This window comes from Qipengyuania sp. ASV99 (assembly GCF_047872805.1).
Lineage (GTDB): Bacteria > Pseudomonadota > Alphaproteobacteria > Sphingomonadales > Sphingomonadaceae > Erythrobacter.
The window spans coordinates 112,056-169,127 of the sequence record NZ_JBLQUK010000004.1; the positions used below are offsets into that span (position 1 = coordinate 112,056).

The 57,072-nt window shown below is 61.0% G+C and carries 53 protein-coding genes and 1 pseudogene; 35 read left to right on the forward strand and 19 right to left on the reverse strand.

Translation table 11 applies throughout. From position 1 onward, the window contains the following. Positions 1–78: 78 nt before the first annotated feature. Both ACM64M_RS07085 and ACM64M_RS07090 read right to left on the reverse strand, forming a co-directional pair. Positions 79–939: an alpha/beta fold hydrolase gene (locus ACM64M_RS07085; protein ID WP_416227973.1), complete on the reverse strand. Its 861-nt coding sequence runs from the start codon at positions 937–939 to the stop codon at positions 79–81. A gap of 121 nt (positions 940–1,060) precedes the next feature. Continuing rightward, positions 1,061–2,758 carry a PHA/PHB synthase family protein gene (locus tag ACM64M_RS07090; protein ID WP_416227974.1) on the reverse strand — a complete coding sequence of 566 codons (1,698 nt, stop codon included), beginning with the start codon at positions 2,756–2,758 and terminating at the stop codon, positions 1,061–1,063. A 233-nt stretch (positions 2,759–2,991) separates the two neighbouring features. Here ACM64M_RS07090 and ACM64M_RS07095 point away from each other — a divergent pair, with 233 nt between their 5' ends. The 9 genes from ACM64M_RS07095 to ACM64M_RS07135 all read left to right on the forward strand — a co-directional run bounded on the left by ACM64M_RS07095 (position 2,992) and on the right by ACM64M_RS07135 (position 15,504). Continuing rightward, on the forward strand, positions 2,992–5,169 hold the full coding sequence (locus ACM64M_RS07095; protein WP_416227975.1) for an EAL domain-containing protein: 2,178 nt from the start codon (positions 2,992–2,994) through the stop codon (positions 5,167–5,169). Positions 5,170–5,322: 153 nt separating this feature from the next. After that, complete coding sequence (locus ACM64M_RS07100) at positions 5,323–7,533, forward strand: putative bifunctional diguanylate cyclase/phosphodiesterase (protein ID WP_416227976.1); 2,211 nt, start codon at positions 5,323–5,325, stop codon at positions 7,531–7,533. 78 nt (positions 7,534–7,611) lie between these two features. After that, positions 7,612–9,429, forward strand: coding sequence for a translation elongation factor 4 (gene lepA, locus ACM64M_RS07105; RefSeq protein ID WP_416227977.1), 1,818 nt, complete (start codon positions 7,612–7,614; stop codon positions 9,427–9,429). Positions 9,430–9,520: 91 nt separating this feature from the next. Then, complete coding sequence (locus ACM64M_RS07110; RefSeq protein WP_416227978.1) at positions 9,521–9,856, forward strand: DUF6481 family protein; 336 nt, start codon at positions 9,521–9,523, stop codon at positions 9,854–9,856. Between the two features lie 452 nt (positions 9,857–10,308). Further along, positions 10,309–11,187, forward strand: coding sequence for a CsgG/HfaB family protein (locus ACM64M_RS07115; RefSeq protein WP_416227979.1), 879 nt, complete (start codon positions 10,309–10,311; stop codon positions 11,185–11,187). 89 nt (positions 11,188–11,276) lie between these two features. Then, positions 11,277–12,152 (forward strand): hypothetical protein, encoded by an 876-nt coding sequence (locus ACM64M_RS07120; protein ID WP_416227980.1) that lies wholly within the window; start codon positions 11,277–11,279, stop codon positions 12,150–12,152. Positions 12,153–12,468: 316 nt separating this feature from the next. Next, positions 12,469–13,266 (forward strand): outer membrane protein assembly factor BamD, encoded by a 798-nt coding sequence (locus tag ACM64M_RS07125; RefSeq protein WP_416227981.1) that lies wholly within the window; start codon positions 12,469–12,471, stop codon positions 13,264–13,266. A gap of 52 nt (positions 13,267–13,318) precedes the next feature. Then, positions 13,319–14,986, forward strand: a complete 1,668-nt coding sequence (gene recN / locus ACM64M_RS07130; RefSeq protein WP_416227982.1) for a DNA repair protein RecN — start codon at positions 13,319–13,321, stop codon at positions 14,984–14,986. Beyond that, positions 14,986–15,504: a hypothetical protein gene (locus ACM64M_RS07135; protein WP_416227983.1), complete on the forward strand. Its 519-nt coding sequence runs from the start codon at positions 14,986–14,988 to the stop codon at positions 15,502–15,504. The genes recN and ACM64M_RS07135 overlap by 1 nt, the downstream gene beginning before the upstream one ends. A 69-nt stretch (positions 15,505–15,573) precedes the next feature. Here ACM64M_RS07135 and ACM64M_RS07140 read toward each other — a convergent pair whose 3' ends face one another. Continuing rightward, positions 15,574–15,933, reverse strand: a complete 360-nt coding sequence (locus tag ACM64M_RS07140) for a hypothetical protein (RefSeq protein WP_416227984.1) — start codon at positions 15,931–15,933, stop codon at positions 15,574–15,576. Between the two features lie 392 nt (positions 15,934–16,325). On the opposite strand from ACM64M_RS07140, the gene ligA reads away from it, so the two are divergent. Genes ligA through ACM64M_RS07155 form a run of 3 tightly spaced genes read left to right on the forward strand, consistent with a single transcriptional unit; the run spans position 16,326 to position 19,596 of the window. Further along, positions 16,326–18,494 carry an NAD-dependent DNA ligase LigA gene (gene ligA / locus ACM64M_RS07145; RefSeq protein WP_416227985.1) on the forward strand — a complete coding sequence of 723 codons (2,169 nt, stop codon included), beginning with the start codon at positions 16,326–16,328 and terminating at the stop codon, positions 18,492–18,494. Then, entirely contained in the window at positions 18,481–19,092 is a 612-nt protein-coding gene (locus ACM64M_RS07150; RefSeq protein ID WP_416227986.1) for a BRCT domain-containing protein, read from the forward strand. Before ligA ends, ACM64M_RS07150 begins: the two co-directional genes overlap by 14 nt. A 12-nt stretch (positions 19,093–19,104) precedes the next feature. Continuing rightward, positions 19,105–19,596, forward strand: a complete 492-nt coding sequence (locus ACM64M_RS07155) for a CinA family protein (protein ID WP_416228062.1) — start codon at positions 19,105–19,107, stop codon at positions 19,594–19,596. Here ACM64M_RS07155 and ACM64M_RS07160 read toward each other — a convergent pair. The 4 genes and pseudogenes from ACM64M_RS07160 to ACM64M_RS07175 all read right to left on the reverse strand — a co-directional run bounded on the left by ACM64M_RS07160 (position 19,585) and on the right by ACM64M_RS07175 (position 22,320). Then, positions 19,585–20,274 carry a TIGR02117 family protein gene (locus tag ACM64M_RS07160; protein ID WP_416227987.1) on the reverse strand — a complete coding sequence of 230 codons (690 nt, stop codon included), beginning with the start codon at positions 20,272–20,274 and terminating at the stop codon, positions 19,585–19,587. The genes ACM64M_RS07155 and ACM64M_RS07160 overlap by 12 nt on opposite strands. Next, the gene (locus ACM64M_RS07165; RefSeq protein ID WP_416227988.1) at positions 20,264–21,202 is read right to left on the reverse strand and encodes a 50S ribosomal protein L11 methyltransferase; all 939 of its coding nucleotides are present in this window, start codon (positions 21,200–21,202) and stop codon (positions 20,264–20,266) included. Before ACM64M_RS07165 ends, ACM64M_RS07160 begins: the two co-directional genes overlap by 11 nt. 27 nt (positions 21,203–21,229) lie before the next feature. After that, positions 21,230–21,519 (reverse strand): annotated as a pseudogene (locus ACM64M_RS07170) (GIY-YIG nuclease family protein). Between the two features lie 63 nt (positions 21,520–21,582). Further along, entirely contained in the window at positions 21,583–22,320 is a 738-nt protein-coding gene (locus tag ACM64M_RS07175; RefSeq protein ID WP_416227989.1) for an SDR family NAD(P)-dependent oxidoreductase, read from the reverse strand. Positions 22,321–22,429: 109 nt separating this feature from the next. Between ACM64M_RS07175 and sdhC the strand changes: the two genes are divergently transcribed. The 4 genes from sdhC to ACM64M_RS07195 are packed head-to-tail and all read left to right on the forward strand — an operon-like array spanning position 22,430 to position 25,631. Continuing rightward, positions 22,430–22,810: a succinate dehydrogenase, cytochrome b556 subunit gene (gene sdhC / locus ACM64M_RS07180; protein ID WP_416227990.1), complete on the forward strand. Its 381-nt coding sequence runs from the start codon at positions 22,430–22,432 to the stop codon at positions 22,808–22,810. Positions 22,811–22,826: 16 nt separating this feature from the next. Next, entirely contained in the window at positions 22,827–23,213 is a 387-nt protein-coding gene (sdhD, locus tag ACM64M_RS07185; RefSeq protein ID WP_416227991.1) for a succinate dehydrogenase, hydrophobic membrane anchor protein, read from the forward strand. A 35-nt stretch (positions 23,214–23,248) separates the two neighbouring features. Next, a complete protein-coding gene (sdhA, locus tag ACM64M_RS07190; RefSeq protein ID WP_416228063.1) occupies positions 23,249–25,081 on the forward strand; it encodes a succinate dehydrogenase flavoprotein subunit in 1,833 nt (610 codons plus the stop codon). Positions 25,082–25,121: 40 nt separating this feature from the next. Beyond that, a complete protein-coding gene (locus ACM64M_RS07195; protein WP_416227992.1) occupies positions 25,122–25,631 on the forward strand; it encodes a hypothetical protein in 510 nt (169 codons plus the stop codon). A 3-nt stretch (positions 25,632–25,634) separates the two neighbouring features. Here ACM64M_RS07195 and ACM64M_RS07200 read toward each other — a convergent pair whose 3' ends face one another. Genes ACM64M_RS07200 through ACM64M_RS07210 form a run of 3 tightly spaced genes read right to left on the reverse strand, consistent with a single transcriptional unit; the run spans position 25,635 to position 26,385 of the window. Further along, on the reverse strand, positions 25,635–25,940 hold the full coding sequence (locus ACM64M_RS07200; RefSeq protein ID WP_416227993.1) for a type II toxin-antitoxin system RelE/ParE family toxin: 306 nt from the start codon (positions 25,938–25,940) through the stop codon (positions 25,635–25,637). Beyond that, positions 25,940–26,191 (reverse strand): type II toxin-antitoxin system ParD family antitoxin, encoded by a 252-nt coding sequence (locus ACM64M_RS07205; protein ID WP_416227994.1) that lies wholly within the window; start codon positions 26,189–26,191, stop codon positions 25,940–25,942. The genes ACM64M_RS07200 and ACM64M_RS07205 overlap by 1 nt, the downstream gene beginning before the upstream one ends. Before the next feature lie 56 nt (positions 26,192–26,247). Continuing rightward, positions 26,248–26,385, reverse strand: coding sequence for a hypothetical protein (locus ACM64M_RS07210; RefSeq protein ID WP_416227995.1), 138 nt, complete (start codon positions 26,383–26,385; stop codon positions 26,248–26,250). Positions 26,386–26,568: 183 nt separating this feature from the next. Here ACM64M_RS07210 and ACM64M_RS07215 point away from each other — a divergent pair, with 183 nt between their 5' ends. Continuing rightward, positions 26,569–27,612, forward strand: a complete 1,044-nt coding sequence (locus tag ACM64M_RS07215) for a C13 family peptidase (RefSeq protein ID WP_416227996.1) — start codon at positions 26,569–26,571, stop codon at positions 27,610–27,612. On the opposite strand, the gene ACM64M_RS07220 is transcribed toward ACM64M_RS07215, so the two are convergent. Next, the gene (locus ACM64M_RS07220; protein ID WP_416227997.1) at positions 27,584–29,149 is read right to left on the reverse strand and encodes an esterase-like activity of phytase family protein; all 1,566 of its coding nucleotides are present in this window, start codon (positions 29,147–29,149) and stop codon (positions 27,584–27,586) included. The genes ACM64M_RS07215 and ACM64M_RS07220 overlap by 29 nt on opposite strands. Before the next feature lie 122 nt (positions 29,150–29,271). Between ACM64M_RS07220 and ACM64M_RS07225 the strand changes: the two genes are divergently transcribed. Both ACM64M_RS07225 and ACM64M_RS07230 read left to right on the forward strand, forming a co-directional pair. Continuing rightward, a complete protein-coding gene (locus tag ACM64M_RS07225; RefSeq protein ID WP_416227998.1) occupies positions 29,272–29,697 on the forward strand; it encodes a BlaI/MecI/CopY family transcriptional regulator in 426 nt (141 codons plus the stop codon). After that, positions 29,694–31,439 carry a M56 family metallopeptidase gene (locus ACM64M_RS07230; protein ID WP_416227999.1) on the forward strand — a complete coding sequence of 582 codons (1,746 nt, stop codon included), beginning with the start codon at positions 29,694–29,696 and terminating at the stop codon, positions 31,437–31,439. The genes ACM64M_RS07225 and ACM64M_RS07230 overlap by 4 nt, the downstream gene beginning before the upstream one ends. Before the next feature lie 66 nt (positions 31,440–31,505). Here the strand turns inward: ACM64M_RS07230 and ACM64M_RS07235 are convergent, their stop codons facing one another. Then, complete coding sequence (locus tag ACM64M_RS07235; RefSeq protein WP_416228000.1) at positions 31,506–31,922, reverse strand: hypothetical protein; 417 nt, start codon at positions 31,920–31,922, stop codon at positions 31,506–31,508. Positions 31,923–31,980: 58 nt separating this feature from the next. Further along, on the reverse strand, positions 31,981–32,847 hold the full coding sequence (locus ACM64M_RS07240; RefSeq protein WP_416228001.1) for a neutral zinc metallopeptidase: 867 nt from the start codon (positions 32,845–32,847) through the stop codon (positions 31,981–31,983). Between the two features lie 139 nt (positions 32,848–32,986). On the opposite strand from ACM64M_RS07240, the gene ACM64M_RS07245 reads away from it, so the two are divergent. From ACM64M_RS07245 to ACM64M_RS07270, 6 genes are all read left to right on the forward strand, one after another. Next, a complete protein-coding gene (locus tag ACM64M_RS07245; protein ID WP_416228002.1) occupies positions 32,987–33,739 on the forward strand; it encodes a 3-hydroxybutyrate dehydrogenase in 753 nt (250 codons plus the stop codon). Continuing rightward, the gene (locus ACM64M_RS07250; protein ID WP_416228003.1) at positions 33,736–35,253 is read left to right on the forward strand and encodes a M20/M25/M40 family metallo-hydrolase; all 1,518 of its coding nucleotides are present in this window, start codon (positions 33,736–33,738) and stop codon (positions 35,251–35,253) included. The genes ACM64M_RS07245 and ACM64M_RS07250 overlap by 4 nt, the downstream gene beginning before the upstream one ends. A 96-nt stretch (positions 35,254–35,349) precedes the next feature. Next, complete coding sequence (guaB, locus tag ACM64M_RS07255) at positions 35,350–36,804, forward strand: IMP dehydrogenase (RefSeq protein WP_416228004.1); 1,455 nt, start codon at positions 35,350–35,352, stop codon at positions 36,802–36,804. 9 nt (positions 36,805–36,813) lie between these two features. After that, on the forward strand, positions 36,814–37,995 hold the full coding sequence (locus ACM64M_RS07260; protein WP_416228005.1) for an RsmB/NOP family class I SAM-dependent RNA methyltransferase: 1,182 nt from the start codon (positions 36,814–36,816) through the stop codon (positions 37,993–37,995). A gap of 59 nt (positions 37,996–38,054) precedes the next feature. Further along, positions 38,055–38,549, forward strand: coding sequence for a tetratricopeptide repeat protein (locus ACM64M_RS07265; protein ID WP_416228006.1), 495 nt, complete (start codon positions 38,055–38,057; stop codon positions 38,547–38,549). A gap of 13 nt (positions 38,550–38,562) precedes the next feature. Further along, a complete protein-coding gene (locus ACM64M_RS07270; RefSeq protein ID WP_416228007.1) occupies positions 38,563–39,243 on the forward strand; it encodes a glutathione S-transferase family protein in 681 nt (226 codons plus the stop codon). On the opposite strand, the gene ACM64M_RS07275 is transcribed toward ACM64M_RS07270, so the two are convergent. Together ACM64M_RS07275 and ACM64M_RS07280 are read right to left on the reverse strand one after the other, a co-directional pair. Then, positions 39,244–39,717 carry an RNA pyrophosphohydrolase gene (locus ACM64M_RS07275; protein ID WP_416228008.1) on the reverse strand — a complete coding sequence of 158 codons (474 nt, stop codon included), beginning with the start codon at positions 39,715–39,717 and terminating at the stop codon, positions 39,244–39,246. Continuing rightward, positions 39,714–40,664, reverse strand: a complete 951-nt coding sequence (locus ACM64M_RS07280; RefSeq protein WP_416228009.1) for an alpha/beta hydrolase — start codon at positions 40,662–40,664, stop codon at positions 39,714–39,716. The genes ACM64M_RS07275 and ACM64M_RS07280 overlap by 4 nt, the downstream gene beginning before the upstream one ends. Before the next feature lie 100 nt (positions 40,665–40,764). Between ACM64M_RS07280 and ACM64M_RS07285 the strand changes: the two genes are divergently transcribed. The 4 genes from ACM64M_RS07285 to ACM64M_RS07300 all read left to right on the forward strand — a co-directional run bounded on the left by ACM64M_RS07285 (position 40,765) and on the right by ACM64M_RS07300 (position 45,689). Beyond that, on the forward strand, positions 40,765–41,718 hold the full coding sequence (locus tag ACM64M_RS07285) for a metal-dependent hydrolase (RefSeq protein WP_416228010.1): 954 nt from the start codon (positions 40,765–40,767) through the stop codon (positions 41,716–41,718). Positions 41,719–41,733: 15 nt separating this feature from the next. Beyond that, on the forward strand, positions 41,734–43,128 hold the full coding sequence (locus tag ACM64M_RS07290) for a cryptochrome/photolyase family protein (RefSeq protein WP_416228011.1): 1,395 nt from the start codon (positions 41,734–41,736) through the stop codon (positions 43,126–43,128). A gap of 70 nt (positions 43,129–43,198) precedes the next feature. Then, positions 43,199–44,470 carry a class I SAM-dependent methyltransferase gene (locus ACM64M_RS07295; RefSeq protein ID WP_416228012.1) on the forward strand — a complete coding sequence of 424 codons (1,272 nt, stop codon included), beginning with the start codon at positions 43,199–43,201 and terminating at the stop codon, positions 44,468–44,470. Positions 44,471–44,489: 19 nt separating this feature from the next. Further along, on the forward strand, positions 44,490–45,689 hold the full coding sequence (locus ACM64M_RS07300; protein WP_416228013.1) for a serine hydrolase domain-containing protein: 1,200 nt from the start codon (positions 44,490–44,492) through the stop codon (positions 45,687–45,689). A gap of 30 nt (positions 45,690–45,719) precedes the next feature. Here the strand turns inward: ACM64M_RS07300 and ACM64M_RS07305 are convergent, their stop codons facing one another. The 3 genes from ACM64M_RS07305 to purF all read right to left on the reverse strand — a co-directional run bounded on the left by ACM64M_RS07305 (position 45,720) and on the right by purF (position 48,426). After that, positions 45,720–46,064: a PilZ domain-containing protein gene (locus tag ACM64M_RS07305; RefSeq protein ID WP_416228014.1), complete on the reverse strand. Its 345-nt coding sequence runs from the start codon at positions 46,062–46,064 to the stop codon at positions 45,720–45,722. A gap of 163 nt (positions 46,065–46,227) precedes the next feature. Continuing rightward, positions 46,228–46,941 (reverse strand): SDR family NAD(P)-dependent oxidoreductase, encoded by a 714-nt coding sequence (locus ACM64M_RS07310; protein ID WP_416228015.1) that lies wholly within the window; start codon positions 46,939–46,941, stop codon positions 46,228–46,230. 3 nt (positions 46,942–46,944) lie between these two features. After that, complete coding sequence (purF, locus tag ACM64M_RS07315; RefSeq protein ID WP_416228016.1) at positions 46,945–48,426, reverse strand: amidophosphoribosyltransferase; 1,482 nt, start codon at positions 48,424–48,426, stop codon at positions 46,945–46,947. 269 nt (positions 48,427–48,695) lie between these two features. Between purF and ACM64M_RS07320 the strand changes: the two genes are divergently transcribed. The 6 genes from ACM64M_RS07320 (at position 48,696) to ACM64M_RS07345 (ending at position 55,849) form a co-directional block, all read left to right on the forward strand. Further along, positions 48,696–49,937: a lipoprotein-releasing ABC transporter permease subunit gene (locus tag ACM64M_RS07320; RefSeq protein WP_416228064.1), complete on the forward strand. Its 1,242-nt coding sequence runs from the start codon at positions 48,696–48,698 to the stop codon at positions 49,935–49,937. Next, a complete protein-coding gene (locus ACM64M_RS07325; protein WP_416228017.1) occupies positions 49,930–50,604 on the forward strand; it encodes an ABC transporter ATP-binding protein in 675 nt (224 codons plus the stop codon). The genes ACM64M_RS07320 and ACM64M_RS07325 overlap by 8 nt, the downstream gene beginning before the upstream one ends. 50 nt (positions 50,605–50,654) lie before the next feature. Further along, entirely contained in the window at positions 50,655–50,942 is a 288-nt protein-coding gene (locus ACM64M_RS07330) for a hypothetical protein (RefSeq protein WP_416228018.1), read from the forward strand. Between the two features lie 17 nt (positions 50,943–50,959). After that, on the forward strand, positions 50,960–51,439 hold the full coding sequence (locus ACM64M_RS07335; protein ID WP_416228019.1) for a glutathione peroxidase: 480 nt from the start codon (positions 50,960–50,962) through the stop codon (positions 51,437–51,439). Between the two features lie 103 nt (positions 51,440–51,542). Continuing rightward, positions 51,543–55,040, forward strand: a complete 3,498-nt coding sequence (gene dnaE / locus ACM64M_RS07340; protein ID WP_416228020.1) for a DNA polymerase III subunit alpha — start codon at positions 51,543–51,545, stop codon at positions 55,038–55,040. Beyond that, positions 55,040–55,849 (forward strand): DUF4019 domain-containing protein, encoded by an 810-nt coding sequence (locus ACM64M_RS07345; protein ID WP_416228021.1) that lies wholly within the window; start codon positions 55,040–55,042, stop codon positions 55,847–55,849. The genes dnaE and ACM64M_RS07345 overlap by 1 nt, the downstream gene beginning before the upstream one ends. A gap of 77 nt (positions 55,850–55,926) precedes the next feature. Here the strand turns inward: ACM64M_RS07345 and ACM64M_RS07350 are convergent, their stop codons facing one another. Continuing rightward, positions 55,927–57,054, reverse strand: coding sequence for an OmpA family protein (locus ACM64M_RS07350; RefSeq protein ID WP_416228022.1), 1,128 nt, complete (start codon positions 57,052–57,054; stop codon positions 55,927–55,929). Between the last annotated feature and the right edge of the window lie 18 nt (positions 57,055–57,072).

Genomic DNA, 57,072 nt, shown 5'->3' on the forward strand with positions numbered 1-57,072 from the left:
TGTATCTCTCCCTTTTGACCCGGAGAATGTCGCAAATATAAAGGGCTGTCCAGATGACCGTGACGAAGCAGGGCTTTGTTAAGCTGCGTAGGCCCCAGCGCGTTCCGCCGATGCTACTGCCCGATCGAGGAAACCGCGCATTGCGGCGACACATTCGTCCCTGTGGCTCAGCAGGAACAGGTGCCCGCCTCCTTCCATCACAACCAGTTCGCTGTTGGGGATCAGCATATTCAGAAACTTGCCATTGGCCAGCGGCACGATCGCATCGTCATCGCCCATCATGATCAGCGTGTCCTGTTTCAGCAGGAACGGCAAAGCGGGCGCGCTGGACCAGCCGAGCATACACAGCAATTGATACATGTAACCGCGCGGGGAGGGCGGTTTAAGCCGCGACATATGCCCGCCTTTGCCCTGCGATTTGCCCAGACCCTCACCATAAAGCGTCTCGAAATTCTTGAGCATGAAATCGGGGTCGATATAGCGGCGCGGATTGGCCATCTTGGTCAGCGCTTTGGGGCTGCCGGGCATCATCAACATGCCTGCGCTGGTTGCAATCAGCACGACCCGGCGGGTGCGCGCGGCGTGCTGCATGGCGAAATGTTGCGCCATCCCGCCGCCCCAGCTGATCCCCATCACATCGACCTCTTCGACACCAAGCAAATCGAGCAATTGGGCTGCGGTCCAGCTCATGGTGAAGGGATTGTAGGGCAGCACCGGGTCAGGCGATTCGCCCACGCCCGGCATGTCGAACATGATGAAGGGACGCTCGTTTAAGGCTTCGGCAAGCGGGGCTACGGCTTCGATATTTGCGCCGATGCCGTTGAAGAACAACACGGGCAGGTGATCGGATGGCTGATCCAGCCGCCAGCGGGCAACCCGTAGCGTCCGGCCGCCCACTTTCTCCATGGTGACGACCGCGCCGTCCATTGCATTGCTCACTTCAATCGCGTCCTTTTAATACGCGCGTCATCTCGGCGCTGGGTGGGGGGCACATGTCGCAGATCCCTTGCGACACGTGCCCCCCATAAGTTGAAAATCTGACCTTGCGGTAGGGCTAGTATCAGACTTCTTCGACAACGTAGAGTCCGGGCGCGGCTTCTTGCGGCGGATGCGCCTTGCTGCCGACTTCGGCGGGCGCGGGCTGCTTGCTGCCCGACCGCGCCTGAATCCATTCCATCCAGTACGGCCACCAACTGCTCTTGACCTCTTCGGTGCCTTGCAGCCATTCATCGGCGGTGGCGGGCAGTTTGCCCTTTTTCTTCTGCACGAAATAGACCGCCTTGGGATTGCTGGGCGGGTTGAGGATTGCCTGCATGTGGCCCGACTGGCTAAGCACATAGGTGACGTTCTTTGATCCGAACAATTGGGTCGAACGATAGGTCGCCTTCCACGGAGTGATGTGGTCGGTTACCCCGCCGAGGATGAACAGATCAGCGGTGACCTTGGTTAGGTCCACCTTGTGATCGGCCATTTCGACCGTTCCCGGCGTTGAGAATGCGAGCTGTTCATACAGAGTAAGGAAATCGCCCATCAGGCTGGCGGAAAGATTGGTCGCATCCGAATTCCAGAACAGCACGTCAAATGCGGGCGGATCCATTCCGAGCAGGTAATTGTTGATGACATAGTTCCAGATCAGATCGTTGGGCCGCAGCCACGCAAAGCCGCGGGCCAGATCATCGGCCTTGATGATCCCGGCCTTGGCTGCGCGTTGCCGGGCAAGCGCCATGCCGTTTTCGCTGACCAGCGATCCAGCCTCGATATCGGTCTGTTTAGGGTGAAGCACACACACCATCAGCGTCAGTGTGCCCAGAACATCATTACCCGTCGCCGCGAGTTTGGATGCGAGCACCGATGCGGTCTGCCCGCCTGAACACCCGGCGGACACATTGACCCTTTTCGATCCGGTGATCTCCGCCACCGCCGCCAGCGCTTCCTCGCAGCTGGCGATGTAATCGGCCATGTCCCAGTGGCCCTGTTCCTTTGACGGATTGCGCCACGAAATCACGAAGGTCTGAAGCCCGTTATCGACCTGCCATTTGATGATCGATTTTTCCGGCGACAGGTCGTTGATATACATCTTGTTGATCTGCGGCGGGATGGTCAGTTGCGGGATCGCATAGACTTCATCCGTGGTCGGCGCATAATGGATCAGTTCCATCATCTCTGTCCGCAGCACGACATTGCCTTTGGACGTGGCGATGTTCTTGCCCAGCTTGAACGGGCGTTTGTCGACCTGACTTACCATGCCCTTGTTATGGACAATGTCGTTATAGGCGTTTTGTAACCCCTTGATCAGCGACAGTCCGCCTGAATTGATGATCTGCTTTTGCGCCGATGGGTTGCCGATCAACGTGTTGGTCGGGGCGATCCCGTCAAGAATGATGTTGGAGATGAAATTGGCGCGGTTGCGCTCCAGCTCATCCAGCTCAAGGTCTTCTAGCCAGTTTCGCATACCCTTTTGCACGGCGAGGTAATATTGCGCCCCGGCACGGAAGAACGGATTGTATTGCCACGCCGGGTCCATGAACCGCTTGTCCTTGGGATGGGGGGCAAGTTCACTTTTGCCGGTCATGATCTTGACCATGTCTTCACCCATCGACTGCGCATGGCGAAACGCGCGGCCAGGGTCTGAGGCGGTTTCGCGGAGCAACAGCGCCACCGCGCTGACGAAATCCTCACGCGCCACACCCACCAACGGGCCCAGCGCGCTGGTCGATTGCGCAGCCTCGTTTTCGAGTTTTACCTTGCCACTTGGCATCCCGTCTCTCCCCAATCTCGTCCGGTCGCTGTTGCCGAACTGTGTCCATTTACACGCTCGTCAACAAATGACCTGCAAAATGGCTCCTGACAAGCGCAAGCGGCGCTGCAATTCCTTAGGACCGTCTCGCGCGACGGATGAGGTCGCCAAGGGTTAAGCGCAATTAGCCATTCTTTCACCCTTTGAAAGCTATGCAACGCTGCGCTTTTCAAAAGAACGGGGACCAGGGACCAATGGCCGGCTTGCTTTCGCGAATTCAGAACGGAAAGGCTGACGCGCACAGCGATGCGCCTGCCGGTGCGTTCAACGCGATCAGCCGGGCAAACCTGCTCGAAAGCCTGGAAAAATCGGATCTGGGATGGTTCTGGGCGAGCGATGCAAACGGCCATTTGACCTATATCTCCTCGCCTGCGGCGCAGCGCGTTGGCAAACCGGTCGAAGAGATCATCGCAAGGCCGATCACCGAATTTTTCCAGCCAGTCGAAGACACTGGCGGCAGCGGGCACGAACGGCCGCTGAAATTTCAGCTTGCCTCGCGCGGTTCTATCAAGCCAGTCACCGTCAAACTGGAAATGGGCAACGGCCATTCATGGTGGGAGATCGCGGCGGTCCCGCAAACTGATGCAGCGGGTAATTTTGCTGGCTATCATGGCATCGCGCGTGATGTGTCTGATACGTATGAAGCCAAGCAACATGCGGAAAAGCTGTCACGCTATGATTCGCTGACGGGGCTGTCCAATCGCCACCGGATGTCGCATCAATTGGGCGCGACGCTAACCGCGTTCCGGGCCTCAAAACGGTCCTGCGCGATCATGCTGATCGACCTCGATCGGTTCAAGCAAGTCAATGACACCATGGGCCATCCGGCGGGTGACGAATTGCTCAAGCAGGTTGCCGCACGGCTCAAGCGCGTGCTTGGCGACGCGGTGGAAATCGGTCGCATTGGCGGCGACGAGTTTCAGGTGATCCTGCCCGACGAGGATGATCGCGGGGTGCTGGGCGAACTGGGTATGCGAGTGATCCAGATGATCTCGCAGCCCTATACGATTAATGGCCTGCGGGCAGTGATTGGCTGTTCGGTCGGCATTGCGGTCGCCCCGTTTGACGGCATTCAGGAAGACGAGCTGGTCAAGGCAGCCGACCTTGCGCTCTATTCGGCCAAGGGCGGCGGGCGCGGGCAATTCCGGTTTTATTCCAGCGAGTTGCGGGACAAGGCCAGCCACCGTCACCAGATTGAATCAGACCTGCGTGATGCGTTGAACCGTGAAGAACTGGAAATGCATTACCAGCCGATCGTCGACGCCAAGAACCATCAGGTCGTCTGTGTCGAGGCTTTGATGCGCTGGAATCACAGCGAGCGAGGCATGATCTCTCCCGCCGATTTCATCCCCGTAGCTGAAGAAGTCGGGATGATCCGCGAGTTGGGCGCATGGGCGCTGCATAAAGTGTGCGAAACTGTCCAGACCTGGCCGGGTCATGTGCGGGCTGCGGTCAATGTTTCGGCGGTTCAGTTTGATGCCGACGATTTCGTTGATGTGGTCAAGCAAGCGCTCAGGTCCACCGGCATCGACCCCTCCCGTCTGGAACTGGAAATCACCGAAAGCGTGTTTGTCGGAGATATGGAGCGGGCCTTTCGGTTGTTCAACGCGCTCAAGGAACTGGGCGTGCGGCTCTCGCTCGATGATTTCGGCACGGGCTATTCTTCGCTCGGCTATTTGCGCGATGCACCGTTTGACAAAATCAAGATCGACCAGAGTTTTGTGCGCGGCTGCACCGCCGAAGACAACAAGAATGATGCCATCATCGCTGCCGTGGTCAGCCTGGCACGGGCACTGGGTATGGAAACCGTGGCCGAAGGCGTTGAAACCAAGGATGAAATGCGGGCCGTCACCGAACAGGGTGCGACCCATCTGCAAGGGATGCTGTTTTCGCGTGCCATCCCAGGAGCGGAAATTCTGCAAAGGCTGGAGGCGGGCGAAATCGAATTTACCCCGCGTGGCCCGGAAAAATATCGTTCTGACCGGCGCACTGAATTCCGCAAGATCGGCCTGATCCACGGAAATGACCGCTATAATGTGTTTCTGCGCAACCTTTCGAAAACCGGCGCAAAGGTCGAAGGGCTGCTCGACGTGCCCGTGGGCACCGACATTGTGCTCGATCTGGGCGGAGGACAGCTTGCCGTGGCAAGGGTCCGCCGCTCCGAAGGGTTCAGCCAAGGTGTCGAATTTGAGACCCCGTTAATCAGCGACGGTGCCGACGGTCTTTGCACCCGCCACCGGGTCTCTCCCTATCAGATCGAAGCGGCGGGCCGGCCCTTGCGAGCGCTCAATGATGAAGCCGTGGCGGCGATTACCGGCGCGATCAGATCTGGCACCAAAAGCTTTATCCAAGTCGAAATCGGCAAGCATTGATTGCTGTGGCTGACTCTACAGCAGCGTCCGTTTATCCTGCTGTTAACTTGCCATCTTAGGCAAAAAATAACCAACCGGATTTACGAGTGGTGAAGGACGCGCGGTGTCTGCGCTCTGGCGCGTTTTGGGCTTTGACTCCGCATTGATGAAAGGATGGCATGGGTGCCTCTCAAGGGTTTCTTGGCAAAGAGCGGTTTGAGATCGGGCGGTGCATTCGGCGCTGCCAGCACCCACACTTCCAGCGCCCTATCCGACACCGAAAAACTGGCGATGCTCGATGAACTGGAACAGTCTGGACTGGGATGGTTCTGGGCCAGTGATGCTCAAGGCAACATTACCTATCTGAGCGCGGCGATTGCCGACCGCATCGAGGTTCCTCTGATAGAAATACTGGGGCAGCCGCTCAGCAACATGTTCGTATGCGCCGACCGTGACGGGCGATCCAAATCGCTATCGCTGATGCTGGGTGCGCATAAATCGTTTTCTGGCATTGCGGTGCGCGCAGAAAAGCGGCCGGAGGGCGCCGTCCTGCGTTTGTCGGGCAGACCAGCTTTCAATGGTGAGAAGTTTGCCGGCTTTCGCGGCACCGGTTCGGACATCACTGATGAATTCTTCCGCGAAGAGGAAACGGTGCGGCTGGCGAAATACGATTCGCTGACCGGACTGTCCAATCGCTACCGGATGAAGCACCGGATCGAATCCACTCTCACCGCGTTCAAAGCGGCCAAGCGCAATTGCGCGGTGATGATGCTTGATCTCGATAAGTTCAAACACGTCAATGATACGCTTGGTCATGCGGCGGGCGATGAATTGCTCAAACAGGTTGCTGACCGCCTGCAACGTTCGCTTGAAGTCGAATGCGAGATTGGCAGGCTGGGCGGCGACGAGTTTCAAGTGATGATCCCTGACAAGGATGATCGCGGTGAATTGGGCGAGATTGCCCTCAAAGTCATAACAATGCTGCGCCAGCCCTATTCGCTCGAAGAGGGGCGCTGTGTCATCGGTGCCTCCATCGGCATTGCGATTGCGCCGCATGACGGGGTGAACGCGGACGACGTGGTGCGCTCTGCCGATCTCGCACTGTATGCGGCGAAAAATGGCGGGCGCGGCCAGTACCGGTTCTTTTCCGGCGAGCTTGAAAACGAAGCCTTGTTTCGCCGACGGTTGGAAGAAAACCTTGGGGTTGCAGTGCAGGAAGAGCAGCTCTTCCTAAAGTTTGAACCGATGGTCAGTGCAGAAGACGGAACGGTGCGCGCGTTGGAAACGCACATTTGCTGGATGCACGATCAACGCGGCGAAATTGACGAGGAAGAATTTGCCCTGATCCTTGATGGATCGAGCCAGGTGGTCGAAGTGGGCACTTGGGCGATCCGCGAGGCATGCCGCCATGCCGCGCAGTGGCCGGATACGATCCGGCTGGCGGTCAATATTCCGGTCGCCCTGTTTGCGCATGACGGTTTTGTCGACGCGGTTGCAGAAGCCTTGGAACAGGCCGATTTGGCGGCGCACCGGCTGGAACTGGAAATTAGCGAAGCGGTGTTTTTTGGAGATGCCAATGCGGTCGACCGCACGCTGGCGCAATTGTTCAAGCTCGGGGTGCGGTTGACGCTGGACGAATTTGGCAGCGGTTATTCCAGCCTCGCCTATTTGCGCCGCGCACCGTTTGACACGATCAAGATCGATGAAGCGCTGGTCAGCGAAGCGGAACAGCATGACAGCAAAGAACTGGGTTTGATCCGTGCAATTGTGGCGCTGGCTGGTGCGCTGGAAATGGACACGATTGCTAACGGGATCGAAACCACTGAAATGTTCGCACGGCTTAAGGAATGCGGTGTCAAACATATGCAAGGCCCGATCTTCTCCGATCCGGTCACCAGCGATGTGGTCGAAACCGAGCTGGTCGGCGAGTTATGGAAAATTGCCCCCAGCGGCGACCGGATGAAACGCGCCAAGCGGCGCACAGTGTTCCGCAAGATTCAGGTTATCCATGACGACCATTCCTACGAAGTGACCCTGCGCAATCTGTCGCGCAGCGGGGCATTGATTCAGGGGCTGAGCGATGTGCCCAAAGGCACCCAGTTCGTGGTCGATCTGGGCGGCGGCCAGTTGGCGGTCGCCACTGTTATCCGCACCAATGGCGATACGCAGGGGCTGGAATTTGAACAGTCGCTGGTCGATGATGGCTCTGGCGGATTGTGCACCCGCAACCGGGTGAGCCCCTATGCGCTGGCTTCTGCCGGGACACCGCTCGCTGCGCTGTCACAGGGCAATTACAACGCGATGCAGGGCGGATTGTTAGGGCAGGGCGCGGGCAGCATCCCGCAATTCGGCTATGCGGCGCCGACCCGGCACGATGCCGCCTGACGTATCAGCGGGAAACCCGGCATAGTTGCAATTTTCTCGAATGACAGCGCCAGAACGCGACGCTAAACGCGCTTTCAAATGACAGAACTTTCCAAAATTCGCAATTTCAGCATAATCGCGCATATTGACCACGGCAAATCTACGCTTGCCGACCGGCTGATCCAGTTCACCGGGGGGCTGACCGACCGCGAGATGTCCGAGCAGGTGCTCGACAATATGGACATCGAGAAAGAGCGCGGCATCACCATCAAGGCGCAGACCGTCCGGCTCAATTACACCGCCAAGGACGGCGAGACCTATCAGCTCAACCTGATGGACACCCCCGGCCACGTCGACTTCGCCTACGAAGTCTCGCGCAGCCTCGCTGCCTGCGAAGGCGCGCTGCTGGTGGTGGATGCGGCGCAAGGGGTCGAGGCGCAGACCCTCGCCAATGTCTATCAGTCGATCGAGCACGACCACGAAATCGTCCCCGTCATCAACAAGATCGACCTGCCCGCCGCCGAACCCGAAAAGGTCCGCGCCGAAATCGAAGACATCATCGGCCTCGACGCCTCCGAAGCGGTGCTCGCCAGCGCCAAATCGGGCATCGGGATCGAAGCCGTGCTCGAAGCGGTGGTCAACAAGATCCCCCCCCCGAAAGGCGACCGCAATCAGCCATTGAAAGCCTCGCTGGTGGACAGCTGGTATGACCCTTACCTCGGCGTCGTCATTCTGGTGCGCGTCATCGAAGGCGTGCTGCACAAGGGGCTGAGCATCAAGTTCATGCAGGGCGGCACACAGCATCTGGTCGACCGGGTCGGCTGCTTCACCCCCAAACGCACCGATCTGGCGGAGCTTGGCCCCGGCGAAATCGGCTTCATCACCGCGCAGATCAAGGAAGTCGAACAGGCCCGCGTCGGCGACACCATCACCACGGTGAAAAACGGCGCGGCAGAGGCGCTGCCCGGCTATAAGGAAGTGCAGCCGGTGGTGTTCTGCGGGCTGTTCCCGGTCGATGCCGCCGAATTCGAAAAACTGCGCGAAAGCATCGGCAAGCTGCGGCTCAACGATGCCAGTTTCACCTATGAGATGGAATCGTCTGCCGCATTGGGCTTTGGGTTTCGCGCCGGCTTTCTCGGCCTGCTCCATCTGGAGATTATTCAGGAACGGCTGAGCCGCGAATATGATCTCGACCTCATCACCACCGCGCCGTCGGTCGTTTACCGCCTGCAATTGTCCAAGTCCAAGACCGAGGACGCGCGCGAGATGCTGATCCACAATCCGGCCGATTGGCCCGATGTCAACCGCATCGCCGTGATCGAGGAACCGTGGATCAAGGCGGTGATCTACACACCCGACGAATATCTCGGCAGCATCCTGAAACTGTGTCAGGACCGGCGCGGGGTACAGACCGACCTCACCTATGTCGGCGGGCGCGCGCAGGTGACCTATGAATTGCCGCTCAACGAGGTCGTGTTCGATTTCTACGACCGGCTGAAAAGCATCAGCCGCGGCTATGCCAGCTTCGATTACGAACAGATCGGCCTGCGCGAAGGGGATCTGGTGAAGATGAACATCCTCGTCAATGCTGAGCCGGTCGATGCGCTGTCACTGATCGTGCATGCCGGTGTCGCGGAGGAACGCGGGCGCGGCATGTGCGAGCGGCTGAAAGACCTGATCCCGCGCCATCTGTTCAAAATCCCCGTGCAAGCCGCGATCGGCGGCAAGATCATCGCCCGCGAAACCATCGCCGCGATGCGCAAGGACGTGACCGCCAAATGTTACGGCGGGGATATTTCCCGGAAGAAAAAACTGCTGGAAAAGCAGAAAAAGGGCAAGGCGCGGATGCGCGAATATGGCAATGTGAGCATCCCGCAGGAGGCGTTCATCGCGGCGCTGCGGATGGGCGAGGAATAAGGCGCCCTCCTGCTTGACCCCGGTGATTCATCCGCACCCAAACACCCCATCTGGCCCCGCGCCGGACAAATTACAGAGATCAACACACCCTATGGCTGGCTTTAAAGAACCGAGTTTTCAGGAACGCACCGCGCTGGCGCAAAAGGCCCGCGCGAAGGCGCTGAAGAAACTCGCCGCAAGACCGCAGATGGACGAGGCGGAAGTCGCCCGGCGCAAAGCCGCGCAGGAAGCCCGCGCCGCCGCCGCAGCCGAGAAAAGCGCCGCTCGCAAGGCTGCCATCGAACAGGCCAAGGCAGATAAGCAAGCGGCTGCCGAAGTCGCTGCCGAAGCCGCCGCGCAAGCCGCCGCACAATCCACCCCGACCGAAGCCGAACTGAAGGCCGAGCGCGATGCGAAGTACGCGGCGCGAAAAGCGCGTAAGAAGTAGGCGGGCGGTGATTGGTTAAACCCTTTGCGGGGTGCTGGAAGAGCACGCAAGGCTGATCCCTGACTGCCATTGTTTTCACGCAAAGACGCAAAGATGGCAGCGCTCAAAGCCAAGAGGGATTTCACGCAGTGTCCGCAGAGAATATAGCCCGAAGAGGCCACCGAGCGATGTCGTTTCTTCCCTTGTGGGCATAGGACTGGGGCCATTTTCAAATAAGCTGCAATCTGATCGGCATATACTTGCAAAGACTTGTCGCTGGGTTGTGGATGCATGAGAATTGCGTAGGGCAACTGCCTGATTTTTGCCTCGCGTCACAGTCACGGATTTGCAATATTAATCAATGGGGTGACATCGCGTTAGTTGGTCGCTTATAAACTCGCGACTCATACCATTCGGGGGCACCGACCGTGATGACAAGAATATTGGCCGCATTTGCGGCAATGCTTATTTGCGTGACAGCTTTTGGCGCAGCGCCCGCAGCGGCGCAGGACAGCAGGCCGGTCGTCGGCATAGCTGAAATGCAGGACCTGACCGGCGGCAATCAATCAGATAATTTTATTGCCATGCTAGAAACGGCGATCATTGGCAGCGGCAAGTTTCGCATCATCGAACGCGCGCGGCTTGCCACGCTGCTGTCCGAACAAGGGCTGGCAAGAGGCGGGATCACCACCACCAATCGCCCCGGTCAGACTGGGGGGTTTGAAGGTGTCGATTACCTGATTTACGGCACGATTTCGTCTATCTCAGCGGTCAATCGCTCCAATCTCGGCGACACGATGCTGCGCGGAATTTTGGGCGGAAGCCGGCAGCAGACCGCCGAATGTTACAATACACGCGTGCGGATGGAAGCGGATATCCGGATCACCGATACCAACACTGGCGAAGTGCGCTATGCCACCCGCATCAGCGAGGAACAGGATTCCGCCACTGTGTGCGGCGGCGGATCGCAGATTGACAGCGCGGCGTTGCTGCGCGCCTCTGCGGATAAGATCGCGACCGGTCTGGTAACCGCAATTTTCCCGATCCAGGTGGCTGCGGTGCAGGGCGATGGCACGGTCATCCTCAATTTCGGTGAAGGCGCAGTCAGGCGCGGTGATTTCCTGATGATCTTTGGCGAATCGATGGAAATTCCCGATCCATCGGGCACTGGCACGATCAAAATCGATGGCGAGCAATATGGCGCTATTCAGGTGACCGATGTGCAGACCGCATTTTCGCGGGCGGTTCCGGTTACGGCGTTTTCGGTGCCCCTGTCAGTTGGCGCGATTGCTCGCCCGACAGAGAAGGAAACGGTTGATGCCATGCAGCGTGAACAGCGGCGGCGGCGCTAGGTTGTAATACAAATAGGGACACAGCTTCGACAAAAGGTAGAGGGTCTATGCGGCACGTATGTTCAGCTTTTGCGTTGGCAACGGCAGTTATGCTTGGGTCAGCATCAGGGGTTCAGGCGCAAGGTCCGTTTGCCGTAAATGTTGGATCGGTCACTTCAACTCAGTCCTGCACATCCTATCGCAATTACGAAGGAAGCCGGCTCGAATATAGCGAGGCGCAATACGCCCGCTGGTGGGGCGCGGCGGCGGCGCGGCGGTATTATGCGGCGCATACGACATGGCGCAGCTATGTTGTGACCGATTGCCAAAGCAATTTTCAGAATTTGCGCAACACGCTCGAAGCTGCGCTGGCCTCTTCTGGGCGGCTGACCACTGGTCGCGGGGGGTATACGCTCAACGTAACCATTTCCGCAATTGGCGAGACCCCGCCCGCGCAAGGCCAGCCGGTGCAGGGCGAAAACGCATATCAGACCAGTTGGGGCACTGCCACTGTTACGGCGTCGTTCACGCTTGTTGATGCGCGCGGCGCCAGCGTCGATGGCGGCGTTCTGACAAAGCGGATCGAGATGTCGCGCACTCTGGATACCGCCAATCTGCGCGTTCAGACAGCCGAACCGGGAGCGTCGGTCTATGATCTGATGCAAAACGAAGTTGCGCTGAGCATTGCCCGCGATGTTGCCTTTGCCATTGATCCTCTGCGCGTAACTGCGATTGATGGCGATATGATCGAGGTTAACTATGGCCGCCCGCTGCTGGAATTGGGGGACCGGCTGGATGTTAAACAGACCGGCAGGCTGGGTGCACTGCGTTACCGCGTGATTTCAGCAGGCGAAAACGATGCGGTGGCCGAAATTGACGGAGACAATGATACGTTCGACGTCCAACTGGGCAATGAAGTGACCTTCATCGAAAAAGACAGCGACGCCGCAAATGGCCGCCGCTTGCCGCGCAGGCGATTGCCATAGGGTGTCCGGGGTCACCCATTTTCCTACATAGTTGCTGTAGTCTATGGTGAAGGGAATGACTGACTTCGTCTCCTTCTTTGGCTATTGGTTAGGCGCCAAATTGATCGCTTCTGCCGACCACCTGGGGGCATTTGTGACTGGATTGATTTCTGGCTCTGGACAGTGTGTCAGGTGTGTCAGGAGGCTCCGCGAGGTGCTTGAGTGCGGCGCACGGCTGGCAACGAATCGAGCCCCGCCGCAAGTCTGGCAGCAATCTCCCCAAATGCGTGCAAGGCTTCACTTGGCGTTCACCCGCGTGCTGGCTATACGCAGCGGCATGAACCAGACACTCCGCACCCGTATCAGCCGCGCCGTCCTGCTGGGCGCTGCCTTTGCCGTCACCACCGCCTGCGCGGGCGGGGGCTCCGCCGATGAAGACGTCGCCTATGTCGCGCGCGATGTCGAATCGCTCTATGCCGAGGCGCAGCGGCGGCTCGACCGGGGGAACACCGCGCTCGCCGCGGCGCTTTTTGACGAGGTGGAGCGTCAGCACCCCTATTCGCCATGGGCTCGCCGCGCGCAGTTGATGAGCGCGTTCAGCTATTACATCGCGCGCGATTACAACAAGGCTATCCAGAATTCGCAGCGGTTCCTGTCGATCCATCCGGGTAACAAGGACGCGCCCTATGCCTATTACCTGATCGCGCTGTCCTATTACGAACAGATCAGCGACGTGAACCGCGATCAGTCGATCACCGAACAGGCGCAGACTGCCTTGCGTGAGGTCAACCGGCGCTTTCCGCAGACCGAATATGCCGCCGATGCGCGGCTTAAGCTGGACCTTGTTTCCGATCACCTTGCGGGCAAGGAGATGGAGATTGGGCGACATTACCAACGCTCGGGCCAATGGCTGGCGGCGGCGCTGCGGTTCCGCAATGTGGTAGAGACCTTTGAAACCACCAGCCACACGCCCGAAGCGCTGTATCGCCTCACCGAAAGCAGCCTGGCGCTGGGCCTGCGCGAAGAAGGCGTGAAATACGCCGCGGTGCTGGGCGCGAACTATCCGGGCAATGAATGGTATGAAAAAGCCTATGAACTGGTCGGCGATCACGCCAGCGACGTCACCCCCGGATAAGCGCTGCGCATAGGATGACGCGGGCGCGCGATTGGGATAGTGACTAGCGCCTATGCTGACCCGCCTGTCGATCCGCAACATTGTCCTTATCGAGGCGCTCGATCTCGATTTCGGGCGCGGGCTGGGCGTGCTGACCGGGGAGACCGGGGCGGGCAAGTCGATCCTGCTCGACGCGCTGGGACTGGTGCTGGGCGACCGCGCCGAAACGTCGCTGGTGCGCGCCGGGGCCGACAAGGCAAACGTCACGGCGAGCTTTGAATTTGCCGCATTGCCCGGCGTGATCGCGGCAGCGCTGGACGATGCGGAGCTGACGATTGAGCCGGGTGAGCCGTTGATGATCCGTCGGCAAGTCAAGGCCGACGGCGGGTCCAAGGCCTTTGTCAATGATCAACCCGTCAGCGCCGGATTGCTGCGCCAACTCGCACCTGCGCTGGTGGAATTGCACGGCCAGCATGATGATCGCGGCCTCGTCAACCCACGCGGGCACCGGATGCTGCTCGATCGCTATGCCGGGGTGGATCTTGGCGCGCTTGAGCGGCGCTGGGCAAGCTGGGCCAAGGCCGAGGCGCAGCTCGCCGAAGCGCGCGCGAGCGTTGAGCAGGCAAAACTCGATCAGGATCTGCTGATCGCGCATCTTGCCGAACTGACCACGCTCGAGCCGGTCGCGGGCGAGGAAGCGCGGCTCGCCGCGCAGCGCAGCGACATGCAAAAGGGCGAGCGGCTGGCAGGCGAACTCGAAGACCTGCGCCATATCTGGGAGGGGTCAGACTCGCCGCTCGCCTCGCTTCGGGTGGCGGCGCGCAAGCTGGACCGGATCGCAGGCGAACACCCGCTGTTGACCGAAGCGCTCGCCGCGCTGGATCGCGCTGTGATCGAGGCGGGCGAGGCGGAGGAGAAGCTGGAGAAAGCCGCCGAGGCGCTGATCCACGATCCCGCGGCGCTGGACGCCGCAGAAACGCGATTGTTCGAACTGCGCGCGCTCGCCCGCAAACATCGCTGCGAGGTCGATCACCTCCCCGATCTGATGCGCGAAATGCGCGCCCGCCTTGATTCGATCGAAGGCGGCGAGGCGCAGCTCGACGCGCTGGAGGCAGCGGCGAAGGAAGCGCGCGCCGCCTATGTGGCGGCAGCGGAAAAGGCATCCGAACAGCGGCTGAAAGCAGCCAAGGCGCTGGACAAGGCAGTGGCGGCGGAGCTGGCCCCGCTGAAACTCGACGCCGCGCGGTTCCTGACCGCCATCGGCCGTCTGCCAGAGGACAAATGGGGCGCGCAGGGCATGGACGCCGCCGAATTCCTGATCTCGACCAACCCCGGCGCGGATTTTGCGCCGCTGAACAAGATCGCCAGCGGCGGCGAACTCTCGCGCTTTATCCTCGCGCTGAAGGTCGCGCTCGCGGAAAAGGGCGGGGCGGCGACGATCATCTTTGACGAGATCGACCGCGGCGTGGGCGGGGCGGTGGCCAGCGCTATTGGTGAGCGGCTGGCGAGGCTTGCGGCGGATGAAGGGCAATTACTGGCCGTGACACACAGCCCGCAGGTCGCCGCGCGCGGCGGCACGCACTACCTGATCGCCAAGGCGTCAAGCGGCACGGTGACGCGCACCAGCGTGATGCTGCTCGATGCCGGGGGTCGGAGGCAAGAGATCGCTCGGATGCTGTCGGGCGCGGAGGTTACACCTGAGGCACGGGCGCAGGCGGATCGGTTGCTGGAGGGGGTGTGATGGATGCGCGCGGGCTGACGATGCTGGCCGCAACTTCGGGCCTCGTCGCAGGGGCGGTCTGGCTTTCGGAAACGTTGGACCGAAAGCCGGAGGTTACCGAATCCACTGCCGCCGCGATCAGGGCAGAGCTTTCGTTCTTTGTCGAATTTATTGAAGACCCGGTTGAACGGGAAGCCCTCAGTGATAAGCCGGTACCACTCTGCATTGGCTCCAGTGCGCCGCTGGATTTCGACCTGCTTGAAGACCGCCTTGCACGGAGCTTCCTGCGCCCCGTTCCCATTATCGGTTGCAGACGCAGGACGGTAGAGGGCGACTTCGGCATGTTTGGCGCGATGACCTACTGGTTCGACGAGACAGGCGAGGAGGCCGGGCAGCTGAGGATTAAGGCTGTCAATTGTCCGACTGTGCGGCGCTGTATTGTCGATATCGATTCAGTTGGGGCCGGCATGCGCTACGAAGTGGAACGAACAGGCGACAACTGGACCGTCACCGGACAGGAAACCCGCTGGATCGTGTGATTTGCGCTAATTACTGACCAATCCCGGCCGCCAGCTGCTAAGCCGGCAGCCGGGAAAGATTGGTTCGGCTTACTCTGCGCCGTACCACTGGCCGGTGCCGCGCGACTCGGTCTGGGAATACCATTCCATCGTCAGCGAGCCGCGACGCCCTGCTGTGTCTCCGGTCTTGCCCTGAAGCCCGCCGACGCAGCCGAGCGGGGTTTCCGGCCCGGGCGCACCCAGATAATTGCACCCATAGATCAGCGATGCAGATCCGCTGGGATCTGTGGCGGTGCAGCTCATATGGATCGGAAACAGGCTGTTGTCGGGCTGTTGCATGCCGACACAGCGCACTTTGCCCTGTTGCACCGTACCATCGGCATAAGTGGTGGTGTAAGCGCCGTCGACGACTGCGCCGCCGCCGCCGCGCTGACCGTCAGGCCCGGTCATTCCACCAATCGTTTCAACGGGTTGCCAAACAACATCATACGTGAAGCTTTGCCCAACAGCAGCCCCACCAAATGCAAATGAAATCGCACCAAATGCAACAATTGTCCTAAGTTTCATAATTATGCACCTCCCCCAATGTAAGAATATTACAATATTCAAACAGACTCGTTGGTCTTTTGCGCCCCCGACACATTTTCATCATAGATTTACGCAAACGGCAAGTAAGTATGATTAAATGTATGATTTAATTACATCATTGCGCTGCGATGATGCCGTGCTTGCCTGCGCAGGTTGGAAAGGGAATTGCTTCATAAATCGCCCACACAGGGCCGGTGCGGCACTTTTCGTGCCGAATTTGTTAGGGCATAGACAGGCCAAAGGAAGCCGATCTGATGCCGCCGAGCCAAAGCGTTGAACTCTCCGAAGCCGATGCCGCGAACGAACTCATGCGCCTCGCGAAGGTCATCGCGCGTCACGACCGGCTGTATCACGCAGAAGATGCGCCCGAGATCACGGACGCTGAATATGACGCGCTGGTCCGCCGCAACCGCGAGCTGGAAGAGGCGTTTCCGCATCTGATCCGCGCGGATTCACCCTCGCAAAAAGTTGGCCACGAGATTTCCGCCTCGCCGCTGAGCAAGGTGACGCATGAGCTCCGCATGATGAGCCTCGACAATGCGTTTAATCGGGAGGAGGTGGAGGACTGGGTGGCGCGGGTTCGGCGTTATCTCAACCTGGACGATGGCGACCCGGTCGCGATCACCGCCGAGGACAAGATTGACGGGCTGTCATGCTCGCTGCGGTATGAACATGGCGCGCTGGTGCGCGCTGCGACGCGCGGCGACGGGCAGGTTGGAGAGGATGTTACGCCGAATGCCCGTCATATCGCCGATATTCCGCAAAACCTGCCTGCCGGAGTTCCCGATGTCTTCGAGGTGCGCGGCGAGGTCTATATGTCGCGCGCCGATTTCGCCGCCTTGAACGCGGCGCAGGCAGAGGCGGGGGGTAAACTCTTCGCCAATCCGCGCAACGCCGCCGCCGGTTCGCTGCGGCAAAAAGATGCGATTGTCACCGCGCGGCGCCCGCTCAAATTCTGGGCCTATGGCTGGGGTGCCGCGTCGATAGTTCCTTGCGATACGCAGCACGCTATGATGCGCTTGATCGAAGGCTGGGGCTTCCCGCTTTCACCCTTCCTGACGTTGACGGATAGCGTCGATGCGATGATCGCGCATTATCAGGAAATCGGGCGGCAGCGGCCCGACCTGCCCTATGAAATCGACGGAGTGGTCTACAAGGTTGACCGGCTCGATTATCAGCAGCGCTTGGGCTTTGTGGCCAAGGCACCGCGCTGGGCACTGGCGCATAAATTCCCCGCGGAGCGCGCCGAGACGGTGCTGCAAGGCATCGACATTCAGGTCGGGCGCACGGGCAAGCTGACCCCGGTGGGCAGGCTTGCCCCGGTGTTGGTTGGCGGGGTGACGGTCACCAATGTGACGCTGCACAACCGCGACGAGATCGTGCGGCTGGGCGTGCGGGTGGGCGACCGCTTGGTGATCCAGCGCGCGGGCGATGTGATCCCGCAGGTGGTCGAGAATTTGACGCGCGAAGCCAGCCGCGAGGCCTTTGCTTTCCCCGATCTTTGCCCCGAATGCGACAGCGAGGCGGTGGCGGAAGAAGGCGAGGTCGATGTGCGCTGTACCGGCGGCCTGATCTGCCCCGCGCAACGCACCCAGCGCCTTGAACATTTCGTCAGCCGCAAGGCGCTTGATATAGACGGCTTCGGGTCAGAGCGCGTCGAAAAGCTGTTTAAGGAGGGTCTGGTCAAGACTCCTGCCGACATTTTCCGCTTACACCAGCATCGAGACACGTTGCTAAGCTGGAAAGGCTGGGGGTCGAAGTTGAGAGAAGCCGACAAAGCTAATGGCGATACTTCCGTCGATAAGCTGTTGGCAGCAATCGAGCAAAGGCGGCGCCCCGACGCCTCACGCCTGCTCTTCGGCATAGGCATTCGCCACGTCGGAGAAGTTACAGCTAGAGATCTGATGAAATCGATTGGCGAAATCAAGAAACTTCCGCAAATTGCAGAGAAGGCATATAATTTTCTGAAATCCCTGGCGCCCAACGATTTTGAGACAAAAGCTGCCCTTGAAGAAAAAAAGAAATCAGGACTTTTCGAAATCGTTGGTGCAAATGGTATGGAAGCTGTTGTTTTTTCGCTTCATGATTTTTTTCACGAGTCGCATAATCGAGAAGTGTGGGATGACATTCTTTCTGAGGTTTCTCCTCCTTACTTCGAGTTTCATACGACGGAGAGTTCGGTATCGGGCAAGACTGTCGTGTTCACTGGTAACCTCAAGTCAATGAGTCGAGATGAAGCGAAAGCTCAGGCGGAAAAGTTGGGGGCAAAACCAACCGGCACGATTAGCGCGAAGACCGACTTGCTTGTTGCGGGGCCGGGTGCAGGATCAAAATTGAAGAAGGCCGAGGCATTTGGCATTGAGATCATCGATGAAGACGCGTGGCTAAGAATCGTATTGGAGGCGGAAAGTGGCGAAGAATGACCAAGTCTTAAATACACTCGGCCGTGATCGTATCTCGTCTCGTCAAGTAGATGAACTGATTGGGTTGGCTAGAGGAGTCTGCGCGGACGGCATAATTAACGAGAGAGAGGCAGAGTTTCTAATGAGCTGGTTGGCTGCCAATGCGAGCGTTTCAGATCAGCCCCTTATCGGCTCGCTTTACAAGCGCATCTCAGAGATGCTTTCCGATGGCGAGCTTGATGTAGATGAACAGACTGAGCTCCTTGAAACTCTTGGCGGTCTAACTGGTGGCAGAGTAGAACTTGGCGAAGTCCTGAAGGCAACGACATTACCGATATGTAGGCCTCCTCCGATCCTTGCATTTAGCGACCAGAAGTACTGTTTCACTGGGACCTTTGCCTTCGGTCAAAGGAAGCAATGTGAAGCGGCAATAATTGAACGGGGTGGTTCAGCTGGGTCTTTAACAATGAAGACGAACGTTCTTGTTATTGGTGAGTATGCAACCGAATCTTGGAAACACTCATCAATGGGCAACAAGATATTGAAAGCAGTTGAAATGCGCGATCAGGGATTTTCTATCTCGATCGTGGATGAGCAACACTGGCGTCAGTTTTTGTGATCACGTTTGATTATGATATTTGACGACCTTGCGCCCCAAGCGCTCCGTATCGCCGCGCTGCTCTGCGCACGGGGTGAAAAGCTCGCGGTGGCCGACGGGGCTACCGGCGGACTGATCGCGGCGAGCCTGTTGACCGTTCCCGGCGCGCTCGATTTCTTTGTCGGGGGCGGGGTGGTCTATTCCTTCCGCGCGCGCGACGTGCTGTTCGATCTGCCGCGCGAAGCCTACAAGGGGATGCGCGGGGCGAGCGAGGATTATGCCCTGCTGCAAGCCCGTGCGATCCGTGACAATTTCCATGCCGATTGGGGGCTGGCGGAAAGCGGATCGGTGGGGGGATCGTCGCATCCCTCGGGCGCGCCAGCCGGGCGGAGCGTGGCGGCGTTAGCCGGGCCGGGCGCGGAACTGACCCACATGATCGAAACCGGCAGCGATGATCGGATCGACAACATGGCCGCCTTTACCCGCAACGCGCTGAACCTGCTGGAGAACACCCTATCCGCCTGAGAAATCGGGCAACCACTTCATCACTCCGCCGGGGAAGGGCGTCCACCATGCCGTTATGACTCCGGCACGCGCCAATTGATCGCTGGTCCATTGGTTGCAGGTGTTGCCGATGTGATAGGTGCCGCGCACGGTGTAGAACACGTCATGCGCGGCGTATCCGGGCAGGACCTCGCGCCGCTCACCCTCCACCAATTGCGCGCGCACCGTTTCAACCAGCATGCGGTATTCCTCCGGGCGCAGACGCAGCACGCGGTAATCGTCGGAGGGTGCAGGCCGCACGTAATGGGCGATATGCAGCACCGCTTCGCCGCCGGTCATGGCACGGATGGCGGTGAGCGGGTTCAGATCCCACCAGGTCGGGGTTTCGAGGAAGAAGGCGCGTTCCCCCCAGCTTACCGCGACATGGGTGTAGGGGCGGTCCCGCGCGGCAATATCGCTGACGGGAAAGACCGTACGCCAGTCCATCTCGGGTGTGATCAGTGGCATGACTATTTCGGTGTGGACCCCGTTTGATCCGACCATGATTTCCACCGTACGCCCTTCTCCGGGCTCAGGTTCGACCCAGTCCGAATTGCGCGGCAGCGATGAACCGATCCACCCGCTCAGCGCGAACAGCAGGATCGCCGACCCAAAAACGATCCCCGACCAGCGAAGCAGCCGAAAAGCCTTAACCCGCACGGCCCAATCCCGTGCGCCGTCGCCGCAGCCACAGGATCGCCCAATCGCCGCGCTGAAGCCGCCCGACCATGCGGAAACCGGCGCGCTTCATCGCCCTCCGCACCGCCGCTTCCTGCTCTCCAGCGAGCAATCCCGCGAGCAACAGGCTGCCCCCCGGCACCACCGCCTTGCCAAAATCGGGCGCGAGGCTGACCAGCGGCCCGGCGAGAATGTTGGCGATCAGCAGATCATACGGTCCGCGCAAGGCAATCAGCGGATGCGCCATTCCGTCCGCCACCACCATCACCGCCTCTCCCGGTCGTTGGCCGAGCGCGATGCCGTTCATCGCAGCATTGTCCTCCACCACCGGCGCGCAGACGTGATCAATATCGGTCAGCGTCACACAGGCGCGCGGCCACAGCGCCAGGGCGGCAAAGCCGAGCAGGCCGGTACCGGTGCCAATATCGGCGACATGGCGCGCGGTGACCCCGCGATCCTTCATATAGCCGAGCATCTCAAGGCATCCGGCGGTGGTGCGGTGCTGTCCGGTTCCGAACGCCTGACTGGCTGGAATGATGAAGTCAATCAGCGCCGGATCGGCGGAAAAATCGGGCGTATGGACGTGGAACCGCCCGGCACGGATCGGCGGCGCATTTTGCTGGCTTAGCGTGACCCAATCCTCATCGGGCAATTTTTCAATCGTGATTTTCGGAGTCTCGCCTGCAAACAGCCCGGCCAGCGCGGCTTTTTGCGGCTTGCCCGGCTTATGCGGATACCAGCCTTCGAGCACCCATTCCTCAGGCCGATCCTCCGCCACTTCGCGGCCCGCTATCACAAGGTCGAAATCCCATTCGTCCAATTCGTCATGCGCCAGCAGCGCGGCCTGCACCACGGGCTTGGGCGCGAAGGCTGAAAGTTTCCAGCTGGTTGTCATTTCATCACCCGTCATTCCCGCGAAGGCGGGAATCCAGCTTTTTCAAACCAGATTGTCGAACCGATCCGTCCAATTGGGGTTCTGCTCCTCGATCAGTTTGATCTTCCAACCGCGATTCCATTTCTTCAGTTGCTTCTCGCGAATGACCGCGTTCTGGATACTATCATGTGCTCGGCAAAGACGAGCATGGTGCAACCGTATTTGGCGGCGAATTCGGAACCTTCGCCATTGCGGTGCTGCATTGTCCTGTGCGGCAAGGACGAGGTGACGCCAGTATAGATTGTGCCGCGATAGCGGTTGGCCATGATGTAAACCCAGCCGCCTTTTGTCATTGGTTCTGAAAGGAGCTGGATTCCCGCCTACGCGGGAATGACGGGCGGATAAGGAATGACGCATTAACGAACATAGCTGGCCCCATTGGCGTCGATCACCGCGCCGGTCATGCTGGCCGGGGCGTCCAGCGCGCAAAAGGTGATGATGCGCGCGATTTCCTGCGGCGTGGCGACTCGGCCCAGCGGAATGTCGGTGAGCAGGGCGGGGCCGCCCCGGCTTTGCAGATAATCGCCCGCCATCGCCGTATCGGTAAATCCGGGGGTGATGGCAAAGCTTAGAATACCCTCGGCGGCATAGGCGCGGGCGATGGTTTTGTGCATCGCCACCATCCCGCCCTTGGCCGCAGCATAATGCCAATGCGCGGGCGAATCGCCGCGATAGGCGGCGCGGCTGGCGACATGCACCAACCGCCCGCGCACCCCGTCATCATCCGCTAACCGCGCCTGCCAGTGACGCACCGCAAACCGGCTGAGCTGGGCGGCGGAGGTGAGGTTGATTCGCAGCGTGTCCTCCCACGCATCCAGCCATTCAATGTCGGAGCGATCAAGCCGGTTGGCCTCGAACAGGCCGGCGTTGTTGACCACCGCAGCAATGTCGCCGCCGCTGCGGTCGAGCGCTTCCTCCCACAGCAATTTGGCGGCCAACGGATCGGAAAAATCGGCCGGAACCGGCGCGTGGTCGGAATTATCGGCGGAGGCGCGCGAGCGGTGCCCGATCACTTTGACGCCGCGCGCGGCGAGCGCTGCATGGGCCGCCGCGCCGATCCCGCGGCTCGATCCGGTGAGGAGAATGTAAGTCATGCAACCCAGTATCGAAAACTTTGCAAGAGAAGTCGAGCGCGTCGCGCTTGCCTCTGCCGCACACTGCGCTAAGTGTGCGTCGGGGGCAATCAAGACAAATGGGACAATCATGAGCCAAAGACCGCTTTCTCCGCACCTCCAGATATGGCGGTGGGGACCGCACATGCTGATATCCATCCTGCACCGCGCCACGGGCGACGGCATGGCAATCGTCGGGCTGGGCGTGCTCGTCTGGTGGCTGGGCGCTTTGGCAAGCGGGCCGGAGGCCTATGAGACGTTTCTATGGGCAGCAAAATCGCCGCTCGGCTATCTGGTGCTGGTCGGGCTCAGCTGGGCGTTCTTCACCCATATGATGAGCGGGCTGCGGCACTTTGTCATGGACATCGGTGCCGGATACGAACTGGATACCAACCGGTTCTGGTCGATGGCCTCGCCGATTATCGCCATTGTGCTGACGATTGCCCTTTGGGCATTCATCCTGTTGCGCTGAGATAGGGAAAACAACGATGGGTAATGGAACCACTATCGGCAAAGTGCGCGGCCTCGGGTCGGCGCATCACGGCGCGCATCACTGGCTGACGCACCGGCTGACCGCGATCAGCAATCTCGTTTTGATGGTATGGCTGCTCGGCAGTTTTCTGATGCTGTCCGATTTCAGTTATATGTCGGTCATCGGCTGGCTTGCCAGACCGATTGCAGCGGTGCCGATGATCCTGTTGATCATCAGCCTATTCTCACACGCCCGCATGGGACTGACGGTGCTGATCGAGGATTACATCCACGAGCCGGGATCGAAATTTGCGATCCTTTCGGCGCTCAATCTTACCGCATTCGGCGCTGGCGCATTTGCAATATTCAGCGTCGCCAGCCTTGCATTTACAGGAGCCGCCTGATGGCAAATTCTGCCGCGAACACTGCCGCCCCTGGTTTGAAGGGCGCGTATAAGATTATCGATCACCTCTATGACGTGGTGGTCGTTGGTGCGGGCGGATCGGGGCTGCGCGCCACGACCGGCGCGGCTGAGGCAGGCCTTCGCACCGCCAACATCTCCAAGGTGTTCCCCACCCGATCGCACACGGTTGCCGCGCAAGGCGGAATCGCGGCGAGCCTGGGCAACAATTCGCCCGACCATTGGACCTGGCACATGTATGACACCGTCAAGGGGTCGGACTGGCTGGGCGATCAGGACGCGATCGAATACCTCGTGCGCGAAGCACCTCAGGCGGTCTACGAACTTGAACATGCAGGCGTGCCGTTCAGCCGCAACGAGGACGGTACAATCTATCAGCGCCCGTTCGGCGGTCACATGCAGAACATGGGTGCCGGCCCGCCCGTGCAGCGCACTTGCGCCGCCGCCGACCGCACCGGCCACGCCATGCTTCATGCCCTGTATCAACAGAGCCTGAAGTATGATGCAGATTTCTTCATCGAATATTTCGCGCTCGATCTGATCATGTCAGAGGTCGACGGGGTCAAGAAATGCGTCGGCGTGATGGCGATGTGCCTTGATGACGGGACGATCCACCGGTTCCGCGCGCAAAGCGTGGTGCTCGCCACGGGCGGCTATGGCCGCTGCTATTACACCGCGACATCGGCGCACACCTGCACCGGCGACGGCGGCGGCATGGTGCTGCGCGCTGGCCTGCCATTGCAGGACATGGAGTTTGTGCAGTTTCACCCGACCGGCATTTACGGTGCGGGCGTTCTGATTACCGAGGGCGCGCGCGGCGAGGGCGGCTATCTCACCAATTCCGAAGGTGAGCGGTTCATGGAACGCTATGCCCCCTCGGCCAAAGATCTCGCCAGCCGCGATGTCGTCAGCCGTTCGATGGCGCTGGAAATGCGCGAAGGGCGCGGGCACGGCGCAGAGGGCGACCACATTCACCTGCACCTCGATCACATCGATCCCAAGGTGCTGGCCGAACGCCTGCCGGGCATCACCGAAAGCGGCAAGATCTTTGCCGGCGTTGACCTGACGCGGCAGGCGCTGCCGGTGACCCCGACGGTGCATTACAACATGGGCGGCGTGCCCTGCAATTATCACGGCCAGGTCGTCACCATCGGCCCCGATGGCAATCCCGATGCGGTGGTTCCCGGGCTCTATGCCGTGGGCGAGGCCGCGTGCGTCTCGGTCCATGGGGCCAACCGGCTGGGCTCAAACTCGCTGATCGACCTTGTGGTGTTTGGCCGCGCGACCGGTCTGCATCTGAAAGACACATTGAAACCCGGCGCGAGCCAGCCTGAATTGCCCGCAGGCAGCGCCGATTTCGCGCTCAGCCGGGTCGATCACTTCCGCTATGCCAAGGGTGGTTCGCCCACCGCGGCGATCCGTTCGGACATGCAGAAAGCGATGCAGAAACACGCCGCTGTGTTCCGCGATACGGCGTTGATGGAGGAAGGCGTAAGGTTGCTGGCCGAACAGAACCTGCGGATGGCCGACATTCACGTCACCGACCAGTCGCTGATCTGGAACAGCGATCTGATCGAGACGCTGGAGCTCGACAATCTGATGAGCCAGGCCAATGTCACCATCGCCTCTGCCGCCAACCGCAAGGAAAGCCGCGGCGCCCACGCGCATGAGGATTTCCCTGATCGCAATGACGGTGAATGGATGAAGCACACCGTGGCATGGTTCGACGGCTGGGGCGGCGGCGCAGGCGGTTCGGGCAAGGGCGATATGAAGATCGATTACCGCCCGGTCCACGAATACACGCTGACCGAAGACGCGACCTATATTGAGCCGAAGGCGCGGGTTTATTGACATAGGGAAGATCGTACTTCCCAAATGGATCGGTTATGTCGTGCTGGCGTTTATCGCGGCGGGGCTAATCGGCCTCGTCTACAAGGGTGTAAGCGAGCGGTTTTTCCGGATCTATCTCGAAGAGGCCGGAGTGGTCGTTTTGGGAGAAGTGGTCGGCCACAGGCTCTATCGCTGCCGCGGCATCCGCTGCTCCGAAAGGACCGTGTTCGAAGGCGAGCATGGAAGCGAGGCTTTTGACGACTTTCTGCGTGACTGCCGACTAGGGCGGCAAAGTAACTGCCACACAGATCTGATCGTCCGGTTCTTGCTCGGCCGCAAAGCCTTTGAATTCGATGGACAGGTCAACAGGCGCGACTTTCGCGAGATCGGAGTAGGGGGCCGCGTCGCGGTGCTGGCGAGCCGCAGCCATCCCGAAAAATCGCTGTTGCGCGATCACAATCCCGAAGGTTTTTTGTTCTGGCTCGCGCTGACCTTGCTGGCTTTTTCAATTTTTTTTGCGGGGATAGTGATTTCGCCGCGTCAACCCCGCCGACGATATGCGCGGCCTTAAAGCTTATTCTTCTCCGTCGCCGTCGGGATCGTCTGGCATATCCTCCCGCTTGTGAACCACGCGCACGACGATCAAATCCGCTTCGCTGACTCGGTAAATCACCCGGTGTGAACGTGCGGGGAACTTTCGGTATTCCGAAGGCAATCCATCCACCCGGCCACCCATTTCGGGAAAATCTAGCAGTTTGTTCATGCAGTCATTGATTTCGCCAATATAAATGTCGGCTTGCTCGGTTCCCCACGCCTTTGCTGTGTAGGACCAGACATTCGCCAAGTCCCGAAGAGCCTCGGGACGGATGACCAAAGGCATCAAGCAGCGCCTTTATGCTTGGCGTGCATCTCTTGAAGGAATTGGTCGAGGTCAAAGGGCGCGGGATCGCCGCTTTCTTCGCCCTCTCGAATCAATTCGCGCAGGTTGGCAATCCGTCGGTCCCGCTCCTCAGCCCGCCTCAAGGCATCGCGGATGACCTCGCTGGCGGAGGCGAATTCGCCGGATTCGATCTTGGCCTGCAGGTATTTCTGATGCCGTTCGGTGAGCGAAACGCTGGTGTTCTTTCCCATGCCTCGAATGTTACCAATTTCTGGTAACGCGGGCAAGTCAGGCGATAGCAAACCCCTCAGGCCGCAGCCAATTCGCCATTGTCGTTATGCTCGCCCAGATTGCGGCTCAGGCGCTGGCCGAACAGGCCGCTGGCGAGGTCGCGTTTGCGCGGCTGCCCATCGGTGTCATTCGCGCGCTGTGATGGTGTAGTCATTGTCTGTCTCCTTCGTTTTGCGACCGAAGGTGGGTTCTTGTCTGCTCGTGTCCCGCCAGATACGCCCTTCGCAGCCCTGCTGATTGTATGGAACGGTCAGATTGGGAAGTATGTCGGATCGATACAATCGCACCGCGCGCCCTTGACCCGGGCGCGTCGGTCCATGAAACAGAGGCGATGCAAATGCGACCTCTTTTTCGTTTGATAGCGCTGGGTGTCGCTCTGTGCGCTGGTCTGGTTGGCGGGGGCATCATGGCGCAGGACAATCCTGCCGCACAGTCCAATCAGCCCGTCAATCATCCGCCCGAACACACCGCGCAATTCCCCAATCTGGGTGCCGGCGAAACGCGCGAGGAAGTGACTCAAAGCTTCGACAGCGCGCCGCAGCTTCAGCGCGGCATGCCCGCGCGCGAATTGCTAATGCAGCGGCGGCGGCTTGATCAGGCGCTCGGCGATCTCCAGCCTCAGCGCCCGGGTATTGTCGAAGCCTATGTCGTCACCATCGCGCTCGACAGTGACCCGGTGTTTGCACGCGAAGCGCGGGAAGCCGCGCGCGTGCTGGCGCGCCGTTATGATGCGGCCGGCAGGACGCTGGCGCTCGCCGGGCCGGACGGGATGCGCGACGATCTGCCGCAGGGCTCGATCGAGAGCCTGCTGGTTGCCCTCGCGCATCTGGCCGAGGTGATGGACACCGACGAGGATGCGCTGGTGCTCTACACCACCAGCCACGGCAACAAATTGGGGCTGGCGTATCATTACGGCGATACAGGATACGGTGTGTTGTCGCCCGCGCGATTGAAAGCGGTGCTCGAAGAACTGGGAATTGCGCGGCGCATCCTGATTATCAGCGCGTGCTATTCGGGCGTGTTCGTGCCTGATCTTGCGAGTGCGGATACTGCGATCCTCACCGCCGCCGCGTCAGAACGCACGTCATTCGGGTGTCAGCCAGAAAATGACTGGACCTTTTATGGCGACGCGCTGATCAACCGCGCGCTGCGGCAACCGGTCGCGCTGGAGGAAGCGGCGCGGCAAGCGGGACTTTCGCTGGCGGATTGGGAGATTAAGGCGCGGGTGCTTGCCTCCCTGCCGCAGGTCAGCATCGGGGCGGGCGCAAGGGAATGGCTGGCGCAGATTGAGGCACGGATGCCAAGGCAGGCAAGCGCTCCGGTGGGCCGTCCGGCGTTTGATCCGGCGCAGTTCAATCAGCCGGTGCCCGCCGCGCGGTGACGATCTCCACCGGCTGCGCCAGGATCTGGCCGCGCATCACCCCTTCGCCCTTGTCCGGATCGGCTGGCTGGGAATGGATAGCATAGACCACGTCCATCCCGTCGATGACATATCCGAACACGGCATAGCCGTTCTGCCACACAGGCTCGCTTGAGGCTGGATTGGCGTCCAGCCCGGTTTGGTCCTGCAACATGATCGAGAAATCGCCGTTCGCCGTTCCCGGATCGCCCATCGCCATCGACAGCGCGCCGTGCGTATGGCTGAGACCGGTTTCAGTGGTTGGCTCGTGCGGGATGCCGGGCAGGATGCGCTTGGGATCGAATTGCGTGCCGCCCTGAATCAGCCCGTTCGGTTGGGGTTCGCGGTTTAGCCGCATGGCGCGGTAGAACACCGTACCGTCGAACCGTCCCTCATCGACATAGCGCAGGAAATTCGCCGCAGTGATCGGCGCGCGTTCGGTTTCGATCCGCATGGTGATATCGCCGAGCGTGGTTTCCAGCCTCACGTCGACCGTATCGTAATCGACCACCGGCTCCGGCGCGACGGCCTCCACTGGCCGAACCGGAGCGACCGCTGCCTTGATCTCGAACTTCAACAGCAAGGTGCGCTGGCTCGATGAGAAATTGTTGTCCGAAACGATATAGAGATAGGTCTTGCCATATTGCTCGCGCAGGGCGAGCCCTTCGAAATTGTCGATGGTGATGCTGGGGTCAAAGGTGGCGATCACTCGCGGCTCCTCCGCGCGTCGCACCGCGAGGATTGCGGCGTGATTGCCGACCCCCGGCGTGTAGTCGCGCAGCAGGATATAGCAGGCACCATCGCTGGCGCAGGCCGCGTCGGTTGGCACCGGATTATAGGCGCCGATGGGGGCGGCGACGGCGATGTCGCGGTTCTGACCCCCTTCGATGCCGCGGCAGTTGGGGCGATCCTCGCCAACGAATTCCCCGCACAGGATCAGCGTGTCGCCCGTCATCACAAGTGTCTCGATCCCGTTGTTATCCGGCCCTGCAGAGACAATGCCCGAAAGGTCGGCGGGATATGCTTGTGCGGCGGAGGCCAAGTCGGCGGAATAGCGCCAGATACGATGATTTTGCTCGAACGCGATCAGCCAAGATCCGTCCGCCATGCGGGTAATCGCCTCGGCATCGGAATCCTCTTTACCTCTGAGCTTGCGCCCGCGTTCATCCAACAGCGGAGCAATCGTGATCGCGGTCAGATCGATCAGCCGGCCTTCAAATTCGTCGGGCTCCATCGTCAGCCAGCGCCCGTCGTCAATTACGGCGTAAAGGCGCCCGTCATGCCATTCGAGCCCGGAAATCCCGCCAATCTCCGCCTCGCCCGGTTCGATCACCAGCCCGCCGCGATAGATCAGCTCGCCGATTTCTTCCCTGTCCGGATCAGCCGGGTCGAGCATCACCGGCTGCGTCAGGGGAAAGATGTCTGCTTGCGCTACAATCGGCGCGGCCGGGGCGAACAGGGCGCCCATGGCAAGGGCGGCGGCAGTGAGGAGGGTTCTGCCCGTGCTTTTCCATGTCATTGGTCCAATGATATCGGCTGCCCGTAGAAGCGCAAGCCGGTGAACGCTCCGTTCATCCAGCGGCAATGTTTACAACCGTAATCGTTGTGACTACAGACGTAATCAAGCCAAGGGAGGACAGCTTGAGCAAGTCCGAAGAGCCGGGATCGCCAGATCGCCCAGAGCAACGCCCCGATGACCGTCCAGAGCGCATCAGCGACGCTGAACACGCGGTGATGGAGGTGTTGTGGGACCACGGCACTGCCAGCGCGGCGGATGTCTGCGCGGTGGTTTGCACCAAGCGCGGGTGGAGCCTCGCCACGGTCAAGACCCTGCTTTCGCGCCTCGTTCAGAAAAGCGCCATTGCCGCGCGTCCCGATGGCCGCCGGTTTCTTTATACGCCGCTGATCGCACGCGCAGACTATGTCGGCGGAGAATCGCGCCGTCTGGTCAACCGTTTGTTTGGCGGCAATGCAGCCAGTCTGGTTGCGCATCTCGCCGAAACCGAAGCGCTGAGCGAGGATGATCTCAATGAAATCGCGGCCCTGATGAAGGAGCTACGGCCATGAGCGGGCTTGGCACAGACGGCGCATTGTTGGGCGCATTGCCGCTATATCTGGCAGAAACGTTGATCTGGACAGGCGTGCTGATCGCCGCCGTGCTGTTCCTGCGCCGCCCGGTCGCGCGCTGGTTCGGGCCGCAAATTGCCTATGCGCTGTGGGCGATCCCGGCGCTACGGCTGATCCTGCCGCCGCTTGAACTGCCTGCGTGGATGGGTCCTGCCGATGCTGCGGCTACTGCGGCATCTGCATCCGGCAGCGGCACTGAAACGCAGATTTTGCCGATCCTCGACCCAGCCTTTCCAGTTGCGACACCAGATGGAACTGCGGGTGTAGAGGTGGCGGCGCCGGGGGCATCAGCGCCAATTACCCATGGGCTGATGTCTGAGTTGTGGCTGGATGCCGAAACCTTGATCGTTTTTGGCATGGCAGTCTGGCTGACCGGCGCCGCCGTTTTCCTGTTTCTGCGATTTTCCGCCTATTTCCGGCTGCGCGATGAGTTGCTGACGGATGCGCGCGATGTCGGGCGCGATGTTGGACGCGGCGGATCGGTCCGTCTGATCGAAACGCCGGGAACCCGTGCGCCGCTGGCGTTTGGAGTGTTCGACAAGGTCATCGCGCTGCCCATCGGTTTCATGGCGCAGCATGATCGGACCGCGCGCGACCTCGCGCTGGCGCATGAAATGGCGCATCATCGGGCGCGCGATTTGCTGATCAATGTGCTGGTCCAGCCGCTGTTCGCGCTGCATTGGTTCAATCCGCTCAGCCGCTATGGCTGGCTGGCGCTGCGCCGCGATCAGGAGGCGGCCTGCGATGCGCGGGTGATTGCCAGCCATCCGGCGGTCCTGCGCGAAGCCTATGCCAATCTGATCGTCAAATTTGCCGCTGCGCAAGCCGATCCTGCCCCGGATTACGCGCTGGCCGCGCCGATGGCGTGCCCGGTTCTGGGAGAGAAATCGATAATCCACCGTTTGAGGAGCCTGAAAATGAACAACACGACCCAAGGCCGCCGCATGGCTGGCCGACTGATGCTGGGCGCAGCGGTGATCGCTCTGCCGCTGACCGCCTCGATCAGTTACGCCGCCAGCGATGCTGTTGCCGATAATGTTCAGGCACCTGCCGCTCCGCCACCGCCCACTGCGCCAAACGCGCCCGCCGCTCCCCCCGCTCCGCCAGCGCCGCCGTCGGAATATGAGACTGAGGCGATCATCACCACCGATCCCGACACCGCTGCGGTAGGGGAGGGGACCCGCGAAGAACATGTTTTTATCTTTCACGCCGACGGGAATGACGAAGTTTCCTCTGCTCCGGCTGCCCCCGGTGATCCCCGAGTTGAACGCTTCGTGATCCGCGATGGTGAAAATTCTACCGATGAGCACGTCGAAGAAATCATGATCGAAATGCGCCGGGGACTGGCCGAAGCCGACCGCGCGATGGCGGAAATGCCCCAACGTTTGGAACAGGCGCTGGCCGAAGCGCGCAGCCGACGCGGCGAAGCCAGGGAAGGGCGCACCATCATCGAAATGTCTTGCGACAGGTCCAGCGATGAGGTCGCCACGACAACCGAAAACGCCGATGGCACGCGCACGGTGATGCTGTGTCAGACGCGGGTGATGGCGCAAGCTTTGCAAGGTCTGCGTCAGGCGCGCGAAGCAATTTCCCGCGCGCGCGATCTTGATGCTGCAACCCGCGGACGGATCCTGCGCGAACTGGATCAGCAGATTGATCAGTGGGAAGATGAGCACGGCTGATACGCCGCGCTCTTTTGTCACACGGCACCTGGTTTTCAGCGGTCGTCGAATCCAAGTCCGCGCGCGTCAGTTTCTGGGGCGGGCCGGGTATTCGCAGCCGCGCTGCTTTCCCATCCCTTTCAGAAATCCGCGCCGCACCATGCCCGCTGTGACCGCCAAGTTGAATTGGCGGCGGCGGTCATTCGCACCCGTCACCTCACGCACGATGCCGCGAAACGGGATGAATGAGCCGACCACGCTTTGCGCGATGCGCCCCTCGCTGATGCCGCGTTCTGTGTCTCCGGCAATGTCGAAATCCGCGCCCAGCGCGCTGTCGAGCAAGGCAATCTGCGCGACAATGGCGTTGCAATCGTCCAGTCCGTTGTCGGCATAGGGGTCCTGTGCCGCGAGCACCAGCACCTCGGGCAGATCGTCGCTGTCGATGTTGAAGTCTTCGAGCGGGGTGCGCGCAACATCCATCGCGTCGGGGTCGTCCTTGATCACTTGCGCCTGAAGCGGCGCGGCAAGGCAAAGGGCGGCGGCCGTGCAGGCCAGGATGGACCTAACCGGGGTTGAAATAGCTATCGCATACTGTGTCATCTGCGCTCTCCAATCCGCGCCGCAGCGCGTCCATGCGTTGCTGGCTGGTTCCGTGGGTGAAATTTTCCGGGTTGATGCGTTGCCCCGAACGGCTCATCAAAGTGTCATCGCCGATTGCGCTGGCGGCGCGCAGACCTTCTTCCATGTCGCCGGCTTCGATCAGGTTGCGGTTCTTGCCCGCCCACACCCCGGCGTAACAATCCGCCTGCAATTCCATCCGCACCTGCAAGGCATTGCCCTGACGCGGGTTTTGTTGTTGCAGGCTGCGCACCTGATTGGCCAATCCGGTCATGTTCTGGATATGGTGGCCATATTCATGCGCGATCACATACAGCCGCGCAAAATCGCCGCCGGTGCCGCTCATCTGAGCGAGCTGATCGTAAAATCCGGTGTCGATATAGATTCCCAGATCCGCTGGGCAGTAAAACGGGCCCGCCGCCGAAGTGGCGCTGCCGCAGCCTTGCGTGGCGACGCGGCCATCGCGGTAAAGGTCAAGAAACGGTTCTTCAAACGCAACCCCGGCGCGGGCGAACTCGGGCGACCATGTTTCATTGAGGCTGGTAAGCGCCGCGCAGGCCTCTGCGGAATAGGGCCCCATATTGCAGACTTGTTGTTCGGTCAGATCGCCCGTTCCTGCGTCCGGCGCGCTTTGCTGTTGCTGGATTCCGCCCAGCACCGCGACCGTCTGCGCCGGGTCAATGCCGAACGCAACCGCCCCGATCAGCGCAATGATCAGCGTGCCGCAGCCCACGCCGCCCGCCCGGCGCATCCCGCCGCCGCCACTTGAACGAACCTTGATCTTTGACGTATCAAACGGATTGAGCCGCATGCGAATATTCCCCTAAATCGCTGCCATAGGATGCCCGCCGTCTGCGCCAAACCGCGCTATTCGCTGGACACAGGATTTATGCGCGGCAAAAGCTGCGACACAGTTTCGGATAGACGTTTCATTGCAAGAGGTGAACCCAATGCTCAAGAAAAAGCGCGCTCTGGTGACGGGGTCGACCTCGGGCATCGGCTTGGCCATTGCCCGCGCGCTGCATGCCGAAGGGGCTGAAATTGTCCTCAATGGGCTTGGCGATCCCGATGAGATTGCTGCGCTGACCAACGAAATGAACGCCACCTTCAACGGTGCAAACTTGCTCGACCCTTCGGCGATTGCTGCGATGATGGAGGAAATTGGGCCAATCGATATCCTTGTGAACAACGCCGGGATGCAGTTCGTGTCGCCGGTAGAGGATTTCCCCACGGCAAAGTGGGACGCGATCATTGCGCTCAATCTGACCGCACCGTTTCACACGACTCGGCTGGCGGTGCCCGCGATGAAGCAAAAAGGATGGGGAAGGATCATCAACACTGCGTCGGCCCATTCGCTCACCGCATCGCCGTTCAAAAGCGCCTATAACGCCAGCAAGCACGGGATCGCTGGCTTTACCAAGACCATCGCGCTCGAACTGGCGCAGACCGGGGTCACGGCGAACTGCATCAGCCCCGGCTATGTCTGGACCCCGCTGATCGAGGGGCAGATCCCCGACACAATGGCGGCGCGCGGGCTCACCCGCGAACAGGTCATCAATGACGTGTTGCTCGCCAAACAGCCGACCAAGAAATTCGTCCAGCCCGAAGAGGTGGGCGCGCTGGCGGTGTTCCTGTGCCGCGAGGAAGCGGGCAATGTCACCGGTGCGAACTGGAGCATCGACGGGGGCTGGACCGCAGAATGAACGCATTGGGCCGCATCGTCTGCCTGGCCGCCGCCTGCGCCGCGCTATCGGCCTGCGCCAAGGCGCCGCTGGCGGTTGCTCCTGCACCCGAACGGACAGCGATTGCGGCCAGCCTGATGCGCGATATTGCGGTGCTATCCAGCGACGAATTTGGCGGCAGGATGCCCGGAACTGCGGGAGAGGAGCGGACGGTCGCCTTTCTTATCAATCACATGCAATCCGCCGGTCTGGTGTCGGGCACCAACGATCCGGGCAGCGCGTGGCGCGCGCCGGTGGAACTCGTCAGCAGCGCGCCGATTGCGGGCGAAATCGTGTTTGTCGATGGCGATGCACGGCAGCGAATTGAACCCGGCATGGCGGCTGCCTTTACCACTGCGCGGCGGTTGCTGGTTGAAAGCAGCCCGATGATTTTCGTCGGGTTCGATTCCAGCGAAGTTGACCCCGAATCCATCGCGGGCAAAGTCGTCGTGATGCTGGGTGAGCCTGGCCAGAGCCCGCAGCGCCGCGCTGAATTGTTCAACGCCGATCCCGCCGCCATCATCACCGTGGTCGAAGACGAAGCGGCCATCGAAGGAGTGAACCGCGCCTTTGGGCGAGAGCGGCTGATCCTTCAAAGCGAAGATGAAAAGCGCCTGACCGCCTTTGTCACGCATTCCGCCATGCGCCTCGCCAATGGCGCGGATCATTGGGATGCTTTGGTCGAGGAAGCCGCCAAAGACAATTTTTCGCCCGGTCCGCTGCAACCGGCGGTTTCGATCAGCGCAATGTCGAACCGGCGCGAATTTGCCAGCTCCAATGTTTTGGGGCTGTTGCCTGGCGCGGTTCCGGGATCGGGAGCGGTGTTGTTGCTGGCGCATTGGGACCATCTGGGCGAGTGCGGAAACAGCGATGCTGGCGATGACGAAGGCACCGAAAATTCCGCAGATCAACCGCGCGACCTGATTTGCAACGGCGCGGTCGACAATGCCAGCGGGATTGCCGTCATGCTCGAATTGACACGGCGGCTGGCAGCTTCCGGTCCGCATGACCGCGACATCTATGTGCTGGCCACCACCGCCGAGGAATCGGGGCTGCTCGGGGCGAAAGCCTTTGCCGAGGCCCCTCCGGTTCCGCTCGATACGATTGTCGCGGCGTTCAATTTCGATACTTCCGCGATTGCACCCGCCGGGTCGCCGGTCGGCTTTGTCGGCGAAGGGCGCACGCCGCTTGATCCCGTGATCCTGGAAATGCTGGCGCAGGCCGGACGCGAACTTGGCGACAAGCAATTTGCCGAGAGTTTCGTGCGCAGGCAGGACGGCTGGGCGTTGCTTGAAAAAGGCGTGCCGACGGTGTTTCTGTCCACCGCCTTTGGCTCCGAAATCGTGCTCGGCCCCTATCTGGCGCGCGATTATCACCGCCCTTCGGATGAAGACGGGCGGATCGAGCTGGGCGGGGCAATCGACGATCTCTTGCTGCATGAGGCATTGGTGCGGCGCTTTGCCAGCACCGCCGCCTATCCGCTGGGCGACAAATAGGTTCCTGCCCTAGCTTTAGCGCAAAACCCGCCCTACAGGGACCTGCACGATTCGCGCTGCCCCGGCGGCGGCAACCCAGACGAAAGCTGCGTGCACATGGACATCCCCCTCGGCCTGACATTTGACGACGTTCTGCTCCGCCCGGCAGAAAGCAATGTGCTGCCCAGCATGGCGAACACCCAGACTTATCTGACCCGCGATATTGCGCTCAACATTCCGGTCGTTTCGTCTGCCATGGACACTGTGACCGAAGCCGACATGGCCATCGTTATGGCGCAGCTGGGCGGAATTGGTGTGCTCCACCGCAATCTCGACATTGCGCAGCAATGCGCAGCGGCGCGCGCGGTCAAGCGGTTTGAAAGCGGCATGGTGGTCAATCCGATCACGATCAGCCCGGATGCGGTGCTGGGCGATGCGCAGGCCTTGATGCAGCAACACCGGATCAGCGGGATTCCCGTCACCGATAGGGACGGCAAACTGCTCGGCATACTCACCAACCGCGACGTGCGCTTTGCCGAGAACCCGGCTCAGCCGGTGCGCGAGTTGATGACTACCGAAAATCTGGCCACCGTGCCGCTGGGCACTGGTCAGGAAGAGGCGCGGCGATTGCTGCATCAACGCCGGATCGAAAAATTGCTGGTGGTGGATGATGATTTTCGCTGCATCGGTCTGATCACGGTCAAGGATATCGAAAAAGCGGTCAATTATCCCAGCGCGACCAAGGATGTTTCCGGGCGGCTGCGCGTTGCGGCGGCGACCACGGTTGGGGATGCGGGCTTTGCCCGGACCGAGGCCTTGATCGATGCCGAGGTCGACGTGATTATCATCGACACCGCACACGGCCACAATCTTGAAGTCGCGCGCGCAGTTGAGCGGGCCAAGAAGCTCTCCAATTCGGTGCAGATCGTCGCGGGCAATGTCGCCACGCCCGAGGCGACCCGCGCTCTGATCGATGCGGGCGCGGATGCGGTGAAAGTGGGCATTGGTCCGGGATCAATCTGCACCACCCGCGTCGTCGCAGGCGTGGGCGTGCCGCAATTGACCGCAGTCATGGAAAGCGCCGCCGAAGCGGCCAAATCGGGCGTCCCGGTGATCGCCGATGGCGGACTGCGCACCAGCGGCGATGCGGCCAAGGCATTGGCGGCAGGCGCTTCGTCGGTGATGGTCGGTTCGATGCTGGCCGGGACCGCCGAAAGCCCCGGCGAAGTGTTCCTGTATCAGGGACGCAGCTACAAAAGCTATCGCGGCATGGGCAGCGTCGGCGCGATGGCGCGCGGCAGCGCCGACCGATATTTTCAGCAAGACGTATCTGCCATGAAACTCGTGCCCGAAGGGATCGAGGGTCAGGTGCCGTTCAAGGGCCCGGCGGCCGACGTGATCCATCAACTTGTCGGCGGGATCAAGGCCGCGATGGGTTACACCGGCTCTGCCACTATCCCCGATTTGCAGAAACGCGCGCAATTTGTGCGGATCACCAATGCGGGCCTTTCCGAAAGCCATGTGCACGATGTCGCCATCACCCGAGAGGCACCCAATTATCCGACGCGCTAGGGACCAGCAATGACGCCCGCCGCGCGGGTTCAGGCCGCCATCGAACTGCTCGACCAGATTATCGAGGCCGCGGCGGCAAAGGCTGCGCCGGCGGACCGGCTGATCTCGGAATATTTCCGTGCCCGCCGCTATGCCGGGTCAAAGGACCGGCGCGCGGTGCGCGAAATGGTCTATGCTGCGATCCGGCTGTGCGGACCTCGTCCGGCCAGCGGGCGGGCAGCGATGCTCGCGCTGGCCCGGCAAGACGCGCAGATTGCGCCGCTGTTCGATGGATCGCCGCACGGCCCGCCGACCATCGGTGACAGCGAGAAGCCCGCCAAGACCGGCGTCGCGGTCAGCTGGATCGTGGGCAGGCTGGCGGCATCGGGGATTGAGAAACAGGCCGCGCGGGCCTTGCTCGACCGTGCCCCGCTCGACATTCGCGTCAACGCGCTCAAGGCCGAGCGCAGCACCATCGCCTTGCCCGAGCCGGGCGAGCCGCTTTCCGCGCCATCCGGCCTCCGCTTTCCCGCTGGCACCCCGGTCGATCAATGGGATGCATACCGCGACGGGCTCATCGAAATTCAGGATCATGGCAGCCAGTGGGTGTGCGAAGCGGTCGGCGCGCAGCCGGGCGAAACGATCATCGACCTGTGCGCAGGGGCGGGGGGCAAGACGCTGGCGCTCGCCGCGCGGCTGGGCAATGCGGCGACCCTGATCGCGGCGGATACGGACAAGCGGCGGCTGGGCAATCTCGCGCCGCGTGCTGAACGCGCAGGGGCGCAGATCGAGCGCACGGTGTTGCTTGATCCGGGACGCGAGCTGGAGGCGCTGGCCCCGTGGCTGGGCGCGGCGGACCGGGTGCTGGTCGATGCGCCGTGTTCGGGCAGCGGAACCTGGCGGCGCAATCCCGAAAGCCGCTGGCGGCTGGACCGGGCAGAGCTCGACCGGCTTAGCCAGTTGCAGGACCACGTGCTCGATATAGGCGCGCAGCTGGTGCGTCCGGGCGGCACGCTGGTGTTTGTCACCTGTTCGGTGTTCGACGCCGAAGGGCCAGAGCGGATCGCCGCATTTCTCGAACGGCATCCGGGTTGGCAGACCACTCCCACCGTGATCTCGGTGGGCACAGAGCGCGGCGGCGGCACAAGGTTGACCCCGCATCACGACGGGACAGACGGGTTTTTTGTCGCCATCCTCAATTCTCCGTGTTAGCCTGAAACACTATGGCGGAGCCTCCATCTTCCCGGCTTGCTGATTTCAAGGAGCTTTTCATGCGTTTCGCGCCCGTTGCTGCTGCTTTGTCGCTGTTTCTCGCCACCACTGCGAGCGTAACAAGCGCGGGTGAACAAGCACCAGCGCCGCGCGCGGCGATGCTGATCGCGCAGGGTCAGGCCTCGCTCGAAGCGGGTGAAACGCAGGCTGCAATTGATGCGTTTGAGGCCGCTTTGGTGGTTGATCCGGGTTACACGCCGATCTTTCTGCATCTCGCAGAGGCCGCGCGCCGCGAAGGCCTGCAAGGCAAAGCGATCCGTTACTACCGCGAAACACTGGCGCGTGACCCTGGCAATTTCGCCGCAATTTCGGGCGAAGGCGCGGCCCTGGTGGAAAAGGGCGCCTTGGAAAAGGCGCAGCGCAATCTGGCCCGGCTGCAAAGCCTGTGCGGGGAAAACTGCCCCGAAACCGTCGCGCTGCAAGCAACCATAGCCGCCGGACCGCCTGCGCGGCTGGCGGTGGAAGCGGCAGGCGACGGCACCGCCAGCAATTGAACGGAACACATCAATGCTGACGCTGCACCATCTTGAATATTCGCAGAGTTTTCGCATCCTGTGGCTGCTTGAGGCGCTGGGCGCGCCCTACGATCTCAAGCTCTACAACCGCGATCCCGAAAGCAACCTTGCGCCCGATGATTACAAGGCGCTGTCGCCGCTCGGCACTGCGCCGGTCATCACCGACGGCGATCTGGTGCTGGCGGAAAGCAACGCGATCATCGACTATGTGCTCGATGCGCATCCTGGCAGCGACCTGCGCCCCCTTGCGGGCCATCCTGACCGCGCGCGGCACCTGTTCTGGTTCCACGCCGCGCAGGGATCGTTGATGTCGATGCAGGGTATTGCGATGGTGCTGACCTTGCTGGAAACACGCTCGCCCTGGCCGATCAGCGCGCTGTTAAAGGCGGTGTTTGGGCAGGTGCGCAAGATTTTCGTCAACCCCCGGCTCGGCGCGCTGTTCGCTTTGATGGAAGCGGACCTGGGCAAGCAGCCCTATTTTGGCGGTGACAATCTGACCGGCGCGGACATCACCTTGGTCTATCCGATGTATGCCGCGCGCGACAAAGGTGCGTTTGACGCGGGCTATCCCAACATTCTGGCGTGGTTTGACCGGATCGAAGCGCTGCCGTCGTTCATCGCCGCGCGGGCCAAGGACAACCGTGATCGGATCGCATTCCGGTTCAAGGATTGATCAGATCAGCGGAGCAAATTCTGCCACCAGTGCGGCGTAAACATCGCGTTTGAACGGCACGATCAGGTCCGGCAATTCGGCCGGATCGACCCAGCGAAACTGTTGAAACTCCGCCGGTTCATGCGCGTTCAGATCGACATCATCGTCGCTGCCCAGAAACCGCCCGAGGAACCATTGCTGTTCCTGCCCGCGATATTTGCCCTTCCACACCTTGCCCAGCAATTCGGGCGGCAGGTCGTAACGCATCGGCTGCGAAGCGGGCGCGATCACCTCAACCAGATGGGGGCCGATCCCGGTCTCCTCCTGCAATTCTCGCAACGCCGCCGTTTGCGGGTCTTCGCCGCGATCAATCCCGCCTTGAGGCATCTGCCACGTGCCGAGCGCGCGTTTCTCAATTCGCTCACCCACGAACACCTTGCCTGCTGAGTTTACTAGCATGAAACCGGCGCAGGAACGATAGGGTAGCCCGCTCATTGAGCGACTCCGAGTATGAACTTCATTGCTGCGACAATGCGCTCCAGATCGCGCTGCGCGCTTGGCACCGCGCCGCGCAGATTGGTGAAGGAATGGGTGAGGCCCTCCATTTCCAGGAACACGAATGGGCGCCCTGCATCCACCAGCGCCTTGGCATAATCGCGCCCCGAATCGCGGATTGGATCAAGGCTGGCGGTGATGAGCACCGTGGGCGGAGCCGTGCTGTGATCGCCCAGTATCGGGAAGCCGCGGTGATCATCGCGCGGCGCGGCAAATGCTTGATCGAAGAATTCGACCGCCGGTTTGGTCAGCACGAACCCTTCGGCAAATTCTTCAAGGCTGGCGGAACCTGCCGCATCGCTCGCCAGCGGGAACAGCGGGACTTGCAGCACCACCGGCACATGCGCGGGGCTGACGGCCAGCAATTGCCCGACCGCGAGCGTTGCGGTGCCCCCGGCGCTGTCGCCGATGGTGATGATGCCGGTTGCCTCGCGCCCCAAAGCCTCAGGCGAAGACGCGATCCAGCGTGTCGCCGCATCGCAATCGTCAATCGCCGCGGGAAAAGGATGTTCGGGCGCGCGCCGATAATCGACCGCGACCACCGGCAGGTCCATCAGCGCGGCCAATTCGGTGCAGAGATTGTGATGCGTGTCGAGGTCCCCGATCACGAACCCTCCGCCGTGATAGAAAGTGAAGACCGGGCCCGCCTCGCGGCTTTCGCGCGCGTCATACAGGCGCAAAGGAATATCTCCGGCGGGACCGGGGCAGGAAAGGTCACGCACCACCGCCAGATCGCGCGCCGGACGATCCGCCATGCCGTGCAGCGCGATATAGGACGCGCGCGCATCCTCCAGCGTCATTTCTGCCACTTTCGGCCCGCCGATGGCGGCGAGCGCATCGAGAAAGGCCTTCATGTCGGGGCGGATGAATGGGGTTGGGCGGGTCATGCTGTCTCTCTCCACACACAGTGTTCTGCGGCTGCGATAGAGCGATGCGCACAAGTTTTCCACTCGCATTGAAACAGGCGCGGGGATAGGCAGCAAAGCCATGGACAATCTGACACATAGCCTCGTCGGCGCGGTGCTGGGGCAGGCGGGGCTGAAGAAGAAGACCGGGCTCGCCATGCCTGCGCTGATCATCGGTGCGAACCTGCCCGATGTCGATGCAGCGTGCTTTTTCTGGCTCGAGGGGACCGAGCATCTGGGCTTCCGGCGCGGGATCACCCACGGTCCGCCCGCGATGGTGCTGTTGCCGCTGATACTGGCGGGGCTGCTGTGGGCGTTTGACCGGTGGCAGACGAAGCGCGGCAAGCTGCCTGAAGGGCGGCTTCCGGTGCATTTTGGGTGGCTTTATGCCCTCAGCTTTATCGGCTGCCTGAGCCACCCGGCGCTCGACTGGCTCAATGTCTACGGCATCCGCCTGCTGGAGCCGTTCTCCTCGCAATGGTTCTATGGCGACACGCTGTTCATCATCGACGTGTGGCTGTGGGCGCTACTGATCGTCAGCCTGTGGTGGTCGCGGCGGCGGGAGAAGCGCGGCGGGGAGTGGATGCGGCCCGCGCGGTTGGGGATTGTGGTAATGCTGGCCTATATCGGGGTGAATGGGGCGATCACGCATGGCCGTTTGGAATTGTGGGACGGGCCTGGTGCAATGCGGATTTCAATGCCGGTCCCGTTACTATTCTGGGAACGGGAGGTGGTGCGAGTTGGCCGGAATTGGCCGGACATGGCATCGGAAGCCGCGCAAATTCCTTATTTGCAGAGCGAAGGCCGTCCGCTCATCGATCCGAAGCTGCGTTGCGCAATGCCTGACCTCACTGAGGCACGCCGCACCAATTCCCAACTCGAAGCCTTCCTGTTCTGGTCGCGCGCGCCCTTTGCTGTGCGGGCTGATGATGGCTCGGTAATCCTCTACGACGCGCGCTTCTACGATCCGCGTGCGCGGGGGCGGTTCTCGGTCGCGCTGCCGGATGTGAAATGTGAGGAACTTGACAGCGACTGACGCGCTTTGGCCCACATGAGTGACATTCAAATCGTCTGGCTGCGGCGCGATCTGCGCATGGCGGACAATCCCGCGCTCTATCACGCGGCCAAGGCTGGCCCGGTGATTGCGGTCTATGTGCTGGATGATGATCGCGCCAGCACCCATGCCTATGGCGGCGCGTCACGCTGGTGGCTGCATCACTCGCTTGAGAGCCTGCAGGCGAGTTTTGCAAAACGACACGCGACAATCGTGCTGCGCCGGGGCGATGCGGTGGAGGAATTGCTCAAGATCGCGCAGGAAACCGGGGCGCAGACGATCCACGCCAATCGCCATTACGAACCATGGTGGCGCAATGCCGAAAAGGCGCTGGGCGAGAAGATCGAGCTCAAACGCTATGAAGATGCCAATTTCCTCACCGTGATGGGTTCGATCCAGACGGGGACGGGCGGGCAGTACAAAATCTACACCCCCTTCAGCCGCGCCGTGCGCGCGCAATTCCCGCCGCGCGATGAATTGCCCGAGCCCGAGACGCTTTCATCGCCCGATAGCTTCCCCGCCAGTGACGATCTGGAGGATTGGAACCTGCTCCCGACGAGGCCCGATTGGGCAGGGGGGATGCGGGAATTCTGGCAGGTGGGAGAGGCCGCCGCGCAGGATCGGCTCGATTGGTGGGGCGATCATGTCGATGAGTATGACGACAAGCGGAATCTGCCCAGCGTGGACAAGACATCGCAGATTTCGCCGCATCTGCATTTTGGCGAGATTTCACCTGTGCAGATCTGGCACCGCTTCAAACACAAACGCTCGGATGGTTGGCGAACCTTTGAAAGCGAGCTTATCTGGCGCGACTATGCGCAGAACACCATCGCCCAGTTCCCGCTCTATGCGCGCAACAATTACCGCGAGGATTTCGACCAGATCGAATGGCGCGATCCCAACACCGATGCAAAGGCCGCGCGCGATCTGAAGGCGTGGCAGCAGGGGCGCACCGGATACCCGATCGTCGATGCCGGGATGCGGCAATTGTGGCAGACCGGGTGGATGCATAACCGCGTTCGGATGATCACCGCGAGCTTTCTGATCAAACATCTGCTGATCGATTGGCGCGTGGGCGAACAATGGTTCTGGGATACGCTGGTCGATGCCGATTACGCCAGCAATGCGACCAACTGGCAATGGACCGCCGGGACGGGGGTGGACAGCAACATGTTCGTCCGGATCATGGCCCCGCTGTCGCAATCGGAGAAGTTCGACGCCGCCCGATACATCCGCACCTATGTGCCAGAATTGGCGCATCTGGATGAACCCTACATCCACGATCCCGAAGAATTTGGCCGCTTGCCCAAGGCTTACCCGGCCAAGATCATCGGCCACAAACAGGCGCGCGAACGGGCGCTGGCGGCTTACAAGGCGATAAAGGCGCAATAGGCGGGAAAAGCGTGCCGCGCCGCGCGCATGTCCCTTGCGGCCAGACAATCGCCGCGACTATGAGACCGGCATGACCGCGCAGGGGATCAAGCAGCAGATGGGGCCTGAGCCACGCGGAGAGCGTTTGCTCAGTTCGGGCAAAAGGTTTGCCGCAAGGCCGGGGCTGATCGCGCGGCTGATTGCGCCGGGATTTCGCAAGGTCTTGGACCGGGTCGATGCGGGGCTCGAAACCGGATCGCTGTTTGCGCATCTGCCCGACGGGACCACACGGTTGCTGGGCGGGCGAGCGCCAGGGTTCGACGTGGTGGTGCAGCTCAAAGACTGGCGCGCGCTGCTACGGCTGGCGACCGGCGGCGCGATTGGCTGGTTCCAGGCCTACGAAGCGGGTGAGTGGGAGGCCGATGACCACGCCGTGTTGTTCGCGCTGTTTTCCGCCAATGTTCGCACTTTGGGGGACACGGCGCGCAGTTCCGGCCCGTTCAAATGGGCGGCGCGGATGGCCCACCGGCTGAACCGCAACGACAAGAGCGGGGCGCTGCGCAATATCTCGGCGCATTACGATCTAGGCAATGATTTCTACGCCGCATGGCTGGATGACAGCATGACCTATTCGAGCGCGATTGGCCTGTCCGAAGCCGGACCCGGTGACGGGTTGGAGGCAGCGCAGCAGCGCAAGCTTGAAGCTCTGACCAAGCGGCTAGGAGCGCCGGAGAGCGTGCTTGAAATCGGCTGCGGCTGGGGCTCGCTGGCCGAATATCTCGCAGGCGAAGGCGCACGGGTCACTGCGATCAGCCTCTCGGATGAACAATTGGCATGGGCGCGGGCGCATACCTCACCGGAAATCGACTATCGCTGCCTCGATTACCGCGATGTCACCGGCACTTATGATGCCATCGTCAGCGCTGAAATGGCTGAGGCGTTGGGCCGCGAATATTGGGGCGCGTTCATGGACGCCATTGCGCGGGGTCTGAAACCCGGCGGGCGCGCGGCGATCCAGTATATCTCCATGGCGGAAGACATATTCGAAACCTACGCCGCGACGGTCGATTTCATTCAGGCCTATGTCTTTCCCGGCGGGCTGTTGATCAAGACATCCGAATTTCGCGCTCTGGCAGAGGAACGCGGGCTGAAGTGGCAGGACCAGAGCGATTTCGGGCGCGATTATGCCGAAACGCTGGCAATCTGGCACCGGCGGTTTGACCGCGCGGTGGCAGAGGGGCGGCTGCCTGCGGGCTTTGATGACCGCTTTGTGCGGCTGTGGCGGTTCTACCTTACCTATTGCGAAGGCGGATTTCGCGCTGGCAATATCGACGTGCATCAGGTTACGCTGATCAAGCAATGAGAAAAGAGAGGGTGCGGCGATGAAATTTACCACGCAGGCGTTGATGGGATTGGCTCTGCCGGGGGCACTGGTGCTGAGCGCATGCAGCTATGGCAGCGCTGCCGGACTGGAACAGCCGTCTGCGCCGCTCGCCGCAGTGGAGATGGTCCAGCCGCCGCAGCGCGATCCATCCGAATTGCAGGTGTTGTTCTGGAACGATGAGCAGCGCTCCGCCCGGTTCCGCGACATGGAAAGCTGGTTTGCCGGGCATGAAGTGCCCGCCGCCAGCACCCCGCGCGCTTTGGTAGAAGGTGAACCGCTGCCCGCGCCGCTCGCGCAGGAAATCCGTCAGGCGATGGCGCAAACCGGCGCTGCCGGGGTGATGGTTCACAAGGGCGGGACCGTCCGGTTTGAGGATTACGCGCTGGGCCTTACCGCCGATCAGCGCTGGACCAGTTTCTCGGTCGCCAAAAGCTTCACCTCGACCCTGCTTGGCGCGGCGGTGAAAGACGGGTTTATCGCCAGCCTTGATGATCCGGTGACCCAATATGTGCCGGGCCTCGCCGGGTCGGCCTATGACGGGGTGAGCGTCCGCCAGATCGCCACCATGACCAGCGGCGTCGCTTGGGATGAGGATTACACCGATCCCGGCAGCGACGTGGCGCAGATGAACCGTTTTGTCGTCGAATACGGCCCCGATGCCATCGTCGCCCAGATGCGCGAGTTGGAGCGTGAGGCCGAGCCGGGGACCAAATGGGTATACAAGACCGGGGAAACCAATCTGATCGGTCTGGTGGTCGAAAATGCGGTGGGGCTGCCGCTGGCCGAATATGCTCAGGAAAATATCGTTGAGCCTGCCGGGTTTGCAGGCGGGCTGTTCTGGATGGTTGATCCGCGCGGCGGCAATATCGGCGGTTGCTGCCTGTCGCTGACGCTGGGCGATTATACGCGGATGGGATTGTTCGCGCTCGAAGGCGGCGGCGACACTGTGCCCGAAGGCTGGTTCGCCGAAGCGGGCGATTCGCTGGTGGATTTCGGCACTTCAGGCTTTGGCTATGGCTATCAGTGGTGGACCTATCCCGGCGCATTCGGCGCGCAGGGGATTTTCGGTCAGTCGATCACCATCGTGCCATCGGAGGAACTGGTGCTGACCGTGGTCAGCAATTGGCCGACCGCCACCAGCGGCGAAAACCGCGCCATCTGGCAGGGCGTAGCGGCGAAGATTGCGGCGATTGATTAGCGGCAGGCGGCAAACGCGCCAATGCCCAGATCACATCGGGCGATAGACGCCGGTGTTGCTGTAGCGTTGCAGGATATTGTCGTGCACGATCGGGCTCAGCAATTCTTCAAACGCGCAGCCGACGATGCAATTGTCCCACCAGATGACCTGAGCCTGGAGCGATTCGAGGCCGGGCAGGGTCAACCAGCACAGCTGGCCATCGTGCATGCGATTGATCGAGGCGGCGGAGAATCCCGAGATCGAAAGGTCGTGAACCACGCTCTGAAACGCGCGGCCACCCGACGCCCGCAAGGTTGCAGGGATGGTCAGCCGCGTGCGCGGTGAGCAGCGATCTTCCTGTGCTGCGAGTTTGTAACGGTCTGTTTCGGTCGGCATTGCCTTGCAACCTTCTCCTGTCAGACGGCGATAGTCGTGTCAGCCATGGGATGGGAGCCATGGAATCGGGACGCCTTCCATCCACCACATTGGCTTTACCGTTGATTGCAGGAAAAGGTTAACAAGCGCGTAAGTAGCCCGGATCGCTTTCGAAATGCTCCGGTCAATCCACCCTTTCGCGGTGACCAGTGGAGAAATCTTCCGCGAGCAGTGCGATGATCCGCTCCGCGACGGATTCGGGCGGTTTCACGCTTTCGGGATTCTCGCCGGGATAGGCGCGGGCACGCATTGCGGTGCGGGTTGCGCCGGGGTCGATGATGGCGACCCGCAGCGGGCTCAATTTCTCAACCTCAGCGCCGTAGGTTTCGAGCAGGTTTTCAAACGCCGCCTTGGTCGATCCATAGGCGCCCCAGAACGGGCGCGGAGCCGCGCCGACGCTGCTGGTCAACCCAATAATCCGTCCGGCCTCTGCGCGGCGCAGCAGCGGATCGAACGCCGCCAGCAAGGCCTGCGTTGCCACCACATTGGTCATGATCGCCTGATGAAACTGTTTCGGATCTATCTGCGAAAGCGGTGTGAGTTCCGGCAAATAGGCCGCTGAAACAACAAGAATATCCAGCGTATCCCAGCGTCCCGCAATCGCCGCAGCCAGGCGCGCAACCGCGTCCTGTTCGGTCAGATCAACCGGTGCAATGGTCGATGATCCGCCGATGGCGTGGATACGATCCTCAACCTCTTCGAGCGACTTTACCTTGCGCGCCACCAGAATGACATGCGCGCCCGCCTCGGCCAGCGCCAGTGCGGTCGCTGCGCCGATCCCCCGGCTCGCGCCGGTCACGAGAGCGGTGCGTCCTGCAAGCGGTTTGGTTTCGGTCATAGGTCAGGCAGCTCTGGAATCGGTGGGGGAACGGTCGGCAAAGGGCAATTCGTCCGACTTACGCTCGGTCTGCGCCAGATCGGTCAGCGAGGTCGGATAATCGCCGGTAAAACAGGCGTCGCAAAATTGCGGACAGGCGTTGTTGCGCCCCTTTGCCCCAACCGCGCGGTAGAGGCCGTCGATCGAGACAAAGGCGAGGCTGTCGGCCTTGATGAATTCGCGCATCGCGTCCAGTTCCATGCGCGCGGCGAGCAGTTTCGAACGTTCGGGCGTGTCGACCCCGTAAAAGCACGAATTCGCCGTCGGCGGGCTGGCGACGCGGAAATGCACTTCGCTCGCTCCGGCTTCGCGCATCATTTCGACGATTTTCAGGCTGGTGGTGCCGCGCACAATCGAATCGTCGATCAGCACGATCCGCTTGCCCGCCACAAGCGCGCGATTGGCGTTGTGTTTGCGTTTGACCCCGGCGTTGCGAGCGCTGTCGGATGGCTGGATAAAAGTGCGCCCGACATAATGCGAACGGATAATTCCCAGCTCGAACGGGAGGCCCGATTGCTGCGCAAAACCGATGGCGGCGGGCACCCCGCTGTCGGGAACGGGCACGACCAGATCGACATCGCAGGGCGATTCGATGGCCAGTTCCTTGCCGATGGCCTTGCGCGCTTCGTAAACGCTGTGCCCGGCAAAGGTGCTGTCGGGACGGCTGAAATAGACATGTTCGAAAATGCACGGGCGCGCAGGGCGACTGCCAAACGGATGCAGACTTTTGATCTCCCCCGCGAAATCGACGAAGATAATCTCGCCCGGTTCCACCTCGCGGATCAATTCCGCGCCGACGACATCAAACGCAACGCTTTCGCTGGCGAACAGCACCGCGTCGCCCATTCGCCCCATCACCAGCGGGCGAATCCCCAGCGGATCGCGGCAGGCGATCATCCCGGTCGGCGTCATCACGATCAGGGCATAGGCCCCTTCGACAAAGCGCAGCGCATCGATCAGCCGGTCGGCCACGGTGGGATAACGCGAAGTGGCCACCAGATGGATGATGACTTCGGTGTCGGAGGTCGATTGAAAGATCGAACCCTTGCCGACCAGATCCTTGCGCAGCGACTGGGCGTTGGAAATATTGCCATTATGCGCAATCGCAAACCCGCCGCTCGCCAATTCGGCATAGAGCGGCTGAACATTGCGCAGGCCCGCGCCGCCGGTGGTGGAATAACGCACATGGCCCGCCGCCATCGTGCCGGGAAGTTCGGCGATCGCTTCGGGTGAAGAGAAGTTTTCCGCAACATGGCCAAGCCCGCGGCGCGAGATGAAATCGTGGCCATCGAAACTGGTGATGCCCGCCGCTTCCTGTCCGCGGTGTTGCAAGGCGTGCAGGCCCAGCGCGGTCGCAGCAGAGGCTTTCTCTGCATTGATCGCGCCGAACACGCCGCATTCTTCACGCAGCTTGTCGCCGTCTGCATCCATGAAAGGATGGGTCATATTGTCAGCAATAGATCGAATGTCGGTCTGTGCCATCGTGAGTAAGTGTCCGCTGCTCTACCCCGGGCCGTGGGGCGCTCAATGGCGATGTTACGGATCAATTACAAGCGAAGATCGCCCGCCGACCCCCGGCTTTTTCATGACACCGATCTTACACCGGGAGTATTCCGGGGTGCCTTACGCACAGCGCGCTTATGCTTGTCCATTGTGCAGCGGCGACCACCGCCTTACAGCGCCGGTTCAGCTTTCCTTCGCCAACCAGCCGGGCAATCATGCTAACTCCTTTCGAACGAATGATCGCCAAACGGTATTTGTGGCCGGGCAAGGGCGAGGCGTTTATCGCGCTGGTCGCCAGCATTTCTGTCGGCGTGGTGATGCTGTCGGTCGCCATGCTGGTGCTGGTGATGAGCGTCATGGGCGGGTTCCGTTCGGAAATGCTTGAGAAATTCTCCGGGCTGAACGGCCATGCGATCATTCAGGCTTACGGCGGCGAACTCGACAATTGGGAAAGCGTTCTGCAGCAGGTCCGCGAAACCAAAGGGGTGACCAATGCCTCACCGCTGATCGAGCAGCCCTTGCTCGCCAGTTTCAATGGCCGCGCCAATGCGATCTTCGTGCGCGGCAACACTGCCGAGGACATTGCCGATCTGGGTGACAAGGTGTTGATGGGTGACATCGCCAGCTTGCAACCCGACGCGGGCAGGGTGGCGATTGGATCGCGGCTGGCGGCGAATATGGGCGTTCGGGTCGGGGATACGATCACCATCATCAATCCGCAGGGCCGCACCACGCCGTTTGGCACTTCGATTCGGCAAGTGGGTTATGAAGTCGGCGCGATCTTCGAGATCGGGCTGTATGATTTCGACGAGACTTTCGTCATCATGCCGATGTCCGACGCGCAGACCTTGCTGTTGCTGGGCGACAAGATCGGACTGATCGAGGTTACGGTCGATGATCCGGACAATGTCGGCGGAATCCTGGGTTCGGTTGAGCAATCGCTGACCGGGCGGGCGGTCATCGCCGATTGGAAAACGATCAATTCGACCCTGTTCGAAGCCTTGGAGGTTGAGAGGGTGGCGATGTTCTTTGTGCTGTCTTTCATGGTTTTGGTGGCGTCGTTTAACATTCTGTCGAGCCTGGTGATGCTGGTCCGCGCCAAGACCCGCGACATTGCCATCATGCGCACGATGGGTGCGACAAGGCGCAGTCTGCTCAAGATTTTTGTGACCACCGGGACCACCATCGGCGCGCTGGGCACGATCAGCGGGCTGATCCTGGGATTTGTGCTGCTGTATTTCCGCAATCCGATTGTCGAAGGCGTGGCGTTTGTCACCGGAGTGCAGATATGGGATCCGCAGGTGCGGTTTCTCACCAGCCTGCCGGTGCGGGTCGATCCGTGGGAAATTGCCGGGATCACATTGCTGGGGATCAGCTTAAGTTTTCTGGCGACGCTCTACCCGGCGATGAAGGCGTCGAACACCGATCCGGTGCAGGTGCTGCGTTATGAATGATCCCATTGTATCCTTGCGCGATCTGAAACGCAGTTTTGAACAGGGCGGTCAACGCATCGACGTGCTGCGCGGGGTCAATCTCGACATTATGCCGGGCGAGATTGTCGCGCTGCTGGGGCCTTCGGGTTCGGGCAAATCGACCATGCTACAGGCCGTGGGCCTGCTCGAAGGCGGGTTTGAAGGATCAATCGCCATCGCCGGAGAAGCGGCGGAAAAGCTCGCCTCTGATCAGCGCACCCGTATCCGCCGCGAACATCTGGGGTTTGTCTATCAATTCCACCATTTGCTGCCCGATTTCAACGCGACCGAAAACGTTGTGATGCCGCAAATGGTCGCAGGCACGGATCAGGCGATTGCCCAGACCCGCGCCGAAAGCCTGCTGGCGAGCCTCGGCCTTGGCCACCGGCTGACCCACCGACCCAGCCAGCTATCGGGCGGCGAGCAACAACGCGTCGCTGTGGCGCGCGCGCTCGCCAACCGGCCGACGCTGGTGCTGGCCGATGAACCCACCGGCAACCTTGATGAGGCCACGGCCGACACGGTGCTGGGGCAGTTCCTTGAGCTTGTGCGGGGCGAGGGCAGTGCCGCGCTTGTCGCCACCCATAACGAAAGGCTCGCCGCGCGGATGGACCGGGTGGTCAGGTTGCATGAGGGCGTGCTTGAATAAAATCGGACCCAGGCTTCTTTTCAAACGTTGCAGTTAAAAAGGAGAGACCGATGGACGACCATCCCAGCACATTTGAAGGCACTCCGGTTCCGAGCGGCAAACATGCATGGCAGGACCGGGCGGCAATTCATCCCAAAAACGACAGCGGCGGCGTGCTTGACGGTGCCAAGGCGCTGCGGCGCGGCACTTTTGCAGAAATGATTCGGCACCTTGCCAGCCTTCCCGCAGAGCAGCGGTCAGGATATTTGATCAAAAAGGCAGGCGATCGGGAATATTCGGCGCAACAAGCTATAGAGCTTGCATCGCGGGATGATTTTCCGTCTGGTGACGCCAGCTAAATCAACGGGGAACCCTTATGACCACCATTGCCGATTTCACCGTCACCACCAATCGCGGCGAGACGCTCGATATGGCGACCAAACAGGGCAAGGTCCTGCTGATCGTCAACACCGCCAGCAAATGCGGCTTCACTCCGCAATATGATGGGCTGGAGGCGCTGTATCAGCAATTCAAGGACCGCGATTTCGAAGTGCTCGGCTTTCCCTGCAACCAGTTTGGCGCGCAGGAACCGGGCAATGCCGATGAGATCGCTGAGTTTTGCAAGGTCAATTTCGGCGTCACCTTTCCGCTGATGAAAAAAATCGACGTCAACGGCCCCGATGCCTCACCGCTGTATGACTGGATGAAATCGGAGAAAAAGGGGTTGATGGGATCGACCTCGATCAAATGGAATTTCACCAAGTTTCTGGTGGACCGCGACGGCAATGTGGTGAAACGCTACGGCCCGCAAGACACGCCCGCGAGCATCGCCAAAGACATCGAAAAGCTGCTCTGATCTGACCTTTTGCCTTTGCTTCGCTAAGCCCGCAATGACGCGACAAGGGAAAAGCTGACCGCTTCCCTTGGCGAATCCGATCCGACTTCGCATAGTGCCGCCTATGCCATTCGAACCCTTTGTCCCCCTGCGCGTGCTGTCGTCCTATTCAATGCTCGAAGGGGCGATTGATCCCAAGAAGATCGCCAAGCTGGCCAAGGAACGCGGTTTTCCCGCGATTGCCATCTGCGACCGCAATGGATTGTACGGCGCGGTTATGTTCGCGGGCGCGTGTATGGAAGAAGGCATTCAGCCGATCATCGGCACTTTGCTGGGTGTTGCGCGCGAAAAATCGGACGGAGGCTCCGAAGGCACACAGGTCGATTACCTGCCGCTGTTTGCGCAGGATGAGACGGGCTATGACAATTTGTGCCATCTCGTCTCAAAGGCGCATCTTGAACGCCCGCTCGAATTGGAACCGCATGTTCCGCTCGATGCGCTGGACGGGCACACCGATGGGCTGATTGCGCTGACCGGAGCGGGAGAGGGCGCGCTCACCCGCTTGCTGGCCGAAGGGCAGGCCCCGGCGGCGGCGGCGCTGGCCGACCGGCTGGAGGCGCTGTTTCCAGGGCGGCTCTATATTGAGCTGGCGCGCCACGGCGATGACACCTGCGCCCGCGCAGAGGATGCGCTGATCGACATGGCCTTTGCCCGCGATCTGCCGCTCGCCGCGACCAACCCTGCCAATTTTGCCGAACCGCATATGCACAAGGCGCATGACGCGATGCTGTGCATTGCCCATTCGACCTATATCGAGAATGACGACCGCCCGCGTTCCAACGCCCAAGGTTTCGTCAAATCGGCGCGGATGATGGACGATCTGTTCGCCGACCTTCCCGAAGCGACCGCCAACACGCTGACGATTGCGCGCCGCTGCGCCTTTGCACCGCCCTATCGCAAGCCGATCCTGCCCAGCCTTGCCGGTGATGTTGCAGGCGAGGCGCGGATGCTGGCGGAGGATTCGCGGCGCGGGCTGGAGGCGCGGCTGGCGTCCTATCCCGATCTCACCGAGGAAGCGCGCAAGGTTTATTTCGACCGGCTCGAATTTGAAATTGATGTGATCGCAGGCATGGGTTTTCCCGGCTATTTCCTGATCGTTGCCGATTTCATCAAATGGGCCAAGGATCAGGGCATCCCGGTGGGTCCGGGGCGCGGGTCGGGCGCGGGTTCGGTGGTGGCCTGGGCGCTGACCATTACCGATCTCGATCCGATCCGGCTGGGGCTGCTGTTTGAACGGTTCCTCAATCCCGAGCGCGTGTCGATGCCTGATTTCGATATCGATTTCTGCGAAACGCGGCGGGGCGAGGTGATCCGCTATGTTCAGCGCAAATACGGCGCCGATCACGTCGCGCAGATCATCACTTTCGGCAAATTGAAAGCCCGCGCGGTGCTGCGCGATTGTGGGCGCATCCTGCAGATGAGCTATGGTCAGGTCGACCGCTTGTGCAAGATGGTGCCCAACCACCCGACCGAACCGTGGGACCTCAAACGCGCGCTCAACGGTGCAGCCGATTTCCGCCGCGAATACACCAATGACAATGAGGTGAAGCGGCTGGTCGACCTCGCCATGCAGCTTGAAGGGCTGCCGCGCAATTCCTCCACCCACGCCGCCGGGGTGGTGATTGGCGACCGCCCGCTGGCGCAATTGGTGCCGCTTTACCGCGATCCGCGTTCGGACATGCCGGTCACGCAATTCGATATGAAACATGTCGAATCGAGCGGGCTGGTCAAATTCGATTTCCTCGGGCTGAAAACGCTTTCGGTGCTGCGCAAGGCGACCGACCTGTTGCATCTGCGCGGGATCGAGATCGACCTTGGCGATTTGCCTCTGGATGATCGGGCGGTCTATGATTTGATGCAGGCCGGTAACACGGTGGGTGTGTTCCAGCTCGAATCCGAAGGGATGCGGCGCACACTGAAAGCGGTCAAGCCGAGCAATTTTGGCGATATTATCGCGCTGGTTTCACTGTACCGCCCCGGCCCGATGGACAATATCCCGCTGTTCGGCAGGCGCAAGGCGGGCGAGGCGCCAATCGAATATCCGCACCCCAAACTCGAAGGCATCCTCGCAGAAACCTACGGCATTTTCGTCTATCAGGAACAGGTGATGCAGGCCGCGCAGATCCTTGCCGGCTATTCGCTGGGCGATGCCGATCTGCTGCGCCGCGCGATGGGTAAAAAGAACCAGGCCGAAATGGATCAGCAGCGCAGCCGGTTCATCGACGGCTGTAAGCGAGTGTCGGATATTGACCCGAAGCAGGCGGGCGAATTGTTCGATTTGATCGACAAATTCGCTGGATACGGTTTCAACAAATCGCACGCCGCCGCCTATGCCTTGCTCGCGTATCAAACCGGCTGGCTGAAAGCGCATTACCCGGAGGAATTCTACGCCGCGTCGATGTGTTTCGACCTGCACCAATCGGAAAAGCTCAGCATCTTTGTCGATGATGCGCGGCGCTATCCCGGCGGCGGGGTGGAGGTTTTGCCGCCCGACATCAACGCCAGCCATGCGCGCTTTACCGTGGAGCAAACCGATCACGGTTACGGGGTCCGCTATGCGCTGGCGGGCATCCGCAATGTCGGGGAAAAGGCGATGGAGGCCATCGTCGCCGAGCGCGAGGCAAACGGTCCTTTCGAAAGCCTCAAAGATTTTTTTGAACGGTTGCCGCAAGGTTCGATGAACCGCCGCCAGCTCGATGGATTGATCTGCGCGGGCGCGCTCGATGCGATTGAGCCGGACCGCGCGGTGTTGTTTGCCAATGCCGAAATGTTGCTGGCGGTGGCGGATGCAGCCATGCGGGAGCGGTCAAGCGGGCAGGCGGCGCTGTTTGGCGGGGACCATGCGCCGCAGGAAGAATTGCGGCTGCAGCCCGCTCAGGCCTGGTCGCGGACCGAACGAATGGGGAAAGAGCGCGAGAATTTCGGCTTTTATTTCTCCGCCCATCCGATCCAGCAGTACCGCGAGATTGCCTCGGCACAGGGCGCGCGCAGTTACCAGAGCCTGATGGAGGCGGGTGCGCCGCCGGGCGGGCGCGGCAATGCGGTGATCGCCGCGATGGTCGAAAGCGTCAGCAAGGGCCGCACCAAACGCGGCGCCGAGTTTATCCGCGCCGAATTTTCCGACAGTTCGGGTCAGTTTTCGGCGGCATGCTTTGAAGAATCGCTGGTGGCATCGTTTCAGGAATGGGCGGCGAGCGGCGAATGTGTGCTCTTGGGGGTGGAGCTTGATTCGCCCAATCCGGGCGAACCGCCGCGCCTGACCATTCGCAGCGCCCGCCCGATTGCTTCGGTCAGCGGGCGCGTGCCGATGATCCTGACCGCGGACATATTGACGCAGGTCGCGCTGGCCGAACTTACACTGGAACTCACCGCCGAAGAAGGCGCACCGGGCGAAGCGGTGGTGCGGCTGGTGCTGGGCGATGGTGAATTCGCGCATCTGCGGCTGGGCAGCAGCTTCCGGCTCGACGGCGATTTGGCCGAACGGCTGGCTGGGGTGCCGGGGATCGAGAACGTCATGCTGGAGCCGCGCCGCGGGCGACCCAATCTTAGGCTGGTGGCGTGATGGCGGAGCCGGTCGAGGAACTGACTGACAAGGAGAAGGAGGCTCTGCGCCTGCTTCTCGAAGGGCACGATGCCAAATCGAGCGCCAACACACTTGGCATATCAGTTCACACGATCAACGACCGCTTGCGCAACGCGCGCCGCAAAATGGGTGTGGCCTCAAGCCGCGAGGCCGCAAGAATCTTGCGGGACGCCGGGGAGGATACACCCCAAATTCCTGTGCACACATCTTTGGGGATCGATAACCCTGAGCCTGCCGCCGATACCGCAATCCTCACTCAAGCAAAGCGAGCAGGGTCAATCCGGCTCACATGGCTCGCAGGAGGAATGTTGATCATGTCTGTTGTTATCGCAGCCGCCGTTCTCGCAGTTGTTTCAACCTCTGGTGGAGATGCCGGCACAGCCGTGCCATCGCCTCAGAACCGCGCTTCATCTGCGGAAGCCGCTGAACGCCCAACACCCGAGGATACCCCTTCGGTCGAGGTTGCAGAGGCTTTCCTCTCAGCGATTGACGCGGGAGACGTTGCGGGCAGCTGGGATCTGGCTGGGCAGGCTTTCCAGACGCGGACGACACAGCGCGAGTGGTCGGGCGCGCTTGCCACTGCCCGTGCACCGCTTGGCGATGTCGGAGAGCGCCGCCTCGCGACGGTCCAGCGTGTCTCTACGTTGCCCGGCCTACCCGAAGGCGACTATGAAGTGCTCGTCTTTCAGGCGAAATTCGAAGGCTGGGACGGGATCGTTACCGAAACTCTGACCATGGTCCGCAACGGCAAGACATTCGACGTTATGGGGTATTTTGTGAGCAAATAGTCGATTGGATCGCCACGAAAAAGGGGCCGGAAGCATCATGCTCCCGGCCCCTTTTATGTTTCTTGCCGGATGCAGGCTTACATGCCCGATCCGGGACCGTATGTCACTTCGACCCGGCGGTTCTGGAGTTCGCGCACGCCATCGGCGGTAGGCACGCGCGGCTGCGCCTCGCCAAATGCTTCGCCCATGATCCGCGATGCAGGCACGCCGCGTCCGGTCATATAGCTCTGAACGCTGGCGTTGCGCCGTTCGGCCAGACCCATGTTGTAAGTAACGCTGCCCGAACGGTCGGTGTGACCGGCAAGCATGACCCTTGCGTTGCCGCAATTGGCATAGGCCGTGATCGCATTGTCGAGGATCGACGCAGCATCAGCGGTGATGGCTGATTGATCAAAATCGAAGAACACGATGAAGGGGCCGGTGTTGCACGGCGAAGCCGGGGCAGGCCGCGGCGCAGGCGGCGGCGGCGGCGGTGGTGGTGGTGGCGGCGCTGTTGGCGCCGGCGGAGGCGGCGGAGCAGCCCTGCTGCCGAAATTGTAGAGGATACTCGCCAGCACCGAATGCGATTGATAATCGACTTCGATCGGAGCCCCGCCCGTGGTTTCAAGTTCAAATTCGTCGATTACGAAATACCGATATTTCAGTCCCAGATCGATGCGATCACTGACCGCGAAGCGCAGCCCCGCGATCGCCTGATAGGCAAAGTCGGTGGTGCTGTCGTCAATCACGGTTCCGGTCCCAGAAACGGTGACCGGAATATCAAGATTAGCAAACCCTGCGCCGCCGCCTGCGTAAACCTGCAAGCCGTTGTCGCTACCGAATTCGAGCAGGCCGTTGATCATGCCGCTCAGGATCGACAGGTCTTCGTCATTGTCCACCACCGTTCCGGGCACAGCTCCCGCGCCAGGTACGAGAGCGGGATTGACAACGGTCAGGCTGTCATAGCCGTTACGCTTGTAACCGCCCTCAGCTTCGAGGCGGAACGCTCCGAAGTCATAGCCCACCACCACGTCTGCATCGATGCCGGTGTTGGTGTCGGCAAAGGCTGCGTTGGTTTGGGGATCGGTGTTGGCGAGATCGATATCGACCTGGTCTTCAAGGCTGACGCCGCCTTCGACACCAATGTAAAGTTGCCCATCACGCGCATGCGCAGGGGCGGTCAGGATTGCGGCTGTTCCCGCAACCAAAATTGCAGCTTTTTTCATATGGGCCCTCTTAAGAAC

Coding starts and splice junctions, on each gene's coding strand:
- ACM64M_RS07090 (WP_416227974.1), bottom strand. CDS start 2,758: ATGCCAAGTGGCAAGGTAAAACTCGAAAACGAGGCTGCGCAATCGACC.
- ACM64M_RS07095 (WP_416227975.1), top strand. CDS start 2,992: ATGGCCGGCTTGCTTTCGCGAATTCAGAACGGAAAGGCTGACGCGCAC.
- ACM64M_RS07100 (WP_416227976.1), top strand. CDS start 5,323: ATGGCATGGGTGCCTCTCAAGGGTTTCTTGGCAAAGAGCGGTTTGAGA.
- lepA (WP_416227977.1), top strand. CDS start 7,612: ATGACAGAACTTTCCAAAATTCGCAATTTCAGCATAATCGCGCATATT.
- ACM64M_RS07110 (WP_416227978.1), top strand. CDS start 9,521: ATGGCTGGCTTTAAAGAACCGAGTTTTCAGGAACGCACCGCGCTGGCG.
- ACM64M_RS07120 (WP_416227980.1), top strand. CDS start 11,277: ATGCTTGGGTCAGCATCAGGGGTTCAGGCGCAAGGTCCGTTTGCCGTA.
- ACM64M_RS07125 (WP_416227981.1), top strand. CDS start 12,469: ATGAACCAGACACTCCGCACCCGTATCAGCCGCGCCGTCCTGCTGGGC.
- recN (WP_416227982.1), top strand. CDS start 13,319: ATGCTGACCCGCCTGTCGATCCGCAACATTGTCCTTATCGAGGCGCTC.
- ACM64M_RS07135 (WP_416227983.1), top strand. CDS start 14,986: ATGGATGCGCGCGGGCTGACGATGCTGGCCGCAACTTCGGGCCTCGTC.
- ACM64M_RS07140 (WP_416227984.1), bottom strand. CDS start 15,933: ATGACCGGGCCTGACGGTCAGCGCGGCGGCGGCGGCGCAGTCGTCGAC.
- ligA (WP_416227985.1), top strand. CDS start 16,326: ATGCCGCCGAGCCAAAGCGTTGAACTCTCCGAAGCCGATGCCGCGAAC.
- ACM64M_RS07155 (WP_416228062.1), top strand. CDS start 19,105: ATGATATTTGACGACCTTGCGCCCCAAGCGCTCCGTATCGCCGCGCTG.
- ACM64M_RS07165 (WP_416227988.1), bottom strand. CDS start 21,202: ATGACGGGTGATGAAATGACAACCAGCTGGAAACTTTCAGCCTTCGCG.
- ACM64M_RS07175 (WP_416227989.1), bottom strand. CDS start 22,320: ATGACTTACATTCTCCTCACCGGATCGAGCCGCGGGATCGGCGCGGCG.
- sdhC (WP_416227990.1), top strand. CDS start 22,430: ATGAGCCAAAGACCGCTTTCTCCGCACCTCCAGATATGGCGGTGGGGA.
- sdhD (WP_416227991.1), top strand. CDS start 22,827: ATGGGTAATGGAACCACTATCGGCAAAGTGCGCGGCCTCGGGTCGGCG.
- ACM64M_RS07200 (WP_416227993.1), bottom strand. CDS start 25,940: ATGCCTTTGGTCATCCGTCCCGAGGCTCTTCGGGACTTGGCGAATGTC.
- ACM64M_RS07205 (WP_416227994.1), bottom strand. CDS start 26,191: ATGGGAAAGAACACCAGCGTTTCGCTCACCGAACGGCATCAGAAATAC.
- ACM64M_RS07210 (WP_416227995.1), bottom strand. CDS start 26,385: ATGACTACACCATCACAGCGCGCGAATGACACCGATGGGCAGCCGCGC.
- ACM64M_RS07215 (WP_416227996.1), top strand. CDS start 26,569: ATGCGACCTCTTTTTCGTTTGATAGCGCTGGGTGTCGCTCTGTGCGCT.
- ACM64M_RS07220 (WP_416227997.1), bottom strand. CDS start 29,149: ATGACATGGAAAAGCACGGGCAGAACCCTCCTCACTGCCGCCGCCCTT.
- ACM64M_RS07230 (WP_416227999.1), top strand. CDS start 29,694: ATGAGCGGGCTTGGCACAGACGGCGCATTGTTGGGCGCATTGCCGCTA.
- ACM64M_RS07240 (WP_416228001.1), bottom strand. CDS start 32,847: ATGCGGCTCAATCCGTTTGATACGTCAAAGATCAAGGTTCGTTCAAGT.
- ACM64M_RS07245 (WP_416228002.1), top strand. CDS start 32,987: ATGCTCAAGAAAAAGCGCGCTCTGGTGACGGGGTCGACCTCGGGCATC.
- ACM64M_RS07250 (WP_416228003.1), top strand. CDS start 33,736: ATGAACGCATTGGGCCGCATCGTCTGCCTGGCCGCCGCCTGCGCCGCG.
- guaB (WP_416228004.1), top strand. CDS start 35,350: ATGGACATCCCCCTCGGCCTGACATTTGACGACGTTCTGCTCCGCCCG.
- ACM64M_RS07260 (WP_416228005.1), top strand. CDS start 36,814: ATGACGCCCGCCGCGCGGGTTCAGGCCGCCATCGAACTGCTCGACCAG.
- ACM64M_RS07265 (WP_416228006.1), top strand. CDS start 38,055: ATGCGTTTCGCGCCCGTTGCTGCTGCTTTGTCGCTGTTTCTCGCCACC.
- ACM64M_RS07270 (WP_416228007.1), top strand. CDS start 38,563: ATGCTGACGCTGCACCATCTTGAATATTCGCAGAGTTTTCGCATCCTG.
- ACM64M_RS07275 (WP_416228008.1), bottom strand. CDS start 39,717: ATGAGCGGGCTACCCTATCGTTCCTGCGCCGGTTTCATGCTAGTAAAC.
- ACM64M_RS07280 (WP_416228009.1), bottom strand. CDS start 40,664: ATGACCCGCCCAACCCCATTCATCCGCCCCGACATGAAGGCCTTTCTC.
- ACM64M_RS07285 (WP_416228010.1), top strand. CDS start 40,765: ATGGACAATCTGACACATAGCCTCGTCGGCGCGGTGCTGGGGCAGGCG.
- ACM64M_RS07290 (WP_416228011.1), top strand. CDS start 41,734: ATGAGTGACATTCAAATCGTCTGGCTGCGGCGCGATCTGCGCATGGCG.
- ACM64M_RS07295 (WP_416228012.1), top strand. CDS start 43,199: ATGACCGCGCAGGGGATCAAGCAGCAGATGGGGCCTGAGCCACGCGGA.
- ACM64M_RS07300 (WP_416228013.1), top strand. CDS start 44,490: ATGAAATTTACCACGCAGGCGTTGATGGGATTGGCTCTGCCGGGGGCA.
- ACM64M_RS07305 (WP_416228014.1), bottom strand. CDS start 46,064: ATGCCGACCGAAACAGACCGTTACAAACTCGCAGCACAGGAAGATCGC.
- ACM64M_RS07310 (WP_416228015.1), bottom strand. CDS start 46,941: ATGACCGAAACCAAACCGCTTGCAGGACGCACCGCTCTCGTGACCGGC.
- purF (WP_416228016.1), bottom strand. CDS start 48,426: ATGACCCATCCTTTCATGGATGCAGACGGCGACAAGCTGCGTGAAGAA.
- ACM64M_RS07325 (WP_416228017.1), top strand. CDS start 49,930: ATGAATGATCCCATTGTATCCTTGCGCGATCTGAAACGCAGTTTTGAA.
- ACM64M_RS07330 (WP_416228018.1), top strand. CDS start 50,655: ATGGACGACCATCCCAGCACATTTGAAGGCACTCCGGTTCCGAGCGGC.
- ACM64M_RS07335 (WP_416228019.1), top strand. CDS start 50,960: ATGACCACCATTGCCGATTTCACCGTCACCACCAATCGCGGCGAGACG.
- dnaE (WP_416228020.1), top strand. CDS start 51,543: ATGCCATTCGAACCCTTTGTCCCCCTGCGCGTGCTGTCGTCCTATTCA.
- ACM64M_RS07345 (WP_416228021.1), top strand. CDS start 55,040: ATGGCGGAGCCGGTCGAGGAACTGACTGACAAGGAGAAGGAGGCTCTG.
- ACM64M_RS07350 (WP_416228022.1), bottom strand. CDS start 57,054: ATGAAAAAAGCTGCAATTTTGGTTGCGGGAACAGCCGCAATCCTGACC.